Genomic DNA, 57,671 nt, shown 5'->3' with positions numbered 1-57,671 from the left:
GGCCTCGAGGGCGCGCAAGCTGTCCGCCACATTCTGGAAGGCGGCCAGCACGGTGGCGCGGTAATCGGCCGCCGCGCCCTCGTAGGCGGCGATGGCGGCACGCCGCTGGGCGCGCAATGCGCCCCCACTGAAAATAGGCTGGGCCAGCCCGGCCGCCACGCCCCACACGGCAGAACCGGCGTGCAGCAGCGCGGGAACGCTGGTGGCCAGCGCGCCGGCATTGCCCGTCAGGGTGAACTGGGGATACATGGCTGCCGTGGCGACGCCGATCTGCGCGCTGGCTTGCTGCAGCAGCGCTTCGCTGGCGCGGATGTCGGGACGCTGACGCACCAGGGCCGACGGCAGGGAGACGGGCAAGTCCTGCGGCAGGTGCAGCGACGCCAGGTCGAATTCAGGCATGCCGGGCTCGCTGGGCAAGCGACCCGCATACACGGACAGCTGGTGGCGCGTCAGGGCCAGCGCCTTTTCCAGCGGCGGCACGCTGGCCCGCGTCTGCGCCACCGTGTTGCGCTGGACCAGCACCGTAGCGCGGCCGATGGCGCCGAAGCGCAATTGCTGCTCGATCAGGTCCAGCTGCTTTTGCTGCGCGTCGAGTATTTCTCCGGTGGCCTGCAGCTGGGCGCGCAACGACGCTTCGCGGATGGCCGCCGTCACCAGGTTGGCCGTCAGGGCCAGGTACACGGCTTCGAGCTGATACTGCCGATAGTCGACCAGCGCTTGCAAGCCCTCCAGCTGGCGCTTGTTGCCGCCGAATACATCCAGCGCATACGACACATTCACCGAGGCATTGTACAAATTGAGGACGCCGCCTGCCCCTTCCAGGCTGCTGTTTTTTTCGCGGCTGACGCCCAGCCGGGCGCCCACTTCGGGATACAGCAGGCGGCCGGACAGGGTGCGGTAGTTTTCATCGGCCTGGCGCAGGGCCGCCTGGGCCGACGCCAGGCCCGGACTGCGCGCGAGGGCGCCGCGCACGAGCTGGTCCAGCGCCGGCGACTGGAACAGCGACCACCATTGCGCGGGAATATCCTGGCCCGGCACGAAGCGCTGCGCCTGGCCGGCGGGACCAGGGGCGGCCACGGTGTGCGCCGGCAACGGTGCCGGCGTGTAGCGGTCGCCGCCGGGGGCGGCGGGAGGCCGGAAGTCCGGCCCGACGGCGCAAGCGGCCAGCAGGCATGCCATGAGGATGCCGAGTATGGGCTGCCGGATGCTGAAGAACATGGTGCTGGTCCGTTACGTTGCCGTGCCACATTGCCGTTGAAAAATATCGCAAAAGTATCGCGATACCAGGCTGGCGATCCTGCCCACCCGTCCTACGATTGTAGAGCACCGGACGTAAAAAGAGCCTTCCGAAGAAGGCTCTTTGACCTGGCACAAGGATTGCGCAGCCGAGGCTGCCTAACTTACTTTTGCAGGCTGACCGACGCCGCTTTCGGCGCGCGGCGTCCCATCAGGAACAGCACGGCCTTCTTCAGCATGCGGTAGACGAAGCGCACCATCAGCAGGGTCAGCACGCATTCGATCAGGGTCAATATCATGGCCACGACCACGGGCATGCGCGCGGCGCGGCGGTGGAACTTGGCCACGGCGCCATCGCGGGCGATTTCGATGCTGTCATAGAAGGTCGGCACGACCAGCAGGGTCAGAATCGTCGAGGTGATGGTGCCGCCGATGATGGCGATCGCCAATGGACGGTAGAACTCGCCACCCTCGCCCAGGCCCAGCGCCACGGGGAACATGCCGGCGATCAGCGCGAACGTCGTCATCAGGATGGGGCGCAGACGCATGCGGCCCGCATACATGAGCGCATCTTCGCGGCCATGGCCTTCTTCCTCGCGCTTGCGCGCCGCGTCGAGCAGCAGGATGGCGTTCTTGGCGACCAGGCCCATCAGCATGATGATGCCGATAAAGCTCATCAGGTTGAGGGTGTTGTTCGTGATCACCAGCGCCACCACCACGCCGATCAGACTGAGCGGCAAGGACATCATCACGGCCACCGGCGCCGTGAAGGAACCGAACTGCATCACCAGGATCAAATACATCAGGCCGATACCCATCACCAGCGCGATCAGCATTTCCGTGAACAGCTCCTGCTGGTCCTGGCCGGCGCCGCCCAGCGCCAGGCCGTAGCCGGGCGGGAAGTCGATGGAGTTGGCCAGCTTCATGGCGTCGCTCGTCACTTCGCCATTCGAACGGCCCTGCGCATTGGCCGACACGGTGATCGTGCGCTTGCCATTCTTGTGCTCGATGCCGGACGGGCCCTTGCCCATGGTAATGGTGGCGATCTGGTCGAGCGGCACCATTTGCGAGGTGCCCGTCACGCTGATCGGCAGGCGCTCGATGTTTTCCGATGCCACGCGGTCGTCGGGATGCAGGCGCACGGCCACGTCGCGCGTTTCGCCCGTCGGATCGACCCAGTCGCCCACTTCCACGCCGGCAAAGGCCACGCGCAACGATTGCGCCGCATCATTGACGGAAATGCCCATCGAGTTGGCCAGACCGCGGTTGAGCTCGATCTGCAGCTCGTTCTTCGGGTCTTGCTCCGACAAGCCCACGTCGACGGCGCCGGGAATGGCGCGCAGCTTGTCCATGTAGGCGTTGGTAATTTCCATGAGTTTACGCGAATCGGGACCGGTGAATTCCACCTGGATCGGCTTTTGCGAACCGTTGCTCAAGTCATCCTGCACCACGTATTCGGCGCCCACCAGGCGCGACATCTTCTCGCGCAGCTCGACGGCGATTTCCTTGGCCGAACGCTTGCGCGTGTTGCGCTTGCCGATGTCGACATACACGCGGCCGCCGCCCGCATTGATGGAGCTGTTGGTATCCTTGGTTTCAGGCAAGGTGCGCGCCAGCACGGCCGCCGCTTCCAGTTTCAGACGCGAATACTCGATGCTGCTCGACGATGGCGTGCGCACATTGATCATCAGATTGCCCGAATCGGATGCCGGCAAGAAACTCGTGCCGCCGTGCGTGATGTGCAGGGCGATGGCGCCCGCCAGGCTGATGACGGCGATGAAGGCCATCCAACGGCGGTGGTGCAGGGCCCACGCGATCACGCGGCCATAGCGGTCGGCCTGATGGTCGAACCAGTGGTTGAATTTATCGAGCACACGGCCGATGCCTTTTTTCGGCGCCGAGTGTTCCTCGACCGGGTCGCCCCAGTAGGCCGACAGCATCGGGTCGAGCGTAAACGAAATGCCCAGGCTGACCAGCACCGAGCACGTCACCGTCAGGGCGAACGGACGGAACCATTCGCCCGAGATCCCCGGCATGAAGGCCACGGGAATGAAGACGGCGATGATCGAGAAGGTCGTGGCGGCCACGGCCATGCCGATCTCGGCCGTGCCTTCCAGCGCGGCCGTGCGACGGTCCTTGCCCATCTGCATGTGGCGCACGATGTTTTCACGCACGACGATGGCGTCATCGATCAGCACGCCGATGGCCAGCGACAGGCCCAGCAGGGTCATGAAGTTCAGGGTAAAGCCGCACAGCCACACGGCGATGAAGGCGGCAATCACGGACGTGGGCAGGCTCAGCGCCGTGATCAGGGTCGAACGCCACGAGTTCAGGAAGGCGTAGACGACGAAAATCGTCAGCACGGCGCCCAGCACCAGCGATTCGATCACATTGTTCAAGCTATGCTGGGCGTTTTCGCCGCCATCGCGCGTCACTTGCAGGATCGTGCCTTTTGGCAAGGTCTTGTTGATGTCCGCCACCATGTCGCGGATCTTGTTGGCCACGCTGACGGTGGACGCGTCGCGCACGCGGGTGATCGAAATGCCCACGTTGGGCTTGCCGCTGCGCATGCTCAGGCTGTTGACTTCGGCAAAGCCGTCCTCGATGGTGGCCACTTGGGCCAGGCGCACGATTTCCTCGCCGCGGCGCTTGATCACCACTTTCTCGAAGTCGCTTGGCGACTCGATGCGGCCCACGAGGCGGATGCTTTTCTCGTCCAGGGTGCCGCGCACCTTGCCGACGGGGGCATTCGTGTTCTGGTTGCGCAGGGCGGTGACGACGTCGCTGACGGACACATTGTATTCACGCAGTTTCTCCGCCCGCAGCAGCACGGACAGTTCGCGCTTGAGCGAGCCGCCCACGTTGACCAGCGCCACGCCATCGACGGTGCGGAAGCGGTCCGACAGCACGTCTTCGGCCAGGCGCGAAATTTCCGCATGGCTTTGCGAGTTCGACGACAGCGCCAGCTGCATGATCGGCTCGGCAGCCGGGTCGATGCGCTGCAGGATGGGCTCGCGCATTTCCGTCGGCAACTTGTAGCGCACGGCGGCAATCGCATTGCGGATATTGTCGGACGCTTCGATCAAATTCGTATTGAAGGAAAACTTCAGGAAGATGCTGGCCGCACCTTCATTTGAATCGCTGTTGACTTCGGTCACGCCGGAAATGCTTTGCAGCGACTTTTCCAGGCGGTTCACCACTTCGCGCTCGACCGTGTCGGGCGATGCGCCAGGGTAAGGAATGCTGACGACGATGAACGGCACTTCGACGTCCGGATTCTGGTTGACGCGCAGTTTCTTGAGCGCCAGCAAGCCGACGCACATCATCGCCAGGATCAGGACGATGGTGGCGGTGGGCCGCTTGATACTGAAATCGGAAAGGAACATGGCTTAGTTTCCTTTACCGGCAACGGCGGCGCTGCTGCTGGCCATGGCGGCGGCGGGCACGGCCTTGGCTGCCGTCAATTCCACTTTCTGCCCATCCTTGAAGGTCGAACCGGGCGTGCGCAGCACGGTGTCGCCGCTGGCCAGGCCGCTTTGCACTTCCCACTGGCCCGTGCGCACGTCGCGCGCGCCGATGCGCAAGTTAGTTTTATGCAAGGCCTTGTCCTTGACTTTCCACGTGTACGTGACGTCGCCCGCCTTCACCAGAGCCGAATCGGGGATCATCAGCGCGCTGACGGTTTCCGTCTCGATACGGCCTTCCGCGTACAGGCCGGCCACGCGTGGCTGTTGCTTGTCATTGAAATCGACGAGCACGGCCACCTGGCGCGTGACGGCGTTGGCGGCAGGATCGACGCGGCGCACCTTGCCCGCGAAATCCTGGCCGGGATAGCCATTGATGCGGAACAGCACGGGCTGGCCCACCTTGACGACGCCGATCTTGTCGGCCGATACCAGGCCCTCGAGGCGCATGCTGGTTGGATCGATGACCTTGATCAATTCCTTGCCGATTTGCGCCGTATCGCCATTCGATACCTTGCGCTCGCTCACGATGCCGTCGAACGGCGCGCGCACGAGCGTGCGCTGCAGCTGCTGGCGCGCCTGGGCGGCGCGGCTCTTCGCGGCGGACAAATCGCTTTGCGCATTGTTGCGGCGGATTTCCGCGTCTTCCAGCGCCTGCGTCGAGGTCATGCCCGAGGCGCGCAGGGTTTTCATGCGCTGGAACATGCGTTCGGACTGCTCCAGCACCTGGCTCGAGGCGCGGCTGGCTTCCTCGGCCGAATTGAGGCTGTCGCGGATGGCCGTTTCGTCCAGGCGCACCAGCACGTCGCCCCGTTTGACGATTTCGCCGTTTTCCTTCATCACCTGGATCACCACGGCCGACACTTCGGCGCGCAAGTCCGCGTTGCGCTCGGGCTGCACGGAACCGGTGATGACGGGGCCCGATGCCAGCGCATTGCTCTGGATGGTCAGCAAGTCTTCCGGGGACACCAGCAGATTGACGCTAGCGCCCGCCTGTTCCTTGCCATCCTTGCCGCCCTTGCCGGGATCTTTGGACTCTTTGCCACAGGCGGCCAAGGCAGAAGCAATTGCCAGAACAAACAGGGTTTTGCGCAACATGGGTAATTCTCCGGATAGATAGCGCCACGGCCGTCCCGGCGGCCCGGATAGGGCTGCAGGCGATGGCAGGCATATATTTTTATTAAAACCACAAGCGCCAAAGTATCCATGAGCGCATCCGGGCATGTCAATCGGCCGTTTCCTGTAATGCTTTAATCAGTGGATGAAACGTAGTTTTTGCGCCCTGAAACGCAAAACCCCGCCTTGAAGCGGGGTTTTGACTAGAGGAAACGAGTGCTTAGCGGGCAAACACGTAATTGATCAGGAAACCGATGGCCACGCCCGTGCACAGGCCGCCGGCGATTTCCACCAGGGTATGGCCCATGCGCTCGCGCAAGGTCTTGTGCGCGGGGCTGGCCGCTTCCCCCGCCAGGCGGTTGATGGCGGCCGCCTGCTTGCCCACGTGCTGGCGCAGGCTGTTGGCGTCGATGATGACGATGAAGGCCAGGGTCACGGCCACGCCGAAGGCGGGATGGCCTATGCCTTCGCGCAAGGCGATCAGGGTGGCCATGCTGGACACGACGGCGCTATGGTTGCTGGGAAAGCCGCCATTGCCGACCAGGCCGAACGCCCATTGCCGCGTGCGGACACTGTTGATCAGGAATTTGATCGGTCCGACCAGGATCCAGGTGATCAGGGGCGTGACGAGGTAAGCGATATCCACGGGGTATTCCTTCTTCTATATATGTCGAGAGTGTGCAAGAGACTGCGGCAGCCGGATGGGCGCGCCGCAATTATCGCAGATCGTCCGCGCCAGCAGAACTGTCTGTCGCCGGTCTATAAAACGCCGCCCCGGGCGGCAACTAATATAAAATCATGGCATATACAACAATTGACGTATATCAACACTGAGCGCGGCGCGCACAGCGGCGCGGATAATCAAACGTCTTTCACTTGCAACGGGGTACTCATGCGGCATTTCAGAATTTCCTTTTTAGTCACTTTTATCCTGATGGCGGTGTCGGGCTGGTGGGGTTACAGCCATGGCGGCATGCCCGGCCTGATCAATGCGCTGTGGATCACGGGCGTGCTGGGCGTCATGGAAGTGTCGCTGTCGTTCGACAATGCCGTGGTGAATGCCTCCGTCTTGCGCCACTGGAATGAATTCTGGCAAAAACTGTTCCTCACGGTCGGTATCCTCGTGGCCGTTTTCGGCATGCGGCTGCTGTTCCCGCTCGTCATCGTTTCCGTCGCTACGGGCCTGGGCCTGGTCGACGTGTGGACCATGGCGACCACGACGCCGGACGTGTATGCCAAGCACCTGACGGACAACCATGCGCAAGTGGCAGCCTTCGGCGGCGCCTTCTTGCTGCTGGTGTTCCTGAACTTCCTGTTCGACGACGAGAAGGAATTGCACTGGCTGGGCTGGGCCGAGGAAAAAGTCAACGCGCTGGGCACGGAAAGCCTGGCCGTCCTGATCACCATGGGCGCCGTGGCCGCCTGCGTGGCCATGGGTCCTGCGGAAGCCAAATACAGCGTGCTCGCCTCGGGCATCGTCGGCATCGCCGTCTACATCGGCGTGAACTGGATCAGCGGCTTGCTGGAAGAAGGCGAGCCGGACTTGCAGGATGACGCAGAAGAAGGCGCCGCGCCAGCCAAGAACGGCAATGGCGACCTGGTAAAGACGGTGGCGCGCGGCAGTATCGGCGGCTTCCTGTACCTGGAAGTGCTGGACGCCTCGTTCAGCTTTGACGGCGTGATCGGCGCGTTCGCCATCACCAACGACGTCGTCATCATCATGCTGGGCCTGGCCATCGGCGCCATGTTCGTGCGCTCGATGACGGTGTATCTGGTGCACAAGGGCACCCTGGACGAATTCGTCTACCTCGAGCACGGCGCCCATTATGCGATCGGCATCCTCGCCCTGATCATGCTGGCATCCGTCAAGTACCATATTCCGGAGTGGTTCACGGGCCTGTCGGGCGTGGCCTTCATCCTGGTCTCGCTGTGGTCGTCCCTGCGCTATCGCAAACGGCACGCGGCACAAGCTTGAAATCGGGGGTTCCGCCCCCAATTGAGAGAATAATGGCACGAGCGCCTGGCGCTCATCCCATGAAGGCATGTTTGAGTTATTTACTGAAAAGGAGCACCACATGGCAATCAGTTTGCAAAAAGGCGGCAACGTCAACCTGAGCAAGGAAGCACCGAACCTGAAGAAGATCATCGTCGGCCTCGGCTGGGATCCTCGTTCGACGGATGGCGCCACCTTCGACCTTGACGGCAGTGCTTTCCTCCTGAAAAACGACGGTAAAGTCCGTGGCGACTCTGACTTTATCTTCTACAACAACCTGAAGTCGACCGACGGTTCCGTCGTGCACACGGGCGACAACACGACCGGTGAAGGCGAAGGCGACGATGAGCGCATCGAAATCGACCTGACCCGCGTACCTGCCGACATCGACCGCATCAGCATCACCGTCACCATTCACGACGCCGACGCGCGCCGCCAGAACTTCGGCATGGTGTCGAAAGCCTTCATCCGCTGCCTGAACGCGGAAGGCGAAAAAGAAATCGCCCGCTACGACCTGTCCGAAGACAGCTCGACGGAAACGGCGATGATCTTTGGCGAAATCTACCGCTACAACGGCGAATGGAAGTTCAAGGCCATCGGCCAGGGCTTCAACGGCGGCCTCGGTCCCCTCGCCCGCTCGTTCGGCGTCAACGCTTAAATTTACGCTCGTTAAACCTACTGCGCCGCTCACTTTCGGGCCTGCGTTGCTCGCTGTACCTCCGTACAGCTGCGCGACTTAACCCGAAATCGAGCTTGCTCGCTACGGTTTTCCGAGGTGAATTATCTTAATGTCATATCATTACTGCCGCCTGCACAGATCAGGCGGCTTTTTTTTGGAGATTTATCATGCCAGTATTTAGTGTCACGGGCGACGTCGATCCCTTCCTGCACGTCAGCATGAAGCAGGGCGAAACCATCTATTGCGAATCCGATGCGATGGTGATGATGGAAACGGCGCTCGATTTGAAGGGCAAGATGACGGGTGGCCTGGGCAGCGCCATCATGCGCCGCTTCGCCAACGGCGAATCGTTCTTCCAGCAGCACATCGAAGCGGTGCGCGGCAGCGGCGACTGCCTGCTCTCGCCCACCCTGCCGGGCGCCATCGAAGTGGTCGACGTGGGCGCGCGCCAGTACCTGCTCAACGACGGCGCCTTTGTTGCCGCCACCTCGGGCACGGAAATGAAAGTGCGCACGCAAAGCATCGGCAACGCCTTGTTCGCCCAGTCGGGCGGCTTCTTCGTCATGGAGACGGCCGGCACGGGACAAGTGGTGGTGTCGGGCTTCGGCTCCATGTTCCAGCTCGACGTCGAGCCGGGCAAGGACGTCGTGATCGACAATTCCCACGTCGTGTGCTGGGACAACAGCCTGAAGTACGAGATTTCCGTGACCACGGGCGGCGGTGCCAGCGGCGGCGGCATCGGCGGCTTCCTCGGCAATATCGTCAACAGCGTGACCAGCGGTGAAGGCATCGTGCTGCGCTTTTCCGGCTCGGGCAAGGTGTTCATCTGCTCGCGCAACCGCGACGCCTTCCTCAAGTGGACAGCGAGCGGCAAGGCCGGCTGATTCCCAAACGCCCGCCAAAACCGTCGCGAGCGGATGGGGACGTGGCCGAGAAGCGCAACTGTGCGGAGGCACAGTGAGCATCGCAGGCCGCGTCCACGACGCGCAGCAGGTTTGGGCTGGCGTTTTTCTAAGGCCATGTTAAGTTTTTCTAGCTACACTGCCCGCGCGCGCACCTGCGCGCGGCTTCTCCTATTTCCACCCGGTCCCCGTACATGCAAAGAGTCTGGTTCAACAAAACATTTTCCTCGGTCGGCACGGCCATGCGCCTGATCCGCGAAGCCGATATGGCCGCGACCAACGGCGCGCCCCGCTATCACATCGTGTGCAGCAATACGAACGCGCATGCGGCCGCCTTTTTGTCGGCCCACGAATACGCGGTCGAACCGTCGGGCCTGACGGGCCACAACTATGTCGAGTGGTGCCTGGAATTTTGCCGCGACCGGGGCATCACGATTTTCTGGCCCGGCAAGGAAGCGGGCCTGATCGGCAGCGCCAGCGCGCGCTTCGCCGCCATCGGCACGCGCGTGCTCAGCGTGGCCAGCGAAGACACCCTGACCCTGATGCATGACAAGGCGCGCTTCTGCGAGGGCCTCGACCTGCCCATGGCGCGCCCGGCCGACTACCGCGCCGTCACCACCATCGCGCAATACGACGCCGCCTACGCCGAACTGCGCCCGCTGCATCGCAAGCTGTGCATCAAGCCGTCCGAATCCGTGTATGCCCTGGGCTTTGCCATACTCGATGAAGAACGCACCAGCGCCCAGCTGCTGCTGGCCGGCGCCGCCTACCAGATCAATGCGCAGGAGCTGCGCGCGGGCTTGGCGCAGATGGGTACATTTAAAACCCTGTTGCTGATGGAATACCTCGACGGCCACGAATACAGCGCCGACTGCGTCGCCGACCAGGGCAAGCTCATTTGCGCCGTGCCGCGCAAGAAGCTGCATGGGGGCGGCAGCGGCCAGCTGATCGAACTGCGCGACGACCTGCTGGCGGCCTGCGACAAACTGGCGCGCGACTACCGGCTCAATGGCGTGTTCAACATCCAGTTCCGCGAAGGGGCGAACGGCCTGGCGCTGCTGGAGATCAATCCGCGCATGTCGGGCGGCATTGGCATGGCGTGCGCGGCCGGCCCCAACCTGCCCTACCTGGCGCTGGCCGGCTTCGACCAGGGCTTCGACAAGCTCGCCGTGCCCGCCATCCGCGATGGCATGCGCGTGGGTGAAACCGCCTACGCCGTGGAGCTGCCATGAACCTCGTCAAGCAGCAGATGCCCACGGGCGAACTGACCTTGAAGGTGGACGAGGCGCGCTTTCCGCTGGACTGGCTGATCGGCTTTGCCGCGCGCGCCAACGCCAAACGCGGCTTTTTGTTCCTCTCGAAGGTGCTGGGCAAGCACTGGCCCGTCACGCCGCGCGCCATGCAAGCCATCCACGACGACCTGGCCGCGCAGATTCCCCCCAGCCTGCCCGGCCCAGTCGTCTTCATCGCCATGGCGGAAACGGCCGTCGGCCTGGGCCAGGGCGTGTTCGAGGCCTGGCTGCGCGCCAACCCGAATGGAAAAGCGCTGTTTTTGCACAGCTCGCGCTACCGCGTCGGCACGGTGCCCTTCTTCGAATTCGAGGAATCGCACAGCCACGCGCCGCGCCAGTTCCTGCACCTGTCGGATGCGGCCAGCGCCCTGTTTTCCACCGCGCGCAGCCTGGTGCTGATCGACGATGAAGCGTCGACCGGCAACACCTTCGCCAACCTGGTGCAAGTGTGCCGCGCGCGCTATCCGCAACTGGAAAAGCTGCACCTGGGCGTGATCACCAACTTCATGGGCCAGGCCGCCAACGCGGGCTTGAGTGAGCGTTTCGGCCTGCCCACGACCATCGGCGCGGCGCTGTCCGGCCACTACGCCTTCCAGGCCGGCGCCGCGCCCGCTCCCGTGGCGGCCAGCGCGCAGCGCTTCGAGGCGAACGAAGAACGGGGTGCCAGCCCCGCGTTCGGGCGCATCGGCGTGGGACGCGCCTTGAATCCGCCGCAAGGCCTGGCCGTGCAGCTGGCGCAGGAAATCGGCGCCGGCGATTCCGTGCTGGTGCTGGGCACGGGCGAATTCATGCACCCGTCGTTTTTGCTGGCGCGCGAATTGGAAAGCCTGGGCAAGAACGTCGTGGTGCAGTCGACCACGCGCTCGCCCATTTTGTCGTGGGGCTCCGTCGGCCATATCGTCCACTGCGACGACAATTACGGCGAAGGCATCGCCAATTACCTGTACAACGTGGCGCCGGGCCAGTACCAGCACGTGTTCATCTGCCATGAAACCCCGGCCAGCCCCGCCCTCATGCAACTCGCCGGCCAGTTGAACGGCCGCCTGTTCCACTTTCAGTCAGAGACCAAAATTGAAGAAATTCCTGTTTGTTGATCTGGACGACACACTGTTCCAGACCCCGAAAAAATGCCCTGGCGAGACCGATTTGCAAGCGGCCGCCTATCTGAAAAATGGCGACGCCTGCTCGTTTACGACGGCGCGCCAGCGCGCCTTCTTTGAATTCGCGCAAAGCGGCATGACATTGATACCCGCCACGGCGAGAAATGGCGACGCGTTCCGCCGCGTCGACCTGCCGTTTACCAGCTACAGCGTGCTCGATTACGGCGGCATCGTGCTGCAGCCGGGCGGCGCGCTCGACGCTGGCTGGCTGTCCCTGATGCAGGACGACATGCAGACGGCCTTGCCAGGCCTGCGGGACGCCATGCGCATCATCGACGATTTCCAGGCCAGGACGGGCATGCCTTCGCGCGCGCGCCTGATCGAAGACTACAACACGCCGTTCTACATCGTCGTCAAGGACCATGAAGCGCGCGGCGAGCGCCTGGCCGACATCGAAGAGCAGGTGCTGCAGCAGTGGATCGCAACCGAAGGTTCGGACTACTTCATCCACCGCAACGGCAACAACCTGGCCGTGCTGCCCAAGAGCCTGAACAAGGCACGCGCCGTGGCCTACCTGCGCGCGGAACTCGAAGCCGAACATGGCCCCATCGTCAGCTTCGGCATGGGCGACAGCCGTTCGGACGCCCGCTTCATGGCCGCCTGCGACTACGCCATCATCCCCAACGGCACCCAGCTGGCGGCCCTCACGGTGGCGGCGCTATGACCGACAGCACGCTGCATTTCAGCGGCAGCTACCGCCAGGAAGACGTGGAGTTTCTGTTGACGCCGATGGCGCTCGAACCCATCCTCGACCTGGCCGAAAAAGAGCGCTTGATCCAGTCGGGCCAGCGCCATTACAGCGAGATGCTGTCGCCGGAATCCCTGCCTTCGCCCGCCTACCTGGCCCTGTTCCAGAACGCGTTCGCGGCCAACCGCCTGCAGATGGCACGCGACTGCCTGCGCCTGGCCGCCCTGATCGCGGCGCGCCGCACGGGGCCCATCACGCTCGTGTCGCTGGCGCGCGCCGGCACGCCCGTGGGCGTCATCCTCGGGCACTTGCTGCGCCAGGTCTTCCAGCGCGAGTGCAGCCATTATTCCGTCTCCATCATCCGCGACCGCGGCATCGACGCGAACGCCCTGCAGCACATCCTGGCGCAGGGCCATGCGGCCGACTCCCTCGTCTTCGTCGACGGCTGGACGGGCAAGGGCGTGATTTCGCGCGAACTGCGCCAGACGGTCAATGACTTCAATGCGACGCATGGCACGGCGATCGACGGCGGCCTGTTCGTGCTGTCCGACCTGGCCGGCACGGCCGCCTGCGCCGCCTCGTCGGGCGACTACCTGATCCCGTCGAGCATCTTGAATGCCACCGTCTCGGGCCTGGTGAGCCGCTCCGTATTGAATGATGCCATCGGCCCGGACGACTTCCATGGCTGCGTGTACTACGCGCAGTTCGAGCAGCACGACCAGTCGCGCGCTTTCGCCGACGGCCTGGTGGCCGACGCCATGGCGATTGCCGCCAGCAGCGGTATCCCGCTGGCCGAAGCGAGCGATGCGCCAGCCATGGCGGCCCGCTCGCAAGCCTACATGGCCGCCGCGCAGCAGCAATACGGCATCAGCGACATCAACCTGATCAAGCCAGGCATCGGCGAAGCGACGCGCGTGCTGCTGCGCCGCGTGCCCGAGCGCCTGATCGTGCGCGACACGAATGCGCCGGACGTGGCACATTTGCTGCTTCTGGCGCAGGAAAAAGCCATACCCGTCATAGTAGAACCGGCGCTGCCTTACCAGGCGGTCGCCCTTATCAGGAGCGCAGTCGATGGATAACAACTCCCTACACCCGCAAAGCGAACATAAAGCGGCGCTGGGCGCCTCCATGTATGTGCCGACCACGCACAAGGACTTGCTGGCGATCGCCAATGGCGACAAATTCAGCCATTTGCGTTCGGTCATCCTGTGCACCGAAGACGCCATCGCGGAACGCGACCTCAGTTACGCGCTGTTCAACCTGTCGCTGGCGCTGCAAAACATGGCCGACGAATCGGACACCTTGCGCTTCGTGCGCGTGCGTAATCTCGAGGTGCTGGCGCGCGTGCTGGCCATGCCGGGCGCCGACAAATTGAGCGGCTTCGTGCTGCCGAAATCCACGCGCCACAATTTCGCCACGTATTTCGACCTCGTGCGCCACACGCATCATTTGCTGATGCCGACCTTGGAAACGGCGGAAGTGTTCGACGACGAGGAAATGAAGCAGTTCCGCATCCTCCTGTCGGCGCCGGAAGTGCGGCGCCGCATCCTGGCCCTGCGCATCGGCGGCAACGATTTATTGGCCCTGCTGGGCCTGCGCCGCCCCACCAGCGGCACCATCTATCAAACGCCGCTGGGCCAGGTCATCGGCCGCCTGGTGACGATCTTCAAGCCGCACGGCTTCCAGCTGACGGCGCCCGTCTTCGAGCACCTGTCGCAGGGCAGCTGGCTCGATGCCGAAGTGGCGCAGGACATGGCGCACGGCATGATCGCCAAGACGGCCATCCATCCGGACCAGGTGCCGCAGATCGAGCGCCACTACCAGGTGGCGCAGTCGGACATCGAACTGGCGCTGCGCATCATCGACCCGGACAGCCCGGCCGTGTTCCGCATGCAGGAATCGATGTGCGAAGTGGCCACGCACAGCAGCTGGGCGCTGCGCATCATCGAGCAGGCGCGCCTGTTCGGCATCCGCCATGCGGCCGACAACGCCGCCGCGCACGTGCCGACTATCTCATTGACTCAACTCTCAAGCGACGAAGGGATTGCACGACCATGACCAATTTCACACGCGGACAAAAAGGCAAACTGGCTGACCTGGGCTTGAACGGCCCGTTTGCCGTCACGCTCGATATCGTTTCGGGCTCGATGGAAGTGGACGTCAGCTGCTTCGGCGTCGATGCGGCCGGCAAGCTGTCGGACGACCGCTACATGGTGTTCTACAACCAGAAAAGCGCGCCGGACAACGCCGTCACGGTGGAACTGAACGGCCCGCGCTCCGTGTTCCAGGTCGACCTTTCCCGCCTGCCCGCCGCCATCGACAAGCTGGTATTCACGGCCGCGACGGAACAGGGCAGCATGCGCGCGCTGGGCAACTCCAGCATGGCGCTGGGCCAGGCGGCCACGTTTGCCTTCACGGGCAATGACTTCCAGGACGAAAAAGCCGTCATCATCGGCGAACTGTATCGCCGCGACGGCAGCTGGCGCTTCGGCGCCGTGGGCCAGGGTTTCGCGGGCGGCCTGGCGGCGCTGCTGAAGCACTTCGGCGGCAGCGAGGCAGCGCAATCTTCTCCGTCGCCGGCTCCCGTGCCTGCGCCGGCGCCAGCGGCCCCGCCAGCGGCGAATAAAATCTCGCTCTCAAAAATTCGCCTGGAAAAGCGCGGCGACAAGATTTCGCTCGACAAGCGCGACAGCGGCGGCTATGGCCGCATCCGGGTCAATCTGAACTGGAACCAGAACGCGTCGCAAGGCCAGGCGCCCGCCTCAAAACTGGACACGGGCTTCCTCGGCAAGCTGTTCAACAAGCCGGCCGGCCGTTCGGGCGGCATCGACCTCGATATCGGCTGCCTGTTCGAGATGAGCAATGGCAGCAAGAGCGCCGTGCAGGCGCTGGGCAACAGCTGGGGCGCGTATGACAGGCCACCGTACATCCACCTGGAAGGCGACGACCGCACGGGCAGCGTCAGCAGCGGCGAAAACATCTTCATCAACGGCACCCATTTCGACCAGATCAAGCGCGTGCTCGTGTACGCGTTCATCTACGAAGGCGTGCCGAACTGGGCCGCAACGGATGGCGTCGTGACGATCGAGATTCCCGGCCAGCCGACCGTGGAAGTGCGCCTCGACACAGACAGCCCGCACGCCATGTGCGCCATCGCCATGCTGGAAAACCACGGCGGCAACCTGCAGGTGACAAAATTGGTGGAATACTTCGGCGGCCAAGGTAAAATCACGGCGCACCAGGCCATGGACGAGCGATACAATTTTGGCCTCAACTGGAAAGCCGGACGGAAAGACTAACTCTTTCTCCAACTAAACAATTCACCCCTTAACATGACCCCTACGACCAAAAAAGTCACCTTCGCCTTCGTCATCTTCCTCGTAGCCGGCTTCCTGCTGCTGGCCGCCTACACGTGGATGGCCCTCAGCTTCTCGTACTCGGAAGGCGAACGGGCGGGCTACCTGCAAAAGTTTTCCAAGCGGGGCTGGATTTGCAAGACCTGGGAGGGTGAATTGCTGCTGACGGCGCTGCCGGGCACCATCCCGGAAAAATTCCAGTTCAGCGTGCGCGACGAGGAAGTGGCGAAGCAGCTGTCGGCCGCCGCCGGCAAGCGCATCCTCGTCACCTACAGCCAGCACAAGGGCGTGCCCACGCAATGCTTCGGCGAGACGGAATATTTTGCCGATAAAGTCGTCCTGAGTCAGTAATACAGACAGCAATACCACCGCAAGTCCAGCAACTTCAGCAGCATCGCGCCGGCCAGCCATACTCGCGCCGGCGCCCCTCCCCGCTCTCCAGCCGCATGGCGCGCCTCACACATTCTCTCTTTCTTATACACTCGCAATTAGTCCTGACTGAAACTTTTCATTGCTGTAGTAAAAACACACAATGCTTGCGCTAGCGCAGCACGTCCAGCCAGCCCACCATTAGCGTGTATCACCACTATCGGAAATACCATGCGCATATGCCCCGCCGCCCTGGCCTTGCTGGCCGCCTCGCTCGCCCTGTCCGCCCAGGCACAGGATATCTCCGGCATGGCCGGCGCCCTGAAAGTCAACACGACCAACGAGCGTACCTTTGTCGCGGCCATCAGCTACACCCAGCCGGTGGGCGACTACAATGCCGTCAGCCTGTCGTACATCAATGAAGGCCACCCGCAAGACCATCACCGCGACGGCATGGCGGGCCAGGTCTGGCTGCGCACGAAAAAAGTGGAGCAGGGCCTGATGCTGGGCGCCGGCGCGGGCCGCTACTTTTTCTTCGACACGGCCAAGACCGACGACGGCCTGCACAACTTCGACAATGACCACGGCTGGGGCTCCATCGTCAGCCTGCAGGCGCGCTGGCAGTTCGACAACCGCTGGTATGCGCAAGCGCAGCTCAACCGCATCCGGCCCAGCGGCAAGGACAACACCACGCACCTGCTGATCGGCGCCGGCTACCGCTATGACGGCGTGCCGGGTGCCAAGCTGCACTTGCAGAACTGGGCGCACGACGACACCTTGACCTTATCGACCGGCCACACCATCGTCAACAGCTTGCGCTCGGAGTCCTCGCGCCCGTTCACCTTGGAATACCGGCGCGCGGCAGGAAAATACGTGGACTGGACGGTCACCGCCCTCGACGAAGGCAACACCGACCTGGCGCACCGCCGCGGCATCGCCTCCCAGCTGTGGCTGATCCGCTCGCTCAATGAAAAGGTGGAATTCGGCATGGGCGGCGGGCCCTACGTGGCATGGGACGGCCGAGACACCCAGGGCCACAGCACGCGCCTGACGGGCTTGCTATCGGCCGTGGCCCGCTACCACGTCGACCGCCGCTGGGTGACGCACGTGGCGTGGAACCGGGTCATCACCGATTATCACCGCGATGCGGATGTCATTTTGGTGGGGGTAGGACGCAAGTTCTGATGGAAAAACGTAAAAAATCCTGCTCTTCCGCTAAAGTAACGATACCGAACAAAACCGTAGCGAGCGGCAGTGATTTGTGGCTGAGAAGCGCAACCGTACTTCCAGTACGGTGAGCATCGCCAGCCGCAAAGCGCGCCGCGCAGTAGGTTTGGTTCGGTATCCTGCCTAGCGCGAGCGCCAGACTGCACCGGCCGACTCGTTAGGCTGCGTCAGCCGCTCGATCACTTCGCGCGTCAGACTGGCCGAACTCACCTGTTCGGCTTTCGCGCGGGCGGCGGTCAATGAACTGGAAAACGCGCTTTGCGGCTGCTCCAGGCTGGCGCGCAGGGCCGCCAGTTCGCGCTCCTGCTGCTGCGCGCGGGCCGTATCGCGTTCCAACAACTGCTGTTTGGCAGCCGCCATCGCGCGCGTCGTCTCGGCCGCCTTGCGCTGCAGGGCGGCATGGGCCTGGGCGCTGGCCAGCAAGGCTTGCTGCGCGTCGAGTTTCTCGCTGGCCGCCTGCTGCGCCGCCAGTTCCAGCTGCTCGCGCTGGCGCACGGCTTCCAGCGCCTGCTGTTCCATGGCGGCGCGCGCTTCGGCTGCCGCCGTCGCCTGTTTTTCCGCTTCCAGGCGGCCGGCGATCGCTTGCGAGGCACGCTCTTCGGCGCTGCTGGTCTGGCGCTGCTGCACCAGTTTTTGCGCGATCAGCGCCAGCGACTCGCGTTCGGCCGCGACGAAATCGCGCTCGGACGCCAGCAGCGCTTCGGCAGCTTGCGCCTTGTCTTCCTCCACGCGGGCGCGCTCGCTATGCACTTGTCCCAGTTCCACGGCCAGGCGCGCCTGCGCCTGCACGGCTTGCGCTGCCGCCGCTTTCTGTTCGCCCTCGACCAGCGCCTGGTCCATCAGGATGCGGATGGCGTCCGCTTCCTTTTGCGCCGCCTTCCGCAAGACCTGTTCGGCCGCCTGCTGGCCGCGCAGCAGTTCCGCTTGCGCCGCTTCGACGGCCGTGCGTTCCTGCGCCGCTTGGCACGCCAGCGCTTCCGCTTCCAGTTTTTCTTTCAAGGCGGCGAGGGCGGCCTGTTCGGCGGCCAGGCGTTCCTGCTCGGCCTGCAGCAGCTGCTCTGCCTGGCGGGCTTTTTCCTGCGCCAGTTGCGCTGCCTGTTCCTGCGCAGCCAGTGTCGCCTTGCCGGCATCGACCTCGGCCTGCTCGGCGTCGTTCTGGCTGGCGGCCAGTTCCGCCGCCTGGCGCGCCAGTTCGGCGCGTTCCTGCGCCAGACTGGCGGCGCGCTGCTGCTCTTCCAGTTCGCGGGCCGCTGCCGCAGCGGCAGCCTGCTCGGCCGCTTCGCGGGCCTTGGTTTCTTCGAGGGCCGCCGTTTCCGCTTCCAGCTTGGCGTGGCCGGCGATTTCCGCATCCTGTTCGGCGGTCACGCGGGCCAGGGCCACGGCGCGCAGCTGGCGGTCCACCTCGATGCGCGCCTCGGTGGCGGCCAGGATGCGCACGTCGGCATCGCGGCGCGCCTGCGCGCTGGCCACGGCGACCATTTCCAGGCGCTCGCGGTGGATGGCCGCGTCGCGCAATTCCTTTTCCGTCTGCAGGCGCAAACGCAGCGACTGCGCCGCATGGCGTTCCGATTCGGCCTGCGCCAGCGCGATGGCTTCGCGTTCCTGCTCCAGGTGCGCCAGCGCGCGCGCTTCTTCCAGGGCGCGCACTTCGGCGGCGGCGCGGTTGAAGGCCGATTCCAGCGCGATCTGGTCGGCGCGCTCGCGCTGCACCGTCAGATCCAGCGCTTCGCTTTCCGCTTCGGCCAGCATCTGCGCCGTCTGGCGCGCGCCGTGCGCATGGCGCTCGCGTTCGCGGGCCAGCACGGCGACACGGGCGTCGGCCGAGGCGATGCCCACCATTTCCTCCTTGGCCGCGTGCACGGCGGCCACGCGCTCGACGGCCTGCAAGCGCGCCTGCTCCGTCTGCACCTGCAATTCCTCGGCGGCGCGGGCTGCCTGCTCTGCCAGTTCCGACTGCACCGCCACCTGTTCGCTGGCACGCAAGCGGCTTTCCTGCTCGGCGCGGGCGCGCTGTTCCGCGGCCAGGCGGATTTCATTGTCGGACTCCACGCGGGCGCGCAGTTCGGCCGTCTCCTGCTTGACGGCTTCCAGGCGGGCCACGCTGGCTTGCGCGGCAGCGCGCATGGTTTCCAGGCGTTCGCGGTTGGCGGCGATCGCTTCCTCGGCTGCCTGCGCATTTTGCTGCGCGGCGGCGGCGGCGGCCGCGTCGATGGCGGCGCGGTCCTCGGCCAGTGAGCGCACGCGCGCCTCGGCCAGGGCCCGGCTTTCGGCGGCGCAGGTGGCCTTCGCTTCCGCTTCCACGCGGGCAATCGCCTCGTGGATGGCCTTCAGTTCCATTTTCTGGCGTTCGGCGGCGGGCGCCTTGGTATCGGTTTCCGCTGCCGGCTCGGCTTGCGGCTCGGGCATAGGAGTGGCAGGAGCGGCTGGAACCGGCGCTGGCGCTTCCGCCTTGCGCTCCAGGTCCTTGAAATCATGCAGCGAAACGATGCTGTCCTGGTCGAACTCGTCGTCGGCGGAATACGCGACGGTGAGGGAGGCGGCCTGGCGCTGATTTTGCTGTGCTTGCATGATTTCTCGCTTATTCGGGTGAATTCCGTTGCTTATGGGAATTTATTACCACCATTATCGAACAGGCATGCACAAATCAGCGCGGCAAGAAGAGCCGCTTTTACCTTTCTTTTCGCTATTTAACTCAAATGGGCCACAAAGGCGCCTCGTCCATCAGCGCCACCTGCTCCCTGAGTTCAAGGATGCGGTCCTGCCAGTAGCGCTGCGTGTTGAACCACGGGAAGGCGACGGGGAAGGCGGGATCGTCCCAGCGGCGCGCCAGCCAGGCCGAATAATGGATCAGGCGCAGGGTGCGCAGCGCTTCGACCAGGTACAGCTGGCGCGGGTCGAAATCGCAGAAATCTTCGTAGCCGGCCAGGATGTCGCTCATCTGGCGCACCTGGTCGCCGCGCTCGCCCGACAGCATCATCCACAGGTCCTGGATGGCCGGACCCATGCGGCTGTCGTCGAAATCGACGAAATGGGGGCCGGCGTCCGTCCACAGCACGTTGCCGCCATGGCAATCGCCATGCGTGCGCAGCACGGCCACGTCGCCCGCGCGGTCATAGCAGCGCTTGACGCCGTCGAGCGCCTGCTGCGCCACGCTGGAATACGCGGCCAGCAGCTCGGGCGGCAGGAAGTTACCCTCCAGCAAGAACTCGCGCGGTTCGACGCCAAACGTCTGGTGATCGAGCGCCGGGCGTTCCTTGTACGTGGACAGCGCGCCGACGGCGTGGATGCGGCCAATGAAGCGCCCTATCCATTCCAGGGTCGCCGGGTCGTCCAGCTCGGGCGCGCGGCCGCCGTGGCGGGGAAAGACGGCAAAGCGGAAGCCCTGGTACTGGTGCAGGGTGCTGCCGTTGATCGCCAGCGCCGGCACCACCTGGATTTCGCGCTCGACCAGCTCGGACACGAACGCGTGTTCTTCCAGGATGGCTGCATCGCTCCAGCGCTCAGGGCGGTAAAACTTGGCCACCAGGGGCGCGCTGTCTTCGATGCCCACCTGGTAGACGCGGTTTTCATAGCTGTTCAGCGCCAGCAGGCGGCCATCGCCGCGCAAGCCCACGCTGTCGAGGGCGTCGAGCACGCAATCGGGGCTCAGGGCGGAAAAGGGATGGACGGGCCGGTCGTCCTCGTGCGGCTGGTTTTCATTGTGCATGAGCGACATTGTAAGGCGCGCGCGGGCCGCCGGTGCAAACACTTCGGTGATGAAGCGCCGCAAGGCGTATACTGGCGCCTTACATTTCATCAAAGAGCAAGCCATGTCACTCGAACAGCCATTATCAGAAAAAGAATTCGACGAATTAGACCAATTCCTGTTGTCGGACCGGTGCTCCGAAGACGCCATGACCATGGATATGCTGCACGGCTATCTGACGGCCGTCGCCATCGGTCCGGAACCGATCATGCCGGCCGAGTGGTTGCCGCGCGTGTGGGGCGAAGATGCCGAGGATGCGCCGAAATTCAAGAACAGCAAGGAAGAAGAGCGCATCGTCAACCTGATCATGCGCTTCATGAACGAAGTGCTGGTGACGTTTGAAGTGGCACCCAAGGAATTCGAAGCCCTGTTCGTCGAACACGACTACGAAGGCCAGACCCTGATCGACGCCGAAGCGTGGTGCTGGGGCTTCTGGGACGGCATGGAACTGCGTCCAGGCTCGTGGAACGAAATCTGGGATTCCGAAGTGGCCGCGCTGATGCAGCCGATCTACCTGCTGGGCGCCGACGAAATCAAGGAAGAAGAGCTGAAACTGGTGGAAGACCCGGTCAAGGCGCACAAGCTGGCGCAGGAACTGGAAGCGAACCTGCCGGCCATCCACCGTTTCTGGGTGCCGCGCCGCAAGGCACCGGTGCAAACCCTGAAGCGCGAAGAGCCGAAAGTGGGCCGCAACGACGACTGCCCTTGCGGCAGCGGCAAGAAGTACAAGAAATGCTGCGGCGCCGAGCCGGCAGCCGAGTAATACCGCAATAGCATCCCTTCTGCGCCGGCGTCCTGCCGGCGCAGCGCTGGCGCTGGCCCCCGGGCTATAATCGCCGCATGAAACTCCCAGACCTGAATCTGCTAGTCGCCCTCGACATCCTGCTCGAGGAAGGCAGCGCCGTGGCCGCCGCGCGGCGCATGAATCTGAGCGCGCCGGCCATGAGCCGCACCCTGGCGCGCATCCGCGACGCCATCGGCGACCCCGTCTTCGTGCGCTCCGGGCGCGGCCTGGCGCCCACCCCGCGCGCGCTGGAATTGCGCGAGCAGGTGCGCGGCGTGGTGGAGCAGGCGCACGCCGTCTTCACATCCGGCCGTGAAATCGACCTGCGCACCCTGGAACGCACCTTCAGCCTGTGCGCCAACGACGTGTTTGTCGGCGCCTACGGCGGCAAGCTGCGCGACCTGCTGGCCAGCCATGCGCCGAACACGGTGCTGCGCTTCGTGCCCGAAGGCGATGGCGCCACGGAAAACGACGCCCTGCACGCGGGCCGCATCGACCTGTACATCAGCGCGCGACGCGCCTTTGCGCCCGACATCAAGCTGCAACAGCTGTTTAGCAGCGGCTTTGTCGGCATCGCCCGCAGCGACCACCCGATCTTCGACGGCCCCATGAATCTGGACAGCTTTACCGAGTACGAACATATCAGCGTGTCCCGCCGCGGCCTGGCGCGCGGCCCCTTCGACACGGCCCTGGCCGAGCGGGGCTACATGCGCCGCGTTTCGCTGATCACGCCCAATTTTCAGTCCGCCATCTTCGCCGTGGCCGATTCGCGCCTGCTGCTGCCGCTGATGCCCACGCCCCTGCTGCCCATCGTCGAGCGGCTGGGATTGAAGCTGCGCACCTTCCAGCTGCCTATTCCCGTCGACAACGTCGACGTGTTCCAGGCCTGGCATCCGCGCCTAGACCACGACCACGCACACCGCTGGCTGCGCGCGACGATCAAGTCGCTATGCGGCAGCGCGCCGGGCGCGTAGGCGCTGAACCCAATATCATTGCGCCAGACGCAATCGAGACTTCATCAATTATCAATTTTCACAAGATTAACGGCTACCTATACTGCGTGGACTGATTCTCATCCACGGAGTTCCCTGTGTCCGCTGTATTGCTTCCTGGCGCCATCCCGACGATGGCGCCGCCTCCCCCTTCACCGCCGGCGCCACCCGTCTTTGGTCCGCGCCTGGCCACCGGCCTGGCCGGCGTGCTGCTGGCCGTGCTGGTATCGGGCCTGAATGAAAACATCACCAAGGTCGCGCTGGCCGACATCCGCGGCGCCATGGGCATCGCGCGCGACGACGCCAGCTGGCTCGTCGCCCTGTATGCGGCCGCCTCGGTGTCGGCCATGGCGTTCGCGCCGTGGTGCTCCGTCACCTTCTCGCTGCGCCGCCTGACGGCCGCCGCCATCGTCGTCTGCATGGCCGCCGGCGTGCTTTGCCCGTTCGCGCCGAACCTGTCCGTGCTGATGTTCCTGCGCGTGGTGCAGGGCGCGGCCGGCGGTGCCTTGCCGCCCATGCTGATGACGGTGGCGCTGCGCTTCCTGCCACCGAACATCAAGCTGTATGGCCTGGGCGGCTACGCGCTGAGCGCCACCTTCGGTCCCAGCCTGGGCACGCCGCTGGCCGCCTTCTGGACCGAGTACCTGGGCTGGCAATGGGCGTTCTGGCAAGTCGTCCCGGGCAGCATCGTCGCCCTGCTGATGGTGTCGTGGGGCTTGCCGCAAGACCCGCTGCGCCTCGAGCGTTTCCGTCAATTCGACTGGCGCGGCCTGCTGCTGGGTCTGCCCGCCATCAGCATGCTGGTGGTGGGATTGCTGCAGGGCGAGCGCCTGGCGTGGTTCGCCTCGCCGCTGATCTGCGTGCTGCTGGGTGGCGGTCTATTGCTGTTGGTGCTGTTCTTTGTCAATGAATGGTCGCATCCGCTGCCGTTCTTCAAGCTGCAGCTGCTGTCGCGGCGTAACCTCAGCCACGCCCTGCTGACCCTGGGCGGCGTGCTGTTCGTGCTGCTGGCCGTGATCCTGATTCCCTCGTCCTACCTGGCGCAGGTGCACGCCTACCGTCCGCTGCAAACGGCGCCCGTGATGCTGATGGTGGCGCTGCCGCAGTTGCTCGCGCTGCCGCTGGTGGCCACCCTGTGCAATCTGCGCGCCGTCGACTGCCGCTGGGTGCTGGCCATCGGCCTGGCCCTGCTGGCCCTGTCCTGCGTGCTGGGCGCGCGCATGTCGCCGGACTGGATACGCACGCACTTCTACCTGCTGCAGGCGGTGCAGATCTTCGCGCAACCGATGGCCGTGATTCCCTTGCTGCTGCTGGCCACCACGGGCCTGGCGCCGCAGGATGGCCCTTTCGCCTCGGCCTGGTTCAACACCATCAAGGGCATGTCGGCCGTCGTCGCCACCGGCGTGCTCGACGCGCTGATCACGCGCCGCAACCATTTTCATTCGACGGTGCTCAGCGAGCGCCTGGGCAACCTGCCTGGCGTCGTGGACGTGCCGGGCCTGAGTGCGCGCATGCATGCGCAAGTCGTCACCCTGACCTCGTCCGACCTGTACCTCATTGTCGCCGCCATCGCGCTGGCCATGATTGTGATCATTCCCATTCTGCCGACGCGCGTCTATCCGCCGCGCGCAGCCTGACTTTTATTTCAAGAAAGAGCATCCCCATGCAAACAACCATACTGCGCTCACGCGCCTTCCTCCTCGGCCTGGCCCTGCTGGCCTGCGCCCTGGCCTTTTGCGCCTGGCAACTGCTGTTCGCCCGCGGCGACGAACAAGGCACCGACGACGCCTTCGTCAGCGCCGACTACACCGTGCTCTCGCCCAAGGTGGGCGGCATCGTGCGGGAAGTGCTGGTGGAAGACAACCAGACTGTCAAGGCGGGTCAGCTGCTGGCGCGCATCGACGACCGCGACTATCAGGCCGCCGCCGCCTCGGCCCGCGCCGAGGTAGCCGGCGCCGAGGCGCAGCTGGCCAATGCCCGCGCCACCTTGCAGCGCCAGCAATCGGTGATCGAGCAAGCCACGACCCTGGTCGACGCCAACCAGGCGGAAGACAAGCTGGCGCAGCAGGAACTGGCCCGCTCAACGCACCTGGCAGGCCAGGGCGCGGGCAGCGTGCAGAACGCGCAGCAGGCGCAATCGCGCTTCGACGTGAGCCGGGCGCGCCTGGCGCAAAACCGCGCCGCCCTCGTCGCCACCCGCAAGCAGACGGACATTTTACAGGCGCAGCAAGGCGCGGCCGAAGCGGCCCTGCTGCGCGCCCGCGCCAGCCTGCAGCGGGCCGAACTTGATTTGTCGCATACGCAGCTGCGCGCCCCCATCGACGGCATCGTGGGACGCCGCGCCGTGCGCGTCGGCGCCCTGGTGGCGCCCGGCGCCAGCCTGATGGCCGTGGTGCCCCTGAACCGCAGCTTCGTCGTCGCCAACCTGCAGGAAACCCAGCTGACCCACGTGCGCCAGGGCCAGCGCGCCAGCATCGCCGTCGACGCCTATCCGGGCATGCTCCTGCGCGGCACGGTGCACAGCATCGCGCCCGCCACGGGCGTGACCTTTGCCGCCATCGCGCCGGAAAACGCCACCGGCAACTTCACCAAGGTGGTGCAGCGCATCCCCGTCAGGATCGCGCTCGATCCCGGCCAGGATGACGGCAGCCGCCTGCGCGTGGGCATGTCGGCCGAAGTGCGCATCGATACGGCCCCCCGCCGTCAACTGCTGCAACAGGTGAGCGCGCGATGAAAGCACTGATCATTTTCACGGCCCTGGGCCTGGCCGGCTGTGCCAGCGTCGGCAGCGACTTCCAGCATCCGCAAGCGCCGTTGGGGCAGCAATGGCGCCAGGTGCAGGATGCCCGTTTCGCCGCCCAGCAGGACGCCGCCATCGAGCAACGCTGGTGGGACGGCTTCGGCGATGCTACCTTATCTTCCCTGCTGCGGCGCGCCGCCGGCGCCAACCTCGACGTGCTGGCGGCTGGCAGCCGGCTGGAACAAAGCCGCGCCGCGCGCGGCGTGGCGGGCGCCGCGCAAGGCCCGTCCCTGGGCGCAAATGGCAGCTACGGCCGCGCGCGCAACAGCGAGCAAGGCTTGAGCGACCCGTCGCGCAACAACGGCCAGTCAGCCTACAACCTGTGGCAAGGCAACCTCGACGCCACCTGGGAGCTGGACCTGTGGGGCCGCGTGCGCCGTGAAGTGGAAGCGGCTGACGCGCACGTCGACGTGGCGCTGGAAACGCAGCGCGGCGTGCTGCTGGCCGTGCTGGCCGAGACGGCGCGCGACTACATCGAGCTGCGCGGCGCGCAGCAGACGCTGGCCATCACGCAGCAGCTGCTCGATATCGCCCGCCATACCCTGGACCTGACCCGCATCCGCCTGCGCGAAGGCGTGGCGACGCAACTCGACGAAGCCGAGGCGGCGGCCCACGTGGCCACCATCGAAGCACGCCTGCCGCCGCTGCAGCAGCGCGAAGCGCGCCTGGGCAATGCCCTCGCCCTCTTGCTGGCGCTGCCGCCGCAAGCCTTGCAGGCGGAACTGGCGGCGGGCAAGGACATTCCGGCCGTGGCCATGCAGGTGCAACTGGGCGTGCCGAGCGGCCTGGCCGAGCGCCGTCCCGACATCCGCCGTGCCGAAGCGCAGCTGCACGCGGCCACGGCCGCCATCGGCGTGGCGCAAGGCGATTTTTATCCGCGCATCACGCTGTCGGGCAGCATCGGCCTGCAAGCGATGCAGCTGTCCGACATCGGCTGGGACGCCAAACGCTTTGCCTTCGGCCCCGGTTTCAGCGTGCCCCTGTTCGATGGCGGTCGCCTGCGCGGCAAACTGCAATTGCGCGAGGCGCAGCAGCAGGAAGCGGCCATCGCCTACCGCCAGACGGTGCTGGCCGCCTGGCACGAAGTGGAAGATGCGCTCTCTGGCTACCAGGCCAACGCCCGCCGCCAGGCCAGCCTCGATGAAGCCGTCAAACAGGGACGGCGGGCGCTGGGCAGCGCGGAACTGCGGTACCGCCAGGGCGGCACGGACTTGATCAACGTGCTGCACGTGCAAAACACCTTATTGAACAACGAAGCGGCGCTGGTCGACAGCCGCGCCACCGCCTCGCTGTCGCTGGTCCAGGTCTACAAGGCGCTGGGCGGCGGCTGGCAAGCATTTTCAACCACCTCGCAAGGAAGCGCTCCATGAAACCGAATCCCGCCCATTTCTCCATCCACGACGTCAGCGACTTTCCCATCGTGCGCTTTCGCCCTGAAACGGCCGTCGACGGCTATGCCCCGCTGTGGGAAAACGACATGGACGCCCTGCTGCGCCATGGCGAGCCGTTCGTCCTGCTGTTTGAAGCGGAACGCAGCGATGAAGCGCACATCGACCGCAAGCGGCGCGGCCTGTGGCTCAAGCATAACAAGGTGGCGCTGGCCGCCCTTTGCCGCGGCCTCGTATCGGTCGAGGCGGACGCGGAGCAGCGCGCGCGTCTGCAGGCGCTGGCGGCCGGCGCCATGAAAGCGTTCGGCATCGTGCAGGAGGTGACGGCCACGCGCGAACAGGCCGATGCCCTGATGGTCTGGCTGCTGGGCAGCGGCCAGATGGCGCGGCCGCGCGCGGCGGACGTGTGGTGAACGAGTAAATAAATGTGCCGGTCAGGCGGCCCTGCGTATGGCGCTTCTCGCAGGGATGACGCACACGTGGCCGTCGCTGCTGGTCGCCGTCGTCAGGGCGATGCCGTACAGCGCGGCCAGGGCGGGCACGGCGCCGGCATCGCTGGCGATATCCGCCACCAGCTGGCCCGAACGCACCAGCAGCAAGCGCTCGAAGCCCAGCAAGGCGTGGTTGATGTCGTGCAGGATGGCGACGACGGCGTGGCCGCGCGCGGCGCAAAACTGCCGCAGGCTGTCGAGCAAATCGAATTGCAGGCCGGGATCGAGCGCCGCCAGCGGTTCGTCGACGAGTATCAAGCCATCCTGCACATCCCACATCTGCGCGAAGATGCGCGCCAGCTGCACCCTGGCCTGCTCGCCGCCGGACAGGGTGTCGAGGCGCCGCCCCAGCAGATGCGCGGCGTGCGCCAGGGCGGCCGCGTCCTGCACGATCCGTCCCAGCTGCGGGTCGGCCAGGCGCGCCACCCGCCCCAGGCCGATCACCAGTTCGCACGGCAATCCGAAGGCCACGGTCGAACCTTGCGGCAGGACGGCGCGGCGCAGGGCCAGTTCCGCCAGCGGCCACTGCGCCAGCGGCCGGCCGGCGAAGACCACCTGGCCCGACTGCGGATGCAGTTCACGCGCCATCAGTTTCAACAGGGTCGACTTGCCCGCGCCGCTGGGGCCGAGGAGGGCGACGCGCTCGCCGGGCGCCACCCGCAGATTGAACGGGCCGAAATACTGCTGGCCCAGTTGCGTGGTGGCGAACGTCAATTCCAGTATCGGCGTCATGTTCACCTCTAGGCGGTGCCGTGGCGGAAGCGCCGCAACAGCATCAGGAAAAATGGCCCGCCCAGCAAGGCCGTGAAAATGCCGACGGGGACTTCCGCGGGAATGGCGACCGTGCGCGCCAGGGTGTCGGCCGACAGCAGCAGCAAGGCGCCCATCAGCATCGCCAGCGGCAGCACGCGGCGCTGGTCGGCGCCCAGCCAGGTGCGCACCAGGTGCGGCGCGATCAGGCCAATGAAGCCGATGCCGCCGCACCAGGCGACGGCAAACCCGGCCAGCACGGCCACCAGCACGATCACCTGCGTGCGCAGGCGGCCCACGTCGACGCCCACGTGCAGCGCCTGCGCCTCGCCCAGCGCCAGCGCGTTCAGGGAACGCATCAGGAAACGCGTGGCCCACAGCGCGCCGGCCAGCACCAGCAGCAGGGCAGCCACCTGGCGCCAGCTGCCGGCCGACAGCGAACCGAGGGTCCAGAAAGTCAGGGTGCGCAACTGGTCGTCGCTGGCCAGGTAGATGCACAGGCCCATGACGGCCACCGTGATGGCGTTCAGCGCCACGCCCGTCAGCAGCAGGCCGACGATGGAACCGGGCGTGGCCCAGCGGGCGACCCGGTCGAGCAGCACGCAAATGAGCATGGCGCCCGCAAACGCGGCGGCCGGCAGCAGCCACACGCGCAGTTCGGGCGCCACGTGCAGGCTGGCCGTGAAAACGATGGTGGCCGCGCCCGCGCAGGCGGCGCCGCTGCTCACGCCCAGCAGTCCCGGGTCGGCCAGCGGATTGCGGAACAGCCCTTGCGTCAGGCCGCCGGCCAGCGCCAGCGCGGCGCCGATCAGGGCGGCGAACAGCGCGCGCGGCAAACGGATATGCCACAGCACGTACGCGCCGCCGGACAGCGCCGCGTCGCCCGCTTGAAACGGCGCCAGCCAGTCGGCCAGGGTCACGGGCACGGCGCCCGCCTGCACGGCGACGAGCAAGCCGCCAGCCAGTGCGGCGGCCAGCAGCCCGCCGGCGCCCCAGCGTGGCCAGCGCCAGGGCGCGGCGGAGACCAGGGAAGCCACGCTCATGCGGCCATGGCTTTGGCGAAAGCGACGTCGAGTTCCGCCAGCGCCTGCGGCATGCGCGGGCCAAAGCCCAGCAGCAGCATGGCTTCCTGCGAGACGATGCGGTGCTTGCGCCCGGCCGGCGTCTGCGCCAGGCCTGGCAGTTTCAGGATGCCGTCCACGCCGCCCGAAGCTTTCAAGCCCTGGTCCGTGACGAGCACGATGTCGGGCCGCGCGGCGATCACGGCTTCAGGCGTCAGCGGCTTGTAGCCGGCGAATCCGCCCTGCCCGCCCATCACGTTGACGGCGCCCGCATACGCGAGCATGGCGTCGGCGCCCGTCTCGCGCCCGCCCACCATCACCTGGTTCGGCGCATGGGCAAGGATGAACAGCACGCGCACGGGCGCATGCTGGCGCTGCTGCACCTTGGCCAGGGCGCCGCTCCACTGCTGCTGCAGGCTTTGCGCCAGGCGCGCGGCGGGGTCGGCACGTCCCGTGATCCTGCCCACCTGCTTTACGCGTTCGAGCAAGCCTTCGAATTGGTTGTTCGCGCTGAGCACCGCCACCGGCACGCCCGCCTCGCGCACCTGGCGCAGCACCGCTTGCGGCCCCGCTTCCTCGGTGGCGATCAGCTGCGTGGGCGCCAGCGACAGCACGCCTTCGGCCGACAGGGTGCGCGCATAGCCCACCTGCGGCAGCTGCTGCGCCACGGCCGGATACAGCGAGGTCGTATCGACGCCCACCAGTTCGCCCTGCGCCTCGAGCGCGTAGACGATTTCCGTCAGCGCGCCGCCCACGCTGACGATGCGCCGCGCCTTGGCCAGCGGCTTGGCCGCGTCGGTCACTGCCGCCAGCACCTGCATCGGCGCGGCCAGGGCCAGCGCTCCCGCCCCCATTTTTTTCAGCGCGATGCGGCGCGCCACGCTGGCGGCGATCATGCGGCGCATAGTTCGCCCTCCCGCGCCACCCTGTCGACGATATGGCGCCATTCGCACAATTCATGCACGCCCGGCTTGCGTTCGCCGAAGAACATGACGATGGTGTCGCCCTTCGCATCGAACAGTTCCACGGACGTCACCAGGCCGTCGACGGTCGGCTTTTTCACCACCCAGGCGCTGGCGATATGGTCTTCGCGCAAATGCAGGTTGAAGCGCTGGTCGAGGACATTGATCCACGGCCCCATCACGGCGATTTTGTGCACGGGGCCCGAATGGATCTGGATCATGCCCGCATTGCCGACGAAGGCCATGATGGACACCTTTTCCAGCGCGGCATCGTTGAGCAGGTCGAGCACGCAGGATTTGTCGATCTGCTGCACGAAGCGCGCTTCGGCCAGGCGCAGGCCCTGCAGGCGCGAGACCGCATATTTTTTCAGCACGGTGAAAAATTCATGCGTGTCGCGCAAGTCGGCCCAGGCGGCGCGAAAACCGGCCACGTCGATCTGCGCATCGGGCAGTTCGGTCGGCGCCGGCGGCGGCGCCGTCACGGCGATGCCGGCCTCCTGGTCCGCGTCGGCAAAGCGCGTCACCAGCGCGTCGTAGGCGGCCAGGTCGCTTTGCGGCTTGAGGAAAATCTTGTGCACGGCGTGGCCGGCCGCATCGAAAAATTGCAGGCTGCGCTGCACCTCGTGCTCGCCCAGCTCGCGAACGGCAAAGCCATGCGCCCACTGGCGGTAAAACACGCGCAGGTCGATGTCGCCACCGAGCACCAGGCCCACATGGTTGTTGTGACTGGCTTTTCGGTAGACGCCCGTCTTTTCATGCACGCACGAGGCGTTGCGCGTCAGCGCCATGACTTCGCCCAGCGGCTCCAGCGCGGCGATGATGGCGGGCCAGTCGGCCTGCAGGCGCTCGGCGCCCAGCAAGGCGCCATCGGCCAGCGACAGGCCCGCATGCGCAGCGATCAGCTCGCCTTCGGCTATGCCCAGTTCCTCGGCGATGTCGCGGTGGCGGGCCTTCTTTTCGCGGCGCAGGCGGGCAAATTCACTGGTGACCAGCTCGATATTGCAAATGGGGAACGTGCTCGACACGGTGTCTCCTTTCAAGGCGAACACTGGCTGGCATGGGCTAGCTGGTGGTGGGGAAATTGACGTTAATTATAAATGAGAATCATTCGCAATCAAGTCTTATTTGTGTGCGCATAAAAAAAGCGCCGCGACAGGAAACCCGTCGCGGCGCCAAAGGAGACCGATCGAGACAACCGATCAGTTCGGGAAAAACAGGATCAGGCGCTGGCCTGCACGCCCGGCATGGCCGCCGCCTTGGGCGCGGGCCGCTGCGCCAGCAAGACCACGGCGGCCAGCACCATGGCGCCGCCCAGCAATTGCGTGCCGCTGACGGATTCCTTCAGCAAGGTCACGCCAAACGCCATCGTGATGACGGGTTCAAACGTGGAAATGATCGACGCCTTGGCCGCGCCGATCTGCGCCACGCCGGCAAAGAAGGCGGCGATCGCGATGGCCGTCGAGAACAGGGCAATGGCGCTGACGGCCAGCCAGCCCGTCGCCGTGCCTGGCAAGGACACACCTTGCCACAAGGCAATCGCGCTGTTCGACAGGCCCGCCGTGCCCAGAATCACGACGCAAGCGGCCAATGGGTGAATATTCTCGCGGCTTTTCGACAGGCTGTTGCCAAACAGGATGTACACGGCGTACACGCCGGCCGCCATCAGGGCCAGGGCGATGCCAATGGGCTGGCCCTGCAGCTTGCCGCCCAGGGTGATGGCCATGCCGGCAATGGCCAGCGCCATCAGCACCAGCATGCGCCGGTCCAGCTTTTCCCAGCCCAGGGCCAGCGCGAGGATGGTGACCAGAACGGGATACACGTACAGCAGCATGCCGCACAGGCCGCTGCTGGCATACATGAGGGCATTGAAATAGCCTTGCGACTGGGCCGTGTACATCAGGCCCATCAGCATGTAGCCGGCCAGCAGGCGGCCGCGCGGCAAGCGCCAGCCACCGAGCCACACGAGCGGCAGCAACAGCATGGCGGCGATGACGAAACGCAAGGCCAGCATGGTCGACGGGTTGACCCCGGACGCATAGGCCGCCTTGGCAAACACTGCGGAACTGCCGAAACCGGCGGCCGACAGCAACACCAGCGCAACGGCGCGGCGATCAGACATGACTAAACCTCTTTGAGTACGCCAGGGCAAACCTGCTGCGCGTCGCGCTTTGCGGCCGGCGATGCTCACCGTACTGAAGTACGATTGCGCTTCTCAGCCACAAATCACTGCCGCTCGCGACGGTTTTCCCAGGCGTTGTAAATATTAATGCCAAGCAAGGCTGGAAGATGATGCATGCGTGAATCCTGTTGCGGGTCGTTTCACGCATGAGCGGCATCATATTCGCTTGCGCAAAATGAAACAAACCAATATTCTTCACGGATAGGCCGAATATTACTGAGGCTCAATTCTATTAAGAACGCCATGTCACGTCCCTTGCCACCGCTCGCCGCCCTGCACGCCTTCGAGGCCGCCGCCCGTCATGAAGGTTTCCAGCGCGCGGGCGAAGAATTGCACGTCTCGGCCGGCGCCATCGGCCATCACGTCAAACAGCTGGAAGCGTGGCTCGGCATCGTGCTGTTCCAGCGTCTGCCGCGCGGCGTGGTGCTCACCAGCGCCGGCCAGCGCTATGCGGCTTCGCTGGGGCCGATACTCAACCAGCTGGCCGACGTCTCCGAGCAGGCGCGGCGCCAGGGCGACGACAAGGTCGTCACGGTGACGGCCACCAGCTCGCTCGTCTCGCGCTGGCTGATGCCGCGCCTGGGCCGGCTGCGCGACCGCTACCCGCAGATCGAACTGCGCGTGCTGGCGTCCATGCACCCGGTCGACCTGGCGCGCGATGGCGTGGACGTGGCCATCCGCCTGGGACCGGGCCGCTATCCGGGCCTGAAAGTGGATCTATTGATGGAAGAATGGTTTTCCGCCGTCTGCAGCCCCGATTTCCGCGCCAACGCGGCCAGCCTGCGCCAGCCCGCCGACCTGCTGCGCTATCCGCTGCTGCACGACGAGCCGGAAGTGCACCTGCCAGGCGAAATCGACTGGACGCGCTGGCTGCACAGCTGCGGCGTGCATTACAGCGGCAATAGCGGCAACAGCGGCGCGCGCTTTTCGCACACGTATTTATGCCTGGACGCAGCCGCCAGCGGCCAGGGCGTGGCCATTGCCGCCAGTCCCCTGATCGGCGACGACCTGCGCTCGGGCCGCCTGGTGCGCGTGTTCGAACACGCCGTGCGCGGCCCCCACTGCTATTATCTGCTGCGTTCGCCCCAGGCGGAAACGCGGCCCCTCGTGCACGCGTTTTGCGAATGGCTGATCGCCGAAGCGCGCGCCGACCAGGAAACCGTCTGGCCTACCGTGGAGACAGCATGACGACACACGAAGTGGCGCGCAGCGCCGACTATATTGTCCAGCACGAATACGAACATGCCAGAGTGACGGCCGCCGATGGGCGTCACGCCAGCCTGGGCGAATTCTATGGCGACCCGGCCGTGGCCTTGATCGATGACCATGAGCAATGGTGCGCCGTGGCGGGCGAAGGATTGGTGATTTGCCGGCTGGAACAGGGGTTCGGCCAGTGCGTGGAATATTTCCGCCAGCCAGGCGAAGTGCGCTGGATTACGGACTTGCGGCAAACGGGAGCGTTTGCGCTGGAGTGGCGGGGTGAGGATGGGGTTTGGCACAGCCTTGCCTTTGAGGCGGCTGTGTCGGCTTACGCGCCAAGGCGCTAACCCGACCTACGCCAGAGGTTGCAATGCCCCGTAGGTCGGCTTAGCGCGCAGCGCGTAAGCCGACAACCCCATCACAGCTTAATAAAGTGCTCGCGGTAGTACTTGAGTTCTTCGATCGATTCCAGGATATCGGCCAGCGCCGTGTGCTTCTGGTGTTTCTTGAAACCGGTGGCGATTTCCGGCTTCCAGCGCTTGCACAGCTCTTTCAATGTCGATACGTCAACATTGCGATAGTGGAAGAACGCTTCCAGCTTCGGCATGCCGCGCACCATGAAGCGGCGGTCCTGGCCGATGGTGTTGCCGCACATGGGCGACTTGCCTGCCGGTACGTATTTCTTCAGGAACGCGATCAGCTCCGCTTCCGCCTGCGCTTCCGTCACGGTCGACGCCTTGACCTTGTCGATCAGGCCCGAGCGGCCGTGTGTGCCCTTGTTCCAGGCGTCCATCTTGTTCAGGGTTTCATCCGACTGGTGAATCACGAACACGGGGCCTTCGGCCAGCAGGTTCAAGTGCATGTCCGTCACCACCACCGCCACCTCGATGATGCGGTCGGTATCAGGCTCCAGGCCCGTCATTTCCATGTCGACCCAGACCAGGTTCATCTCGTTGGGACGTGCTGGCACGGCGGGTGCGGGGGTGGATGCGGTTAAGTCGGTCGCTTGTGACATAATTCTCTCTTGGCCTAATCAAACTAAATAATCAGCCATTTTCTCACAGGCACAGAATGTATTCACTCGCGTTTTCGATTTTGTTTGTATCCATCCTCGTTTTGACCCTGGCCGTGCGCTTCTGGCTCGCTTCGCGGCAGATCCGCCACGTGCTGGCGCACCGCGCGGCAGTCCCGCCCGAATTCGCGGAAAAAATCCCGCTGGCCGCGCACCAGAAGGCGGCCGACTACACGGTGGCCAAGACCAAGTTCGGCCTGCTGACCTTGCTGGTCAACTACGCCGTGCTGATCGGTTTCACCTTGCTGGGCGGCCTGCAATGGCTGGCGCTGCACCTGAATGAATGGATGGGCGCCGGTTCACCCATGCTGTACCAGATCGGCCTGATCGCCGCCTTTGCCGTCATTTCGGGCCTGATCGACCTGCCCTTCGATTACTACCGCCAGTTTGTGCTGGAACAACGCTTCGGCTTCAATACCATGGCGCGCAAGCTGTTCTTCACGGACATGCTCAAGGGCGTGGGCCTGGGCGCTGCCATCGGCCTGCCGCTGATCTGGGTCGTGCTGACCCTGATGGCCAAGTCGGGCGGCCTGTGGTGGCTGTACGCGTGGTTCGTCTGGAGCGGCTTCCAGCTGCTGATGATGGTGCTGTTTCCCACCGTCATCGCGCCCCTGTTCAACAAATTCACGCCGCTGGCCGACGAAGCGCTGAAAAACCGCATCGAAGGCTTGATGCAGCGCGTCGGTTTCGCCTCGAAAGGCTTGTTCGTCATGGACGGCTCGAAGCGCAGCGCCCACGGCAATGCGTATTTCTCGGGCTTTGGCGCCAACAAGCGCATCGTCTTCTTCGACACCCTGCTGTCGCGCCTGGCGCCGCAGGAGATCGAAGCCGTGCTGGCGCATGAACTGGGCCACTTCAAGCTCAAGCACATCGTCAAGCGCATCGCCATGATGTTCGTCATCTCGCTGGGCTTTCTGGCGCTGCTGGGCTTCCTGAAAACGCAGCCGTGGTTTTACGCGGGCCTGGGCGTTGATCCGGTAGCGCTGGCATTGACGGGCCAGCCGACGGACGCGCTGGCCCTGCTGTTGTTCATGCTGGCCTTGCCCGTCTTTACCTTCCTGCTGGGACCGTTGACCTCGCTCAGCTCGCGCAAGCACGAATTCGAAGCCGACGCCTTTGCCGCCACGCACACGCAGGCGGACGACCTGGTCTCGGCCCTCGTGAAAATGTATGAAGACAATGCGTCGACCCTGACGCCTGACCCGCTGCACTCGGCCTTTTACGATAGCCACCCGCCGGCCAGCGTGCGCATCCGCCACCTGAAAGGGGCTACGACATGAATACGCCATCCACACTGCAAGAGCTGGCCCAACTGTCCTGCGCGCCACGCCAGCACGCGCTGGGCGACACCGGCGTCGCTACCCTCCACGCGCTGCTGCCGCAATGGACAGTACAAAATGGCAAGCTGTGCCGCGACTTCGGCTTCAAGAATTACTACCAGACCCTGGCGTTCGTGAACGCCCTGGCCTATATGACCCATACGCAAGACCACCATCCGGAGCTCATCATTACTTACAAAACCTGCGCCGTGCGCTACGACACGCACTCGGTCAACCAGGGCGCCGGCGGCCTGTCCGAAAACGACTTCATCTGCGCCGCCAAGGCCGACCTCATTTACCAGAGCAGCCAGGTGGCCCCATGAGCGAAGGCAAGTTGACGGGCGTCATCATCGCCGCCCACGGCCGCCATTACCTGGCCGACGTGGACGGCGCCAAGCTGCAATGCGTAACGCGCGGCAAGAAAACCAATGTGGCCGTGGGCGACATCGTGCACCTGACGCGCACCTCGAACGACCAGGCCGTCATCGACCGCATCGAGGAACGCAAGACCCTGCTGTACCGCTCGGATCAGTACAAATCGAAGCTGCTGGCCGCCAATTTGACGCAGCTGTTCATCGTCGTGGCGACGGAACCGGGCTTTGCCGACGATCTGATCTCGCGCTCGCTGGTGGCGGCCGACGCGGCCGGCATCGAGGCGCGCATCATCCTGAATAAAATGGACGTGACCGCTTCGCTGGAACGGGCCCGCGAGCGCCTGCTGCCGTATTCCTCGATGGGCTATCCCGTCGATGAAGTGTCGGCGCGCGCCGAGCCCGAGCACGCCGTGGCCACCCTGGCGCCGCTGCTGGCGGGCCAGTCGTCGATCTTGATCGGCCAGTCGGGCATGGGCAAGTCATCCTTGATCAACCTGCTGGTGCCGGACGCCGACATCGCCGTGCGCGAAATCTCGGCCGCGCTCGACACGGGCAAACACACGACGACCTTTACGCGGCTGTACAAGCTCGATGAACTGGGCGCCAACAGTTCCATCATCGACTCGCCCGGCTTCCAGGAATTCGGTCTGTATCACCTGTCCGAAGGCATGCTCGAGCGGGCTTTCCGCGAATTCCAGCCCTACCTGGGCGGCTGCAAGTTCTATAACTGCCGCCACCTGATCGAGCCGCAGTGCGCCATCCTGCAAGCCTTGTCGGAAGGCAAGATCGCCAAGATGCGCCATACCCTGTATGGCCAGCTGCTGCACGAATCGGCGCAGACACTGTATTAAGAAAATGCCGCAGCACGAATAAAGCCACAACAAAACCTCGGCCGGCAAAATTTAATTTTGCGGCCGAGCTTGCTTTTCGACTTTAATCCCAAAACCGTTCATCCGCCGTTTTAGGCATTTCAGCGCGTCAAACCTGCCGCCCGTCGCCTGCCGCTGGCGATGGCCAGGCGCGTTTGCTAACTTGACACCAGTCGCTGCCGGAAACCCGCCAGCGACCACACGATCTAACTACTCTCCATCCTGCCATCCTGATCGAAGGTGAATGTCATGCTGACCAAACGCTTACTCCCCCTCCTCGTCGCTATCTTTGCCCTTGCGGGCGGCACAGCCCAGGCCCAAACCGCGATGACGCCGCAAGCCGCAGACAGCGTGCGCGTCACCTCTGGCACCTACTATCACGTCACGGCACAGGAAGCCTTAGACATCGAGCAGCAATACCGCCTGTCGAATGGACAACGGCTGGAAGTCCAGCAGCAGGACACCCATTTCTTTGGCCGCCTGATCGACGACAGGGAATTGCATGCAAAGCCCAGCGTGGAAATCTATCCCACCGGGCCGGGCCAGTTTGTCAGCAAAAAGGGCTCGACCTTCGTTTTCAGCAATACGGGCGAGCGCGTGGTGATCGACGACGCCCAGTTCCTGCCCGGCTTGCGCATGCCTGCCGACATGCGCAGCGCCAGCACCATGGACGGCAGCGCCCGCATCCGCCTCGTGTCACGCTAGACGCCTGCGGCCGGCCGTAGCACGGCCGGAGAAACGCCCTGTCGTGGCGGCCGGGCGGGACGCACAATTCTGCCCTGCGGACTGAACAATTCCCCTGAATGCAGCTTACAATGCGATGACGCATGGCCTGTGCGGTCGCAGGCTGGCGCCACTGTTTGCGGGGAGAATGCTTGAATGGAAATGTTCGCGCTCGAACATGACGTAGCGCAGTGGGAAAGCGCATTGCTGCCGTTGCGCGGTGCCGGGCGCGTACCGCTGCTGCTGTTGCTGGCATGGCATTTGCGCCAGCGCAACTGCGCACAGGCTCTGCACCATGCAGCCGAAGCGGCAGCCTTGTTGCCCCACGTCCAACTGCCGCCACCCGCCTTGGCCAGCGCCCAAGCGCGTCTGCAACTGGTGCAGGCGGAAGTGGCATGGCTGCAAGGCGCACTCGATGCGGCCGAAAGCCTGGCCCTGGCGGCGCACGCCATCCTGTGCGCGCATGGCGACGGCGCCGGCTGCGCCGACGCCCACTGGCTGCTGTCCTCGATCGCCGTCGACCGGGGCGACCATGCCCGCTGCGACGCCGAACTGCTGGCCGCGGCGCAGCAAGCGCGTAGCGCCGGCGATGCGATGCGCGCCGGCCTGGCCGACGCGGCCACGGCGCGCTGGGCCGTCTTGCACGACGCGCCGGCCGCCCAGGTCCGATGGGGCGGCCACTTCCAGACCGACGGCGCCAGCGGCAAGCTGCCCGCGCCGCTGGCCGCCTGGGTGCACGACTTTCGCGGCTTGCTGGCGCACACCTCGCGCGACCTGGGCACGGCCGCCGGCCACTACATGCAAAGCTATGAGGCGGCCCTGGAAAGCGGCCAGCTGCGCGGCGCGATCACGGCCGCCATCAATATCGGGGACTGTTTCTCCAGCCTCAACGACAACGAATCGGCCCTCGAATGGATGCAGTGCGCGCTGGACCTGGCGCGCCCCACCGGCTGGCCGCGCAGCATCGGTGCCTGCCAGACGCATACGGCCGAAACCATGCGCAAGCTGGGGCGCCTGGCCGACGCCGAAACACTGCTGCGCGAAGCGCTGCACATCCTGGCCCCCGTGGCCGGCGCGCGCACCTATGCCAACGCCCTGTTCCACCTGGGCGAACTGAGCCTGGACAAGGGCGACTACGACACGGCGCTCGACGCCTTCAGCCGCCTGGCGCAGCGCGCCGAAGCGCTGGGCCAGGCCGATTTCCGCAGCATGGCGCAGCGCGGCAGCGCCCACGCGCTGTCTTACCTGGACCGCCCGGACGAAGCGCTGCAGGCGGCCGAACGGGCTTGCCAGCTTGCCACCGCGCAGGGCGACGCCATGCACCAGGTGGCGGCGCTGCGCGTTTTGTCCATGCTGCATGCGCGCCACGACTTGCCGCCGCCCGCAGGCATGCAGGAACGCAATCCCGCCCTGCATTTCCTGCACCAGGCACTGCAGGTGGCCGACTCCATCGAAGGCTATGTGCCGCCGGGCGAACTGCTCGATGCGCTGGCGCGCGAGTACGCGCATGCGGGCGACTATGCGCGCGCCTACGATATCGCCCTCGATGCGGGCGTGGCGCGCGAAAAAAGCCACACCCAGCAGGCGAGCAACCGCGCCACCGCCATGCAGGTTTACCACCAGACGGAACATGCGCGCTCGGAAGGCTATCACCACCGCGAACTGGCCGCCTCCGAAGCGCGCCGCGCCGAAGTATTGCAGCAGACCAGCGAGACCCTGGAGCGGCTGTCGGCCATCGGCCAGGAAATCACCACCCACCTCGACGCCAGCGCCGTGTTTCAGGTCTTGGACCGCCACGTGCATGCCTTGCTCCCAGTCAATACCTTTGCCGTCTACATGCTCGATGCGGCGGGCACGGCGCTGCACCGCGCGCATGGAATGGAAGCGGGCCGGCCACTGTCCGACAACGCCATTCCACTGAGCAACCCACGCGCCTATTCCGTGCGCTGCCTGCTGGGCCGGCGCGAAGTGTATATCGACCAGGTACCGCCCAAGCGCCACGCCTACACCGTGCCCGGCACGCTGCATAACCAGAGCGTGCTGTACGTGCCCTTGACGGTGGGCGAACGCGTGCTGGGCGTGATGACGGTGCAGGCTTGCCATGCCCATGCCTACGGCGAACGCGAACGCCTGATCTTCCGCACCCTGTGCGCGTATGGCGCCATCGCGCTCGACAATGCCAGCGCCTACCGGCAACTGCAAGACGCCCAGGCGCAACTGGTATCGCAGGAAAAACTGGCCGCCCTCGGTTCGCTGATGGCCGGCGTGGCGCATGAACTCAACACCCCGATCGGCAACAGCCTGCTGATCGCCAGCACCATGCTGCAAAAGACGGAAGACGTGGAACGCCTGATGAACGGTCCCGGCCTGCGACGCTCGGACCTGGCCGCCTACATCGACGATGCGGGCAAGGCATCGGCGCTGGTCATGCGCGGCCTGCACAGCGCGGCCGACCTGGTCAACAGCTTCAAGCAGGTGGCCGTCGACCGCACCACCGAACAACGGCGCCAGTTCGACCTGCAGCAGGTGAGCAATGAAATCATCGCCACCGTCATGAACCGCATCCGCAGCTCGGGCCACCGCATCGAGACGGATATCGCGTTCGGCATCTCACTGGACAGCTATCCGGGCCCGTTCGGCCAGGTGATCACCAATCTGATCAACAACGCCCTGCTGCACGCCTTCGCTCCCGCGCCCAACGACGGCGCCGCCGGCAAGGGCTGCATGCGTTTGTCCGCCACGCTCGATGGCGCGCGCGTGCGGATCGTCTTCGCCGACAATGGCGGCGGCATCGCCGAACAGCATTTGTCGCGCATCTTCGACCCGTTCTTTACCACCAAGCTGGGCCAGGGCGGCAGCGGCCTCGGTTTGTCGATCAGCTACAACATCGTCACGGCCCTGCTGGGCGGCACCATCCAGGTGGCCAGCAGCCCCGCCGGCACGCATTTCACGCTGGACTTGCCCCTGGTGGCGCCGCAGATCGATGCGGCCAGTCCGGCCAGCATCTATTGATGCCGGCCAGACCGTGGCTGGACGCGGATACTTGTCTACACAAGTACCCGTCCGGCCAGTCTTTCCAATCTAAAAGCAAAACCCTTATAATTGAATGGCTGAAGTCCCTGCCATTGCATGATTTACAACTTGGCAAACCGCATCGACCCGCGCGACAAACAGGCGCGGGCACCGATCAACACAGCAGCGCGCCGGGCGAGGCAGTCATCAGACGAGATGTTGTACGCTGATGCAACCCGGCGGGAAAGGCACGCCGCCGGCGGCCTGCGCATCTTCAAGTGGTCATTATGTCGACAAAAAAACCGATCAAGCACTACCTCCAGTTCTCCGATTTCACGTTGGAAGAGTATGAATATGTGATCGAACGCGCCCATCTGATCAAGCGCAAGTTCAAGAATTACGAAATCTACCATCCACTGATCGACCGCACCCTGGTGATGGTCTTTGAAAAGAACTCCACCCGCACGCGATTGTCGTTCGAAGCCGGCATGCACCAGCTGGGCGGCGCCGCCATCTACCTGAACACGCGCGACTCCCAGCTGGGCCGCGGCGAGCCGGTGGAAGACGCGGGCCAGGTCATGTCGCGCATGTGCGACATCATCATGGTGCGTACCTTCGGCCAGGAAATCATCGAGCGTTTCGCCGCCAATTCGCGCGTGCCGGTGATCAATGGCCTGACCAATGAACACCACCCGTGCCAGGTCTTTGCCGACATCTTCACCTACATCGAACACCGCGGCTCGATCGCCGGCAAGGTCGTCGCCTGGATCGGCGACGCCAACAACATGCTGTACTCGTGGCTGCAGGCGGCCGAAGTGTTCGGCTTCCACGTCAACGTATCGACGCCGAAGGGCTACGACATCGACCTGTCGCAAGTCAAGACGGAGCGCTACACTTTCTTTGCCAACCCGTCCGACGCCTGCGAAGGCGCGCACCTGGTCAACACGGACGTGTGGACCAGCATGGGCTATGAGGCGGAAAACGCGGCCCGTATCGCCGCCTTCGACGGCTGGATCGTCGATGGCGCGAAGATGGCCCGCGCCGCGCCCGACGCGCTGTTCATGCACTGCCTGCCCGCCCACCGCGGCGAGGAAGTGGCCGCCGAAGTGATCGACGGCCCGCAATCGGTCGTGTGGGACGAGGCGGAAAACCGCTTGCACGTGCAAAAAGCGCTGATCGAATACCTGTTACTCGGTAAAATCCAATAATTCGCCCGGCACTGCATAAAAAAAACCTGGCAGCATCGCAATACATACATCGACAACGACAACTGGAAGCAATATGAGCGACATTAAAAAAGTAGTCCTGGCCTATTCCGGCGGACTCGACACCTCCGTCATCCTGAAATGGCTGCAAGATAACTACCAGTGCGAAATCGTCACCTTCACGGCCGACCTGGGCCAGGGCGAAGAACTGGAACCGGCGCGCGCCAAGGCCATCAAATTCGGCATCAAGCCGGAAAACATCCATATCGAAGACGTGCGCGAAGAATTCGTGCGCGATTTCGTCTTCCCGATGTTCCGCGCCAACACCGTGTATGAAGGCGAATACCTGCTGGGCACCTCGATCGCCCGTCCGCTGATCGCCAAGCGCCTGATCGAAATCGCCAACGCCACGGGCGCCGACGCCATCTCGCACGGCGCGACCGGCAAGGGCAATGACCAGGTGCGTTTCGAACTGGGCGCCTACGCCCTGAAGCCAGGCGTGAAGATCATCGCCCCATGGCGCGAGTGGGATCTGCTGTCGCGCGAAAAACTGCTGAAGTACGCGGAAGACGCCGGCATCGAAATCGACATGAAGCACAAGAACGGCGGCGCGCCATACTCGATGGATGCCAACTTGCTGCACATCAGCTTTGAAGGCCGCCACCTGGAAAACCCGAGCGCCGAAGCGGAAGAAACCATGTGGCGCTGGACCGTCAGCCCTGAAAAGGCGCCGGACGAAGCGGAATACCTGGACATCGAATACGAAAAAGGCGATATCGTCGCCATCAACGGCGTGCGCATGTCGCCGGCGACCGTGCTGGCCGAACTGAACAAGGTTGGCGGCAAGCATGGCGTGGGACGCCTGGACCTGGTGGAAAACCGCTACGTCGGCATGAAGTCGCGCGGCTGCTATGAAACCCCGGGCGGCACCATCATGCTCAAGGCCCACCGCGCCATCGAATCGATCACCCTGGACCGCGAAGTGGCCCACCTGAAAGATGACCTGATGCCGCGCTACGCATCGATGATCTACAACGGCTACTGGTGGGCGCCCGAGCGCGTTGCCCTGCAAACCCTGATCGACCACACGCAAGAAACCGTGAACGGCTGGGTACGCATCAAGCTGTACAAGGGCAATGTCATCGTTGTGTCCCGCGATTCGAAGACCGATTCGCTGTTCGACATGAACATCGCCACCTTCGACGAAGACGGCGGCGCCTACAACCAGGCCGATGCCGGCGGCTTCATCAAGCTGAACGCCTTGCGCATGCGCATCGCCGCCATCGCCCGCGAAAAACGGGGCCAGAAGTAATTAGTTAGCCAGGGCGCACCTGCTCCCGCGCCAGCTCAAGCCGCCCACGGGCGGCTTTTTTACGTTTGAAACGCACTCGGCCGCGATTTACGGCCCTGCGCGCACCCGGATCCCCCCCATTTTGCTGTCCCCGTGGCAAAATGCTACAGTGCAATTTAGAGCACCTAACATAACCTACTGCGCGGCGCGATTTGCGGCCTGCGATGCTCACTGTGCATGCGCACAGTTGCGCTTCTCAGCCGCAACTCGCTGCCGCTCGCTACGGTTCTGTTAGGCGCTCTTAGTCGAAAACTTCCCGCTTCCGGAGCCACCATGTTCAAAGACCTGAGTATCAAGAATAAACTGTACCTGGGCTTCGGCTCCATCGTGGCCATCATCCTGATCCTGCTGGGCGTGGCCTACAACAGCTTTGCGCGGCTGTCCGAGGCTAATGCATGGGACCGCCATACGATGGAAGTGCTGGTCGAGATCGACAAGATCCACAATTCCATCCTGCAAATCCAGGTGGAGGCGCGCGGTTTCATCCTGACCGGCAACGAAGCCTCGCTGACCCCGGAAACCGATGAAACGGCAATGCTGAGCCAACACACGCAAAAAGCCATCGCCATGACGGTCGACAACAAGCTGCAGTCGGAACGCTTCCGCAAGATCGACCAGCTGACCACCACCTGGGTCAAGGAATGGATCACTCCGCTGATCGAGAAGCGCCGCGCGCTGGGCAATGCGCCGGGCGCCACGGAAGCGGTGGCGCGCTCCATGCCGCCAGGCGGCTACCCGGCTGTCGCGCAAGCGAACAAGCTGCTCGACGAAGTGGCCGCCGAGGAAACCCGCTTGCTGGCCGAACGCACGGCCACCACGGCAAAATTGCAGGAAACCATGATGTTGACCCTGGCCCTGGGCGGCCTGCTGTGCGTGGTGCTGGCGCTGGGCATTTCCTATCTGCTGGGCCGTGCCATCCTCGGCCCGCTGAACAGCCTGACGGACGCCGTCGGGCGCATCGCCGGCGGCGAGCAAGGCGCGCGCGCCGCCATCCTCTCGCGCGACGAACTGGGCAAGGTAACGGAAGAGTTCAACCGCATGGCGCAAACCATCCAGGACAACCAGGCCAACGAATTGGCCGCCACCAACACCTTGCGGGCCAAGGTCGATTCCCTGCTGGAAGTGGTGTCCAAGGCAGCCTCGGGCGACCTGACGGGCAAGGTCGGCATCACGGGCAGCGATGCCATCGGCCAGCTGGGCAACGGCCTGGCGAAGATGTTCGAAAACCTGCGCAGCCTGCTCAACAATGTGCAAAAGGCCGGCATCCAGGTGACGACATCCGCCACGGAAATCGCCGCCTCGGCGCGCCAGCAGGAAGCCACGGGCATTGAGCAAGCGCAAACGAGCGTGGAAATCCTCAGCACCACCAAGGAAATCTCGGCCAACACGAGCCAGTTGCTCAAAACCATGGAAGACGCCACCGCCGTGGCCGACTACACGACGAATGCGACGGCCGAAGCGCAGAATAACCTCAAGCGCATGGATTCGACCATGCAGCACATGGTTTCGGCCACCGATTCCATCAACGCCAAGCTGGCCGCCCTGTCGGAAAAGGCCAGCAATATCAATAGCGTGCTGATCACCATCACGAAAGTGGCGGATCAGACCAACATCCTGTCGCTGAACGCCGCCATCGAGGCGGAAAAGGCGGGAGAGGCGGGCCGCGGCTTCTCCGTGGTGGCGACGGAAATCCGCCGCCTGGCCGACCAGACCTCCGTTTCCACCTGGGATATCGAGCAAATGCTCAAGGAAATGCAGTCGGCCGTGTCCGCCAGCGTGATGGGCATGGATAAATTCTCGGAAGAAATTCGCCGCAGCGTGGGCGAAGTGCGCCAAGTGGCCGAGCAGCTGTCGTCCGTCATGGACCAGGTGCAGAAACTCACGCCGCAGTTCGACGCCGTGCTGCAAGGCATGCAGTCGCAGGCGATCGGCGCGTCGCAGATTTCCGACACCATGATGCAGCTCAACGACGCCACCCAGCAAACGGTGGAGTCATTAAAAGCCACCAGCGAGGCGGTGCACCAGTTGCAATATGCGGCGGGCGACCTGCAGTCGAGCGTGTCGACCTTCGCCGTCACCATCTGATCCCATGAAAGTGCTGCTCTTTCACATCGGACGCGACCGCTACGGCCTGCCCCTGGCCGGCATCGTGCGCGTGCTGCCGCTGCTGGAGCTGAAGCAGTTGCCGCTCACGCCAGACTACGTGGCCGGCCTGATGGACTTGCACGGCACGCCCGTGCCCGTGATCGACCTGTCGCGCCTGGCCGGGCTGCCGCCCGCCGCCGCGCAGTTCGACACGCGCATCGTCATCGTCGACTACCGCGCGCCGGACGGCGCCATGCATGCGCTGGGCCTGCTGGCCTCGCAGGTGCGCGGCATCGCCGATATCGACCCGCAAGGGCTTGAGGACAGCGGCGTGGCGACGGCGCCCTTCCTGGGCCAGGTGGCCAGCGACGCCGACGGCATCGTGCAGCTGGTCGAGCTGGATCACCTGCTGCCGCCGGACGTGCGCGCGCTGCTGTTTCAAGACGCGAGCGCGGCATGACGGCGCAAGCCCTGCTGCGCCGCGCGACCGGCCTGTCGGTGTCCAAATCCGTGGCCGAGCGGGCCGTCAATCAGCGCATGGAGCGGACGGGCTTTGCCGATAGCCAGGCTTACCTCCAGGCGCTCACGCCGGCCGAAATGACGCAATTGATCGAACTGGTGGTGGTGCCCGAATCGTGGCTGTTCCGCGATCCGCAAGCGTTCTACGCCACCGTCGAACTGGTGCAGGAGCGCTGGGCGCGCGGACGTGCCACGCGCATCCTGTCGATCCCGTGCGCGGGCGGCGAGGAACCGTATTCGATGGCCATGGCGCTGCGCGACGGCGGTGTGCCGAAACAGGCGTTCAGCATCGACGCGTATGACCTGAGCCCCGGCTGCATCGAGCGGGCGCAGGCCGGCGTGTATGGCCGCAACGCCTTCCGCGCGCAGGACGTGGCCTTCCGCGAACGCTATTTCACGCACGTGGCCGACGACGCCTACCGCATCATCGACTCCCTGCGCGACCAGGTGACCTTCAGGCAGGGCAATCTGCTGCAGTTCGATACCGCCAGCTGCAGCAAACACTACGACGTCATCTTCTGCCGCAACCTGCTGATTTACTTCGACAAACCGACCACGCGCGCCGCCATCGCCAACCTGTCCGCCCTGCTGGCCGACGACGGCATGCTGCTGGCCGGTTATGCGGAAGTGCCGTCGTTCTGCCAGAACGGCTTTGCGCCGCTGCAGTTCCGCCAGGCTTTCGCCCTGAAGAAGGAAACAGCGGCGCCGGCCAGCCCCGTGCTAGTGGCGCCGCTGCCTGTCGCGCGTCCCCTGCGCAGCGTGCCGCCCGCGCCAGGGCGCGCTGCAGTAGCAGCCCCCTCTTCCGCCGCGTCGGCGGTGCCGCGCACGCGCCCCGTGTCCGTGCCATCGCCCGCGCCGGCAGCGCAAGCCGATTTGCTGGCAGAGGCGCGCCTGCTGGCCGACCGCGGCCAGTTGCGCGAGGCCGGCGACAAATGCCACGCGCACCTGGCGAAAGTGCCCGAGGCGGCGGAAGCGTATTTCATGCTGGGCATCATCAACGAACTGGCCGGCAAGATGGACCTGGCCGACGACTACTGGCGCCGCTGCATCTACCTGCAGCCCGACCATTACGAGGCGCTGTGCCATCTGGCCCTGCTGGCCGAACGCAATGGCAACCAAACGGCCGCCGCCACCCTGAAGGCGCGCGCGGCACGCATTTACGAGCGCCGCCAGGCGTCCAACTAAGGGGCAAGCATGACAAATCTCATCGCCACCGAGTCCCCCGCCACCATCGACGACTGCTGGAACCATATCGGCGTGGTCGGCGACCAGAGCTGCCCCAAGCTGCCAGCCAACGTGCATTGCCGCAACTGCGACGTGTACGCGGGCGCCGCCCGGCGCAACCTGCAGCGGCCCGTGGACGAACACTACCGGCGCGACTGGGCCAGCCACTTCCGCCAGATCGATACGGGCGGCGAAGTGCGCGACAGTTCCGCGCTGGTGTTTCGCATCGGCCGCGAATGGCTGGCGCTGCCCACGCGCGTGTTCGACGCCGTGGCGCCGCAGGCCAAGCCGCATGTGCTGCCGCACCGCAGCGGGCGCGGTCTGGCGGGCATCGTCAATATCGGCGGCAAGCTGTATCCGTGCATGTCGCTGGCCAGTTTGCTGGGCATCGACGAACAGGGTGCGCCAGCGGCCCGCGGCCGCCACACGTTTGCACGCCTGCTGCTGCTGCGCTGGGAAGAGCAGGCTTACGCGCTGCCCGTGGCCGACCTGCACGGCATCGTGCGCTATGCGTCGGGCGCCGTGCAGGCGCCGGCGGCGACCATCAACAAGGGCCTGTCGCGCTTTTTGTCCGGCGTCATCACCGAGGGCGACATGCGCATCGGCTGCCTCGACACGGCGCTGATCGGCTTTCAACTTGCGAGACTATTACGATGAGCCAGGACCAGCACGGCGACCTGAGCGCCTTTTCCATGCTGGACCTGTTCCGCATGGAGGCGGACAGCCAGACCCAGATTCTCACCGACGGCTTGCTGGCCATGGAGCGCCATGCGGGCGACGCGGCGGCCGTCGAGGCGATGATGCGCGCGGCGCACTCGATCAAGGGTGCCGCCGCCATCGTCGGCCTGCAGGTGGTGGTGCAGCTGGCGCACGGCATGGAAGACAGCTTTGTCGCCGCCCAGCACGGCCGCTTGAAGCTGACGCCGGAAAGGGTCGACGTGCTGCTGTCGGGCGTCGACCTGATCGTGCAGCTGTCGCGCCTGGACGACGCGGGCGCCGAAGCGTGGCTGGCCGCGAATGCGGCGCAGATCGACCAGACCCTGAACGCCATCGCCGGCATCGCCGACCTGCCCGAATTGCCGGCCCTGCCCTCGTTGCCTGCCTCCGCTCCCGCCCCCTTGCCGCAGGAAACGACCAACCCGACCGAACTGCAGGCTCCCGTGGCCAGCGGCCTGGCAGGCGAAGAGCCTGAGTCGGCGGCCGCGCCTGCCCCGCGTGCGGGTGCCGCACCGGCCAAGGCAGCGGCGCAAAACTTCGACAAGCTGCTGTCGCTGGCCAGCGAATCGCGCATCAATGCGCACCAGATGCACCCGTTCGTCGGCGCCCTGCAGCGTTTCAAGCGCAACCAGAGCAGCCTGTTTTCCGCCATCGAGCACCTGCACGAAGCCATTGCCCGCTCGGCCGACCCGGGCCTGATGGAAAAGTCCCTGCTGGCGCTGCAAAAGACGCAACCGCTGAAGCAGTTCATGCTCGAGCACATTGCCGATATCGAAACCTACGAGCGGCGCCTGCTGGCCGTCTCGCAAGGCATGGTCGACGAAGTGCTGGCCCTGCGCATGCGCCCTTTCCGCGACGGCATCCATGCGTTTCCGCGCATGGTGCGCGACCTGGCGCGCAGCCTGGGCAAGGAAGTGCAGCTGGAGATCGAAGGGGAAGACACCCTGGTCGACCGCGATATCCTGGCGAAGATCGAAAGTCCGCTGAACCACATGCTCAGGAATGCCATCGACCATGGCATGGAAGGCCCGTACGAGCGCATCGACGCGGGCAAGGAAGCGCTGGGCACGATACGCATGGAGGCGCGCCACCGCGCCGGCATGCTGAGCATCGAGATCAGCGACGACGGGCGCGGCGTCGACCTGGAAAAAATCCGCCAGTCCGTCATCGAACGCAAGATGGCCAGTCCCGCCATGGCCGCCGCGCTGTCGCCGGGCGAGCTGCTGGAGTTTTTGTTCCTCCCCGCCTTCAGCCTGAAGGCGACGGCCAATCAATTGTCCGGGCGCGGCGTGGGCCTCGACATCGTGCACGAGACGATACGCCAGCAAAACGGCACGGTGCGCCTGGAATCGGAGCCGGGCCGGGGCTTCCGCGCCCTGATCACCCTGCCGCTGACGCAATCGATCGTGCGCGCGCTGGTGGTCGACGTGCACGGCGAAGCCTATGCCATCCCCATCGTCAAGGTGGAAAGCGTGGTGCGCGTGCCGCAAGCGGCCATCCATACCCTGGAAAACAAGCAGTTCTTCGAACTCAAGGGCGAACATCTGGGCCTGGTGTCGGCCGCGCAGGTGCTGGAACTGGGCGAAGCGGCCAGCCAGACCGACGATTTGCCGGTGGTGGTGATCGGGCGCGGCAAGCAAAGCTATGCGCTGGTGGTCGACGCCATCCGCGGCGAGCAAAGCCTGGCGGTGCAGGCCATCGATCCGATCTTCGGCAAGATGCGCGACATTTCCGCCGCCGCCCTGCTCGACGACGGCGAGCCGGTGCTGATCCTCGACGTGCCCGATTTGCTGCTGTCGATCGACAAGCTGCTGCACGAAGGCGGCCTGCACCAGCTGGCGCAGGCGGGCCACGCGCAGCAGCGCCGCGCCAAGCGCATCCTCGTCGTCGACGATTCGCTGACGGTGCGCGAGATGGAGCGCAAGCTGCTGCTGGCGCGCGGTTTCGAGGTCGACGTGGCCATCGACGGCATCGACGGCTGGAACGTGGTGCGCAGCGGCGAGTACGACCTGGTGATCACCGACGTCGACATGCCGCGCATGGATGGCATCGAACTGGTCTCGCTGATCAAGAAGGACCTGCACCTGCACAAGCTGCCGGTGATGATCGTCTCGTACAAGGACCGCCCGGAAGACCGCGCGCGCGGCCTGTCCGCCGGCGCCGATTATTATCTGACCAAAGGCAGCTTCCACGACGAGACCTTGCTCGACGCGGTGGCCAACCTGATAGGAGATGCCCGCTTATGAGCCGTCATTCATGAAAATTGCCATTGCCAACGATGTCGCCATGGCCGCCGAGGCCCTGCGCCGGGTGGTCGCCAGTACGCAGGAACACCAGGTGCTGTGGATCGCCCGCACGGGGCTCGAGGCCGTGCGCATGTGCGAGGGCAACCGCCCCGACCTGATCCTGATGGACCTGAACATGCCGGAGATGGATGGCGTGGAAGCGACGCGCCTGATCATGGAGCAGAGCCCGTGCGCCATCCTCGTCGTCACGGGCCGCCCGCAAGACAATGTCAACCAGGTCTTCCGCGCGCTGGGCGCGGGCGCGCTCGACGTCACGGCCACGCCGGTGCTGCAGGGGGAAGTGGGCGGCGACAGCGAACTGCTGGCCAAGATCAAGACCATCGGCAAACTGATACGCCACAGCGCCGAAGCACCGCCGCCGCGCCCGGCGAACGGCAATGGCGGCGAACGCGGCGACGGCCAGGTATCGACCCTGGTCGCCATCGGCGCCTCGACGGGTGGCCCCTCGGCCGTGGCCAAGGTGCTGGCCGGCTGGACGGCGCCGCCCGGCTGCGCCATCGTGGTGGTGCAGCACATCGATGAAACCTTCGCCTCGCACTTCGCCAAATGGCTGGACGACCAGCTCAGCATGCCCGTGCGCGTGATCGCCGAAGGCGATGAACTGGTGTCCGGCACGGTACTGATCGCCAAGACCAATGACCACTTGCTGCTAGATCAAAATTATCGTTTGGGTTACGATGCAGCACCGCGCGACTATGTTTACCGCCCGTCCGTCGATGTCTTCTTCAACTGCGTGGCGCAGCACTGGCGCGGCGACGCCATCGGCGTATTGCTCACAGGCATGGGGCGCGACGGCGGCGACGGCTTGCTGGCCATGCGCCGCGCAGGCAAGACGACGATCGCGCAAGACCAGGCCAGCAGCGCCGTGTATGGCATGCCGCGCGCGGCGGCTGAACTCGATGCGGCGCAGCAAATCCTGCCATTGGATAGAATAGGCGCCAGCCTGCGCGGCCGTCTGGGCGCCAAACTCAACAATGGGTGGGAGCCCTCCCCTAACATCTGAAAAGAATGCAATGCCAGAATTCTCCTCCAGCTTCACCCAGCATGAACCCGCATTGACCGAATTCAAGGTCAGCGTGCTGCTGGTGGACGACCAGTTGATCATTGCCGAGGCAGTCCGCCGCATGCTCAGCGACCAGCAGGATATCGAATTTCATTATGTGACCGACGCCACGCAGGCGCTGGACACGGCGCAGCGTTTGCAACCGACCGTCATCCTGCAAGACCTGGTGATGCCGGGCATCGACGGCTTCGCCTTGATCCAGCAGTACCGCGAAAACGAGGCGCTCGCGCACGTGCCGGTGATCGTGATGTCGGCCAAGGACGACCCGAAACTGAAGGCCCACAGCTTTGCCGTCGGCGCCAACGATTATGTGGTGAAACTGCCGGACCGCCTGGAACTGCTGGCGCGCATACGCTACCATTCCAACGCGCACATCAGCCGTCTGCAGCGCGACCAGGCTTTTCGTTTCCTGCGCGAAAGCCAAAAGAACCTGGCGGACGCGAACATTGAATTGCAGAAACTGGCCGCCCTCGATGGCTTGACGGGCATCGCCAATCGCCGCCGTTTCGATGAAACCCTGCATTTCGAATGGCAGCGGGGCCAGCGCGACAAGGCACCGTTGAGCCTGCTGTTCTGCGATATCGACCATTTCAAGAGCTATAACGACCATTTCGGCCATCTGGCGGGCGACCTGTGCCTGAAAAAAGTTGCCGCCGTGCTCACGGAACATTTGAAACGCCCGGCCGACCTGGCCGCCCGTTACGGGGGCGAAGAGTTCGCCCTGATCCTGCCGGAAACGGAAGCGGCCGGCGCGCTGCTGATCGCCCAAGCATGCCGGCGCCATCTGGAAGGCTTGCAGATCGAGAACCCGGCGGCAGGCACGGGCATCGTTACCATCTCGATCGGCGTGGCCACCGTCGTGCCTTCGCCCGACTCGACGGTCGAGCAACTGATCAACCGCGCCGACCAGGCCCTGTACGCGGCCAAGCGCGGCGGACGCAACAGCGTGCTGAGCGCCGATGACGTCCAGGACTGATTTTTAACAGCAAGGAAAGTGAAGCATGAGCACACAACTGGACAATGTCAGCGTCGTCAAGAAGTCGAATATCTACTTTGACGGCAAATGCGTCTCGCACAACGTCATCCTCGCCGATGGCACGAAGAAAAGCGTGGGCGTGATTTTCCCGTCATCGTTGCGCTTCAACACGGGCGCCCCGGAAACGATGGAAATCATCGGCGGCCTGTGCAAGGTGCGCCTGGCCGACGCGACGGAGTGGCACAGCTATGGCGCGGGCACGGAATTCAAAATCCCGGGCAATAGCTATTTTGACATCGAAACAACGGAAACCGTGGATTACGTCTGCCACTTCGCTTGATTAAACAAACACAGGCTCGGACGACAGGCGCACGCCGTATTTCGCCTCTACATCATCCTGTATCGCTTCCGCCAGCCGGGTAATGTCCGCGCCACGAGCGCCGCCATTATTCACCAGAACCAGCGCCTGCTTGGGATACACTCCCGCGGGCCCCAGGTTTTTCCCCTTCCAGCCACACTGATCGATCAGCCAGCCGGCCGCCAGCTTTTCCGTGCCATCAGGCTGCGCATGATGCACCAGCGCAGGAAAACGTTCCAGCAAGGCAAGACATTGCTCGCGTGACACCACGGGATTCTTGAAGAAGCTGCCCGCATTGCCGATCACGGCCGGGTCCGGCAATTTTCTCCGGCGGATCGCCATCACCGTGTCGGCCACCTGTTGCGGCGTCGGTTCGGCAAGATGGCGCTCGGCCACGGCCTGCGCCAGTTCCGCGTAGCGCAAGTTCGGCTGCCACTCGGCGGGCAAGGCAAACGTCACTTCCAGCACGATCAGCTCGCCCCCGTCCGCCTGCTTGAAGATGCTGTCGCGATAGGCGAAACGGCAGGCGTCGCGGTCCATGTCGAAGACGATGCCGCTGGCGCTGTGCATGACGCTCACCTTATGCAGATAATCCTTGATTTCCACGCCATACGCGCCGATATTCTGGATAGGCGCCGCACCCACCGTGCCGGGGATCAAGGACAGGTTTTCCAGTCCGCCCACGCCTTGTGCCAGGGTCCACTGCACGAAGTCGTGCCAGTTTTCGCCGGCCGCGGCCGTGACGAGTATCGTCTCGAAATCCGCCTGCGCCAGGCGCATGCCGCGCGTGGCCATGTGCAGCACGGCGCCGGGAAAATCGCCCGTCAGCACGATGTTGCTGCCGCCGCCCAATATCAGGCGCGGCATGGCGGACAGGGCGGGATCTTGCAGTGCGGCCTGCAGCTGGGCCTGCGAAGTAATGCGTACGTAGGCGGCCGCATGGGCCGCGATGCCGAAGGTATTCAGGCGCTGGAGGTTGTAATTGTGTTCGATGGTGAGCTCTGGATGCATGGGATAGGGAAATTTTGCTCGATTATAGAGCGAAAGCGACAAAAAACCACCTCAGGACAAGGGCGACTTGCCCGTTGTCCGTTAAAATGTCGCATCTTTAACAGGGCCGTCCCATGGCGCAGAATCAGCCGCCAAGGCCCAGCGCGCCGAGCGCGCGCTCGCTTTAACAAGAAAAGGAACAGACCATGCCGTCATTTGATGTAGTCTCCGAAGCCGATATGATCGAAGTCAAGAATGCCGTCGAGCAATCCAACAAGGAAATCACGACCCGCTTCGACTTCAAGGGCAGCGATGCCCGCGTCGAACACAAGGAAAACGAATTGACCGCATTCGCGGATTCGGAATTTCAGCTCAGCCAGGTGCGCGACGTGCTGACCAATAAATTGACCAAACGCAAGGTCGATGTGCGCTTCCTCGACGAAGGCGACATCAAGAAGATTGGCGGCGACAAGGTCAAGCAGATCATCAAGATCAAGAATGGCATCGAATCGGATGATGCCAAGAAAATCGTGCGCGTCATCAAGGACAGCAAGATGAAAGTGCAAGCGAGCATCCAGGGTGAAGCCGTGCGCGTCACGGGCGCCAAGCGCGACGACCTGCAAGCGGCCATGGCCATGCTGCGCAAGGACGTGCCCGACATGCCGCTGGAATTTAACAATTTCCGCGATTAATTTCGATGATGCGCACGCTCCGGCCTGCGCTTGCACCGGCATGGCGGCAAGCTGCCTCGGAGCACCTGCCCGCTTGGGGTAGAATTGAAGCTGCGCACAGCTACATGCGCCCGCGCGCCTGACCGGCAGCGGGCTTGACCGTACATCTGGCTCAGTGATAACCACGGTAGTCTAAGGATAGCAATGAAACGTGTTGATGATTTCCGCCTGCGATTTGGCAAAAAAGAATATGTGCCCATCATGATAGGCGGAATGGGTGTGGATATTTCCACGTCGGAGCTGGCCCTGGAAGCGGCACGGCTGAACGGTATCGGGCATATCTCCGATGCCATGGTGGAAGACGTGTCGGATCGCCGTTTCGACACCACCTTCGTCAAAGACAAGACGAAACTGTACAAATTCAACATCAATAACAGCGACAAGGCCGTGGTGCAGTTCGACCTGGGCCGCCTGGCGGAAGCGCAGCGCCTGCATATCGGCCGCACCATGGAAGCAAAAAAAGGCGATGGCTTGATCTTCGTCAATTGCATGGAAAAGCTGACCATGAATGGCCCCCGTGAAACCTTGCGCGTGCGCCTGAATGCGGCACTGGACGCCGGCATCGACGGCATCACCCTGTCCGCCGGTCTGCACTTCGGCTCGTTCGCCCTGATGGCCGACCATCCGCGTTTCCGTGACGCCAAGCTGGGCATCATCGTCTCGTCCGTGCGCGCCTTGCAGATTTTCCTGCGCAAGAACGCCAAGCTGGACCGCTTGCCCGACTTCATCATCGTCGAAGGACCATTGGCCGGCGGCCACCTGGGTTTCGGCATGGACTGGGCCAATTACGACCTGCACACGATCACGGCGGAACTGCTGGCCTACCTGAAAGCGGAACAGCTGGACATCCCGCTGATCGCCGCCGGCGGCATCTTCACGGGCAGCGATGCCGTCTCCTTCCTGGAAGCGGGTGCGGCCGGCGTGCAAGTGGCGACGCGCTTTACCGTCACCGAGGAATGCGGCTTGCCAAACAAGGTCAAGCAGGAATACTACAAGGCCTCGGAAGAAGACATCATCGTCAACGGCGTCTCGCCGACCGGTTACCCGATGCGCATGCTGAAGAACACGCCCGCCATCGGCGCCGGTATCCGCCCAGGCTGCGAATCGTATGGCTACCTGCTCGACGCGACGGGCAACTGCGCGTACATCAACTCGTACAACCGCGAAGTGGCGGCCCATCCGGAACAAAAAACCGTCGTCGTGATGGACAAGACTTGCCTGTGCACGCACATGCGCAACTTCAACTGCTGGACCTGCGGCCATTACACGTATCGCCTGAAGGACACCACGCATAAGCTCGACAACGGCGAATACCAGATCCTGACGGCCGAACACGTCTTCAAGGATTACCAGTTCAGCGTCGACAACCAGATCGCCCTGCCGGAAAAAGAAATCCAGGTACCTGGCTGAATATTGCCAGCCTGACATGAAAATGGCGCAGCCTGCGAAGGCTGCGCCATTTTTTTATGCGGGGAGCATCTGCCGCAATACCCGTTCGATCACGTCAAACTTGGGCCGTCGCGATATTTCATCCTGCATGCACGTTTCCCGCAAGGCCTGCAGGGCCGGCAAGGGCGCGGCACAGTGGGCGACCAGCTCGCCCAGCAGCACGCCAAAGGCGCGCGCCTCCATGCCTTGCAGTACCTCCCCTTGCGGCGTGCCTGGCGCAAACATGGACGCCGCGCCGAAGTCGCCCAGCAGGCAGGCGCCGGCGTCCGCATGCAGGATGTTGTGTGCATACAGATCGCCATGCACGATGCCGTGCGCATGCAGCTGGCACACGGCCGAGGCGATGCCCTGGGCAATGGCCAGGGCTTGCGGTGCCTCAAAGCGCACGCCCTCGGCATACACGTCACGCGTGCATGATGACAGGCTGGGCGGCCCGGCGAGGTTGCGGTAGGCAACATCGATCAGCGGCATGACCAGTCCCAGCGCCCCTTGCGGATGCGCATCGAGCGTCCCGAGGATGGGGATCAGGCCCGGATGGGCGCCTGCGCCGACACAGGCAGCCATTTCGCTGCGCGGCAAGCCGTCGCTGGTTATCGCCCCCTTGAACACTTTGACGGCGACATCCTCGATATCATCGAGGCGGGCGCGGTAAATCACGCCCGATGCCCCCTCGCCCAGCTGCTGCGCCAGTTGCAGGCGCGGCCAGGCCAGGCCCGCCGTCCCGGTGCCGCTCAGGGCCGCCAGTTCACGCGCTTCCGTAAAGGGATTGCCCGCATATGCGAGCCAGCTCAGGCGTGGCAAGGCCAGCAGGCAATCGGGGAGCGCCGTGAAGCGGTTGGCGGCGATGCGCACCAGTTCCAGCTTGCGGCAGTTCACCAGCGATGCCGGCAAACTGCTCAGACAATTTCCCGCCAGCATGAGTTTCTGCAATTGCCCGCACTTGCCGAGTTCATCAGGCAAGACTTCGATGGCATTGTCGGTCAGCGTCAGCCAGCGCAGAGCCAATGGCAAGGCTGCGGCCGGCACGTGGCCGATCCGGTTCGCCTTGAAACCGATCATTTCCAGCCCAGGACAGGAACCGAGCACGGCTGGCAAGGTGGTGAACAGATTATCCGAGCAAAATATGATGCGCAGCTTGTGCAGGCGCGGCAGATCGTCGGGCAGCGAGGACAGCGCATTGCCGGACAGGTCGAGGATTTCCAGGCTGTCGGCCAGGTCGAATATCTCGCGTGGGAAATCCGTCAAGCTGCACGACAGCTTCAGGCGGCGCAGGCCGGCCAGTTGGCCGGCGCGTAATTGCTCCAGTGTATGCAAGGCAGACAAGATATTCCTTTCAAGGTGGCACCCGGTCGATGCCATGCATAAATCATTGGACGTAAAAAAACCCCAACCGGATCACCGGATGGGGTTTTTTCGAATAACAAGCCTGACGATAACCTACTTTCACACTGGTTGCAGCACTATCATCGGCGCAAAGTTGTTTCACGGTCCTGT

50 protein-coding genes (1 of these 50 running past the window's edge) are annotated in these 57,671 nt (G+C 64.4%); 36 read left to right on the top strand and 14 right to left on the bottom strand.

Annotation, left to right across the window (positions count from 1 at the left end):
• The 4 genes from AC1RBA_RS17610 to AC1RBA_RS17595 form a co-directional block, all read right to left on the bottom strand.
• Positions 1-1,218 carry the 5' portion of an efflux transporter outer membrane subunit gene (locus AC1RBA_RS17610; RefSeq protein WP_492419342.1) on the bottom strand. It extends 261 nt beyond the left edge of the window, so the window shows 1,218 of its 1,479 coding nt (coding positions 1-1,218); the start codon lies at positions 1,216-1,218; its stop codon lies off the left edge, out of view.
• Between the two features lie 182 nt (positions 1,219-1,400).
• Positions 1,401-4,622 (bottom strand): efflux RND transporter permease subunit, encoded by a 3,222-nt coding sequence (locus AC1RBA_RS17605; protein ID WP_070312445.1) that lies wholly within the window; start codon positions 4,620-4,622, stop codon positions 1,401-1,403.
• A gap of 3 nt (positions 4,623-4,625) precedes the next feature.
• On the bottom strand, positions 4,626-5,798 hold the full coding sequence (locus AC1RBA_RS17600; protein ID WP_409026908.1) for an efflux RND transporter periplasmic adaptor subunit: 1,173 nt from the start codon (positions 5,796-5,798) through the stop codon (positions 4,626-4,628).
• 238 nt (positions 5,799-6,036) lie between these two features.
• Complete coding sequence (locus AC1RBA_RS17595; RefSeq protein WP_070224702.1) at positions 6,037-6,462, bottom strand: divergent PAP2 family protein; 426 nt, start codon at positions 6,460-6,462, stop codon at positions 6,037-6,039.
• Positions 6,463-6,708: 246 nt separating this feature from the next.
• Between AC1RBA_RS17595 and AC1RBA_RS17590 the strand changes: the two genes are divergently transcribed.
• The 11 genes from AC1RBA_RS17590 to AC1RBA_RS17540 all read left to right on the top strand — a co-directional run bounded on the left by AC1RBA_RS17590 (position 6,709) and on the right by AC1RBA_RS17540 (position 17,440).
• A complete protein-coding gene (locus tag AC1RBA_RS17590; protein ID WP_409026910.1) occupies positions 6,709-7,791 on the top strand; it encodes a DUF475 domain-containing protein in 1,083 nt (360 codons plus the stop codon).
• Between the two features lie 100 nt (positions 7,792-7,891).
• Positions 7,892-8,467, top strand: coding sequence for a TerD family protein (locus AC1RBA_RS17585; protein WP_070290657.1), 576 nt, complete (start codon positions 7,892-7,894; stop codon positions 8,465-8,467).
• 188 nt (positions 8,468-8,655) lie between these two features.
• Positions 8,656-9,372 carry a TIGR00266 family protein gene (locus tag AC1RBA_RS17580; RefSeq protein ID WP_035826041.1) on the top strand — a complete coding sequence of 239 codons (717 nt, stop codon included), beginning with the start codon at positions 8,656-8,658 and terminating at the stop codon, positions 9,370-9,372.
• Between the two features lie 212 nt (positions 9,373-9,584).
• Positions 9,585-10,622 (top strand): ATP-grasp domain-containing protein, encoded by a 1,038-nt coding sequence (locus AC1RBA_RS17575; RefSeq protein WP_492419339.1) that lies wholly within the window; start codon positions 9,585-9,587, stop codon positions 10,620-10,622.
• Positions 10,619-11,776, top strand: a complete 1,158-nt coding sequence (locus AC1RBA_RS17570; protein WP_492419337.1) for a phosphoribosyltransferase domain-containing protein — start codon at positions 10,619-10,621, stop codon at positions 11,774-11,776. Before AC1RBA_RS17575 ends, AC1RBA_RS17570 begins: the two co-directional genes overlap by 4 nt.
• Positions 11,754-12,506, top strand: coding sequence for an HAD family hydrolase (locus AC1RBA_RS17565; RefSeq protein ID WP_492419335.1), 753 nt, complete (start codon positions 11,754-11,756; stop codon positions 12,504-12,506). Before AC1RBA_RS17570 ends, AC1RBA_RS17565 begins: the two co-directional genes overlap by 23 nt.
• Positions 12,503-13,609, top strand: coding sequence for a cysteine protease StiP family protein (locus AC1RBA_RS17560; protein ID WP_492419333.1), 1,107 nt, complete (start codon positions 12,503-12,505; stop codon positions 13,607-13,609). Before AC1RBA_RS17565 ends, AC1RBA_RS17560 begins: the two co-directional genes overlap by 4 nt.
• Entirely contained in the window at positions 13,602-14,588 is a 987-nt protein-coding gene (locus tag AC1RBA_RS17555) for an HpcH/HpaI aldolase/citrate lyase family protein (RefSeq protein WP_492419331.1), read from the top strand. The genes AC1RBA_RS17560 and AC1RBA_RS17555 overlap by 8 nt, the downstream gene beginning before the upstream one ends.
• Positions 14,585-15,829: a TerD family protein gene (locus tag AC1RBA_RS17550; RefSeq protein WP_230505834.1), complete on the top strand. Its 1,245-nt coding sequence runs from the start codon at positions 14,585-14,587 to the stop codon at positions 15,827-15,829. Before AC1RBA_RS17555 ends, AC1RBA_RS17550 begins: the two co-directional genes overlap by 4 nt.
• 33 nt (positions 15,830-15,862) lie before the next feature.
• Positions 15,863-16,237: a DUF8785 domain-containing protein gene (locus tag AC1RBA_RS17545; RefSeq protein WP_096234439.1), complete on the top strand. Its 375-nt coding sequence runs from the start codon at positions 15,863-15,865 to the stop codon at positions 16,235-16,237.
• A gap of 249 nt (positions 16,238-16,486) precedes the next feature.
• The gene (locus tag AC1RBA_RS17540; protein ID WP_492419329.1) at positions 16,487-17,440 is read left to right on the top strand and encodes a hypothetical protein; all 954 of its coding nucleotides are present in this window, start codon (positions 16,487-16,489) and stop codon (positions 17,438-17,440) included.
• A gap of 165 nt (positions 17,441-17,605) precedes the next feature.
• Here AC1RBA_RS17540 and AC1RBA_RS17535 read toward each other — a convergent pair whose 3' ends face one another.
• Complete coding sequence (locus AC1RBA_RS17535; RefSeq protein WP_492419327.1) at positions 17,606-20,050, bottom strand: coiled-coil domain-containing protein; 2,445 nt, start codon at positions 20,048-20,050, stop codon at positions 17,606-17,608.
• 124 nt (positions 20,051-20,174) lie between these two features.
• Positions 20,175-21,188, bottom strand: coding sequence for a serine/threonine protein kinase (locus AC1RBA_RS17530; protein ID WP_139143072.1), 1,014 nt, complete (start codon positions 21,186-21,188; stop codon positions 20,175-20,177).
• 103 nt (positions 21,189-21,291) lie between these two features.
• Between AC1RBA_RS17530 and AC1RBA_RS17525 the strand changes: the two genes are divergently transcribed.
• From AC1RBA_RS17525 to AC1RBA_RS17500, 6 genes are all read left to right on the top strand, one after another.
• The gene (locus tag AC1RBA_RS17525; protein ID WP_070220116.1) at positions 21,292-21,990 is read left to right on the top strand and encodes a UPF0149 family protein; all 699 of its coding nucleotides are present in this window, start codon (positions 21,292-21,294) and stop codon (positions 21,988-21,990) included.
• 77 nt (positions 21,991-22,067) lie between these two features.
• Positions 22,068-22,985, top strand: a complete 918-nt coding sequence (locus AC1RBA_RS17520; RefSeq protein WP_492419325.1) for a LysR family transcriptional regulator — start codon at positions 22,068-22,070, stop codon at positions 22,983-22,985.
• Positions 22,986-23,101: 116 nt separating this feature from the next.
• The gene (locus tag AC1RBA_RS17515) at positions 23,102-24,640 is read left to right on the top strand and encodes an MFS transporter (protein ID WP_492419324.1); all 1,539 of its coding nucleotides are present in this window, start codon (positions 23,102-23,104) and stop codon (positions 24,638-24,640) included.
• Between the two features lie 26 nt (positions 24,641-24,666).
• Positions 24,667-25,737, top strand: coding sequence for an HlyD family secretion protein (locus tag AC1RBA_RS17510; protein WP_492419323.1), 1,071 nt, complete (start codon positions 24,667-24,669; stop codon positions 25,735-25,737).
• Positions 25,734-27,173 (top strand): efflux transporter outer membrane subunit, encoded by a 1,440-nt coding sequence (locus AC1RBA_RS17505; protein ID WP_492419322.1) that lies wholly within the window; start codon positions 25,734-25,736, stop codon positions 27,171-27,173. The genes AC1RBA_RS17510 and AC1RBA_RS17505 overlap by 4 nt, the downstream gene beginning before the upstream one ends.
• The gene (locus tag AC1RBA_RS17500) at positions 27,170-27,604 is read left to right on the top strand and encodes a hypothetical protein (protein ID WP_070310859.1); all 435 of its coding nucleotides are present in this window, start codon (positions 27,170-27,172) and stop codon (positions 27,602-27,604) included. The genes AC1RBA_RS17505 and AC1RBA_RS17500 overlap by 4 nt, the downstream gene beginning before the upstream one ends.
• Before the next feature lie 21 nt (positions 27,605-27,625).
• On the opposite strand, the gene AC1RBA_RS17495 is transcribed toward AC1RBA_RS17500, so the two are convergent.
• From AC1RBA_RS17495 to AC1RBA_RS17475, 5 genes are all read right to left on the bottom strand, one after another.
• Entirely contained in the window at positions 27,626-28,414 is a 789-nt protein-coding gene (locus AC1RBA_RS17495; protein WP_492419321.1) for an ATP-binding cassette domain-containing protein, read from the bottom strand.
• An 8-nt stretch (positions 28,415-28,422) separates the two neighbouring features.
• The gene (locus AC1RBA_RS17490; protein ID WP_492419320.1) at positions 28,423-29,475 is read right to left on the bottom strand and encodes a FecCD family ABC transporter permease; all 1,053 of its coding nucleotides are present in this window, start codon (positions 29,473-29,475) and stop codon (positions 28,423-28,425) included.
• Positions 29,472-30,398: a heme/hemin ABC transporter substrate-binding protein gene (locus AC1RBA_RS17485; RefSeq protein ID WP_492419319.1), complete on the bottom strand. Its 927-nt coding sequence runs from the start codon at positions 30,396-30,398 to the stop codon at positions 29,472-29,474. Before AC1RBA_RS17485 ends, AC1RBA_RS17490 begins: the two co-directional genes overlap by 4 nt.
• The gene (locus AC1RBA_RS17480; protein WP_492419318.1) at positions 30,386-31,480 is read right to left on the bottom strand and encodes a hemin-degrading factor; all 1,095 of its coding nucleotides are present in this window, start codon (positions 31,478-31,480) and stop codon (positions 30,386-30,388) included. Before AC1RBA_RS17480 ends, AC1RBA_RS17485 begins: the two co-directional genes overlap by 13 nt.
• 194 nt (positions 31,481-31,674) lie before the next feature.
• Positions 31,675-32,574, bottom strand: a complete 900-nt coding sequence (locus AC1RBA_RS17475; protein ID WP_070290640.1) for a DMT family transporter — start codon at positions 32,572-32,574, stop codon at positions 31,675-31,677.
• A 303-nt stretch (positions 32,575-32,877) separates the two neighbouring features.
• On the opposite strand from AC1RBA_RS17475, the gene gcvA reads away from it, so the two are divergent.
• The gene (gene gcvA, locus AC1RBA_RS17470; protein WP_034759349.1) at positions 32,878-33,822 is read left to right on the top strand and encodes a transcriptional regulator GcvA; all 945 of its coding nucleotides are present in this window, start codon (positions 32,878-32,880) and stop codon (positions 33,820-33,822) included.
• A complete protein-coding gene (locus AC1RBA_RS17465) occupies positions 33,819-34,181 on the top strand; it encodes a hypothetical protein (RefSeq protein WP_492419317.1) in 363 nt (120 codons plus the stop codon). The genes gcvA and AC1RBA_RS17465 overlap by 4 nt, the downstream gene beginning before the upstream one ends.
• Before the next feature lie 71 nt (positions 34,182-34,252).
• Here AC1RBA_RS17465 and orn read toward each other — a convergent pair whose 3' ends face one another.
• Positions 34,253-34,849 (bottom strand): oligoribonuclease, encoded by a 597-nt coding sequence (gene orn / locus AC1RBA_RS17460; RefSeq protein WP_170846480.1) that lies wholly within the window; start codon positions 34,847-34,849, stop codon positions 34,253-34,255.
• Between the two features lie 56 nt (positions 34,850-34,905).
• Here orn and AC1RBA_RS17455 point away from each other — a divergent pair, with 56 nt between their 5' ends.
• From AC1RBA_RS17455 to ppnP, 15 genes are all read left to right on the top strand, one after another.
• Positions 34,906-36,186, top strand: coding sequence for a M48 family metallopeptidase (locus AC1RBA_RS17455; protein WP_070220089.1), 1,281 nt, complete (start codon positions 34,906-34,908; stop codon positions 36,184-36,186).
• Positions 36,183-36,548 carry a 4a-hydroxytetrahydrobiopterin dehydratase gene (locus tag AC1RBA_RS17450; protein ID WP_070220087.1) on the top strand — a complete coding sequence of 122 codons (366 nt, stop codon included), beginning with the start codon at positions 36,183-36,185 and terminating at the stop codon, positions 36,546-36,548. Before AC1RBA_RS17455 ends, AC1RBA_RS17450 begins: the two co-directional genes overlap by 4 nt.
• Entirely contained in the window at positions 36,545-37,450 is a 906-nt protein-coding gene (gene rsgA, locus AC1RBA_RS17445) for a ribosome small subunit-dependent GTPase A (RefSeq protein ID WP_492419316.1), read from the top strand. Before AC1RBA_RS17450 ends, rsgA begins: the two co-directional genes overlap by 4 nt.
• A 267-nt stretch (positions 37,451-37,717) precedes the next feature.
• Positions 37,718-38,173, top strand: a complete 456-nt coding sequence (locus AC1RBA_RS17440; RefSeq protein ID WP_070220085.1) for a hypothetical protein — start codon at positions 37,718-37,720, stop codon at positions 38,171-38,173.
• A gap of 180 nt (positions 38,174-38,353) precedes the next feature.
• Positions 38,354-41,203 carry an ATP-binding protein gene (locus AC1RBA_RS17435; RefSeq protein WP_492419315.1) on the top strand — a complete coding sequence of 950 codons (2,850 nt, stop codon included), beginning with the start codon at positions 38,354-38,356 and terminating at the stop codon, positions 41,201-41,203.
• A gap of 287 nt (positions 41,204-41,490) precedes the next feature.
• Positions 41,491-42,411 carry an ornithine carbamoyltransferase gene (argF, locus tag AC1RBA_RS17430; protein ID WP_070290636.1) on the top strand — a complete coding sequence of 307 codons (921 nt, stop codon included), beginning with the start codon at positions 41,491-41,493 and terminating at the stop codon, positions 42,409-42,411.
• 73 nt (positions 42,412-42,484) lie between these two features.
• The gene (locus tag AC1RBA_RS17425; RefSeq protein ID WP_034759383.1) at positions 42,485-43,720 is read left to right on the top strand and encodes an argininosuccinate synthase; all 1,236 of its coding nucleotides are present in this window, start codon (positions 42,485-42,487) and stop codon (positions 43,718-43,720) included.
• A gap of 312 nt (positions 43,721-44,032) precedes the next feature.
• Positions 44,033-45,844 (top strand): methyl-accepting chemotaxis protein, encoded by a 1,812-nt coding sequence (locus AC1RBA_RS17420; RefSeq protein ID WP_492419314.1) that lies wholly within the window; start codon positions 44,033-44,035, stop codon positions 45,842-45,844.
• Between the two features lie 4 nt (positions 45,845-45,848).
• Positions 45,849-46,304, top strand: a complete 456-nt coding sequence (locus AC1RBA_RS17415; protein ID WP_492419313.1) for a chemotaxis protein CheW — start codon at positions 45,849-45,851, stop codon at positions 46,302-46,304.
• Positions 46,301-47,548, top strand: coding sequence for a CheR family methyltransferase (locus AC1RBA_RS17410; RefSeq protein WP_070220075.1), 1,248 nt, complete (start codon positions 46,301-46,303; stop codon positions 47,546-47,548). Before AC1RBA_RS17415 ends, AC1RBA_RS17410 begins: the two co-directional genes overlap by 4 nt.
• Positions 47,549-47,557: 9 nt before the next feature.
• A complete protein-coding gene (locus tag AC1RBA_RS17405) occupies positions 47,558-48,244 on the top strand; it encodes a chemotaxis protein CheW (protein WP_409026932.1) in 687 nt (228 codons plus the stop codon).
• The gene (locus AC1RBA_RS17400; protein WP_492419312.1) at positions 48,241-50,550 is read left to right on the top strand and encodes a hybrid sensor histidine kinase/response regulator; all 2,310 of its coding nucleotides are present in this window, start codon (positions 48,241-48,243) and stop codon (positions 50,548-50,550) included. The genes AC1RBA_RS17405 and AC1RBA_RS17400 overlap by 4 nt, the downstream gene beginning before the upstream one ends.
• Positions 50,551-50,560: 10 nt before the next feature.
• Entirely contained in the window at positions 50,561-51,613 is a 1,053-nt protein-coding gene (gene cheB, locus AC1RBA_RS17395) for a chemotaxis-specific protein-glutamate methyltransferase CheB (RefSeq protein WP_121668795.1), read from the top strand.
• 10 nt (positions 51,614-51,623) lie between these two features.
• Positions 51,624-52,649, top strand: coding sequence for a diguanylate cyclase (locus tag AC1RBA_RS17390; protein ID WP_070290630.1), 1,026 nt, complete (start codon positions 51,624-51,626; stop codon positions 52,647-52,649).
• A 25-nt stretch (positions 52,650-52,674) separates the two neighbouring features.
• Positions 52,675-52,989 (top strand): pyrimidine/purine nucleoside phosphorylase, encoded by a 315-nt coding sequence (gene ppnP, locus AC1RBA_RS17385; RefSeq protein WP_492419311.1) that lies wholly within the window; start codon positions 52,675-52,677, stop codon positions 52,987-52,989.
• Here ppnP and murB read toward each other — a convergent pair whose 3' ends face one another.
• Positions 52,990-54,018, bottom strand: coding sequence for a UDP-N-acetylmuramate dehydrogenase (gene murB, locus AC1RBA_RS17380; RefSeq protein WP_492419310.1), 1,029 nt, complete (start codon positions 54,016-54,018; stop codon positions 52,990-52,992).
• Positions 54,019-54,203: 185 nt separating this feature from the next.
• Here murB and AC1RBA_RS17375 point away from each other — a divergent pair, with 185 nt between their 5' ends.
• Both AC1RBA_RS17375 and AC1RBA_RS17370 read left to right on the top strand, forming a co-directional pair.
• On the top strand, positions 54,204-54,689 hold the full coding sequence (locus tag AC1RBA_RS17375) for a YajQ family cyclic di-GMP-binding protein (RefSeq protein WP_034759416.1): 486 nt from the start codon (positions 54,204-54,206) through the stop codon (positions 54,687-54,689).
• A gap of 183 nt (positions 54,690-54,872) precedes the next feature.
• Positions 54,873-56,138, top strand: a complete 1,266-nt coding sequence (locus tag AC1RBA_RS17370) for a nitronate monooxygenase (protein WP_230505810.1) — start codon at positions 54,873-54,875, stop codon at positions 56,136-56,138.
• A 54-nt stretch (positions 56,139-56,192) separates the two neighbouring features.
• Here AC1RBA_RS17370 and AC1RBA_RS17365 read toward each other — a convergent pair whose 3' ends face one another.
• Positions 56,193-57,491, bottom strand: a complete 1,299-nt coding sequence (locus AC1RBA_RS17365) for a leucine-rich repeat-containing protein kinase family protein (protein WP_492419610.1) — start codon at positions 57,489-57,491, stop codon at positions 56,193-56,195.
• Positions 57,492-57,671: the final 180 nt, after the last annotated feature.

The organism is Janthinobacterium sp. GW823-FHT03B06 (assembly GCF_058796955.1).
This window is presented reverse-complemented; position numbering and strand designations above follow the sequence as displayed.

Excerpts from the sequence above, each read along its gene's own strand:
- AC1RBA_RS17605 (WP_070312445.1), bottom strand. The coding sequence starts at position 4,622 with ATGTTCCTTTCCGATTTCAGTATCAAGCGGCCCACCGCCACCATCGTC.
- AC1RBA_RS17600 (WP_409026908.1), bottom strand. The coding sequence starts at position 5,798 with ATGTTGCGCAAAACCCTGTTTGTTCTGGCAATTGCTTCTGCCTTGGCC.
- AC1RBA_RS17590 (WP_409026910.1), top strand. The coding sequence starts at position 6,709 with ATGCGGCATTTCAGAATTTCCTTTTTAGTCACTTTTATCCTGATGGCG.
- AC1RBA_RS17585 (WP_070290657.1), top strand. The coding sequence starts at position 7,892 with ATGGCAATCAGTTTGCAAAAAGGCGGCAACGTCAACCTGAGCAAGGAA.
- AC1RBA_RS17580 (WP_035826041.1), top strand. The coding sequence starts at position 8,656 with ATGCCAGTATTTAGTGTCACGGGCGACGTCGATCCCTTCCTGCACGTC.
- AC1RBA_RS17575 (WP_492419339.1), top strand. The coding sequence starts at position 9,585 with ATGCAAAGAGTCTGGTTCAACAAAACATTTTCCTCGGTCGGCACGGCC.
- AC1RBA_RS17570 (WP_492419337.1), top strand. The coding sequence starts at position 10,619 with ATGAACCTCGTCAAGCAGCAGATGCCCACGGGCGAACTGACCTTGAAG.
- AC1RBA_RS17560 (WP_492419333.1), top strand. The coding sequence starts at position 12,503 with ATGACCGACAGCACGCTGCATTTCAGCGGCAGCTACCGCCAGGAAGAC.
- AC1RBA_RS17555 (WP_492419331.1), top strand. The coding sequence starts at position 13,602 with ATGGATAACAACTCCCTACACCCGCAAAGCGAACATAAAGCGGCGCTG.
- AC1RBA_RS17550 (WP_230505834.1), top strand. The coding sequence starts at position 14,585 with ATGACCAATTTCACACGCGGACAAAAAGGCAAACTGGCTGACCTGGGC.
- AC1RBA_RS17545 (WP_096234439.1), top strand. The coding sequence starts at position 15,863 with ATGACCCCTACGACCAAAAAAGTCACCTTCGCCTTCGTCATCTTCCTC.
- AC1RBA_RS17540 (WP_492419329.1), top strand. The coding sequence starts at position 16,487 with ATGCGCATATGCCCCGCCGCCCTGGCCTTGCTGGCCGCCTCGCTCGCC.
- AC1RBA_RS17535 (WP_492419327.1), bottom strand. The coding sequence starts at position 20,050 with ATGCAAGCACAGCAAAATCAGCGCCAGGCCGCCTCCCTCACCGTCGCG.
- AC1RBA_RS17530 (WP_139143072.1), bottom strand. The coding sequence starts at position 21,188 with ATGCACAATGAAAACCAGCCGCACGAGGACGACCGGCCCGTCCATCCC.
- AC1RBA_RS17525 (WP_070220116.1), top strand. The coding sequence starts at position 21,292 with ATGTCACTCGAACAGCCATTATCAGAAAAAGAATTCGACGAATTAGAC.
- AC1RBA_RS17520 (WP_492419325.1), top strand. The coding sequence starts at position 22,068 with ATGAAACTCCCAGACCTGAATCTGCTAGTCGCCCTCGACATCCTGCTC.
- AC1RBA_RS17510 (WP_492419323.1), top strand. The coding sequence starts at position 24,667 with ATGCAAACAACCATACTGCGCTCACGCGCCTTCCTCCTCGGCCTGGCC.
- AC1RBA_RS17505 (WP_492419322.1), top strand. The coding sequence starts at position 25,734 with ATGAAAGCACTGATCATTTTCACGGCCCTGGGCCTGGCCGGCTGTGCC.
- AC1RBA_RS17500 (WP_070310859.1), top strand. The coding sequence starts at position 27,170 with ATGAAACCGAATCCCGCCCATTTCTCCATCCACGACGTCAGCGACTTT.
- AC1RBA_RS17495 (WP_492419321.1), bottom strand. The coding sequence starts at position 28,414 with ATGACGCCGATACTGGAATTGACGTTCGCCACCACGCAACTGGGCCAG.
- AC1RBA_RS17490 (WP_492419320.1), bottom strand. The coding sequence starts at position 29,475 with ATGAGCGTGGCTTCCCTGGTCTCCGCCGCGCCCTGGCGCTGGCCACGC.
- AC1RBA_RS17485 (WP_492419319.1), bottom strand. The coding sequence starts at position 30,398 with ATGCGCCGCATGATCGCCGCCAGCGTGGCGCGCCGCATCGCGCTGAAA.
- AC1RBA_RS17475 (WP_070290640.1), bottom strand. The coding sequence starts at position 32,574 with ATGTCTGATCGCCGCGCCGTTGCGCTGGTGTTGCTGTCGGCCGCCGGT.
- gcvA (WP_034759349.1), top strand. The coding sequence starts at position 32,878 with ATGTCACGTCCCTTGCCACCGCTCGCCGCCCTGCACGCCTTCGAGGCC.
- AC1RBA_RS17465 (WP_492419317.1), top strand. The coding sequence starts at position 33,819 with ATGACGACACACGAAGTGGCGCGCAGCGCCGACTATATTGTCCAGCAC.
- orn (WP_170846480.1), bottom strand. The coding sequence starts at position 34,849 with ATGTCACAAGCGACCGACTTAACCGCATCCACCCCCGCACCCGCCGTG.
- AC1RBA_RS17455 (WP_070220089.1), top strand. The coding sequence starts at position 34,906 with ATGTATTCACTCGCGTTTTCGATTTTGTTTGTATCCATCCTCGTTTTG.
- AC1RBA_RS17450 (WP_070220087.1), top strand. The coding sequence starts at position 36,183 with ATGAATACGCCATCCACACTGCAAGAGCTGGCCCAACTGTCCTGCGCG.
- rsgA (WP_492419316.1), top strand. The coding sequence starts at position 36,545 with ATGAGCGAAGGCAAGTTGACGGGCGTCATCATCGCCGCCCACGGCCGC.
- AC1RBA_RS17440 (WP_070220085.1), top strand. The coding sequence starts at position 37,718 with ATGCTGACCAAACGCTTACTCCCCCTCCTCGTCGCTATCTTTGCCCTT.
- AC1RBA_RS17435 (WP_492419315.1), top strand. The coding sequence starts at position 38,354 with ATGTTCGCGCTCGAACATGACGTAGCGCAGTGGGAAAGCGCATTGCTG.
- argF (WP_070290636.1), top strand. The coding sequence starts at position 41,491 with ATGTCGACAAAAAAACCGATCAAGCACTACCTCCAGTTCTCCGATTTC.
- AC1RBA_RS17425 (WP_034759383.1), top strand. The coding sequence starts at position 42,485 with ATGAGCGACATTAAAAAAGTAGTCCTGGCCTATTCCGGCGGACTCGAC.
- AC1RBA_RS17420 (WP_492419314.1), top strand. The coding sequence starts at position 44,033 with ATGTTCAAAGACCTGAGTATCAAGAATAAACTGTACCTGGGCTTCGGC.
- AC1RBA_RS17415 (WP_492419313.1), top strand. The coding sequence starts at position 45,849 with ATGAAAGTGCTGCTCTTTCACATCGGACGCGACCGCTACGGCCTGCCC.
- AC1RBA_RS17410 (WP_070220075.1), top strand. The coding sequence starts at position 46,301 with ATGACGGCGCAAGCCCTGCTGCGCCGCGCGACCGGCCTGTCGGTGTCC.
- AC1RBA_RS17405 (WP_409026932.1), top strand. The coding sequence starts at position 47,558 with ATGACAAATCTCATCGCCACCGAGTCCCCCGCCACCATCGACGACTGC.
- AC1RBA_RS17400 (WP_492419312.1), top strand. The coding sequence starts at position 48,241 with ATGAGCCAGGACCAGCACGGCGACCTGAGCGCCTTTTCCATGCTGGAC.
- cheB (WP_121668795.1), top strand. The coding sequence starts at position 50,561 with ATGAAAATTGCCATTGCCAACGATGTCGCCATGGCCGCCGAGGCCCTG.
- AC1RBA_RS17390 (WP_070290630.1), top strand. The coding sequence starts at position 51,624 with ATGCCAGAATTCTCCTCCAGCTTCACCCAGCATGAACCCGCATTGACC.
- ppnP (WP_492419311.1), top strand. The coding sequence starts at position 52,675 with ATGAGCACACAACTGGACAATGTCAGCGTCGTCAAGAAGTCGAATATC.
- murB (WP_492419310.1), bottom strand. The coding sequence starts at position 54,018 with ATGCATCCAGAGCTCACCATCGAACACAATTACAACCTCCAGCGCCTG.
- AC1RBA_RS17375 (WP_034759416.1), top strand. The coding sequence starts at position 54,204 with ATGCCGTCATTTGATGTAGTCTCCGAAGCCGATATGATCGAAGTCAAG.
- AC1RBA_RS17370 (WP_230505810.1), top strand. The coding sequence starts at position 54,873 with ATGAAACGTGTTGATGATTTCCGCCTGCGATTTGGCAAAAAAGAATAT.